The sequence below is a fragment of the Methylobacter svalbardensis genome, from assembly GCF_037671525.1.
Classification (GTDB): Bacteria; Pseudomonadota; Gammaproteobacteria; order Methylococcales; family Methylomonadaceae; genus Methylobacter_A; species Methylobacter_A svalbardensis.
In genome coordinates, this window is sequence record NZ_JAWPOH010000002.1 from 115,188 (window position 1) to 159,692 (window position 44,505).

Consider the following 44,505-nt stretch of genomic DNA (forward strand, 5'->3'; position numbering starts at 1 on the left):
GGGCCATTCCAGCGGTTAGCGTTATCGGGTGATTCAATCAGGGCCATCAAGCCTTGCTCGGAAGTCGGATAGCTGCCCAAGTCCAGTTTGTACATATCCAGAGCGGCCGCCAGATCTTCAATCTGCACCTTGGCCGCTTTGGTTTTGGATTCGCCCATGTGCTTCATGACCTGCGGCCCGACGATCCCGGCCAGCATCGCAATAATGCCTAACACGACCAATAACTCAAGTAAGGTAAATCCACGCTGATGCAGCGAGCCGACATTATTCGCCTTTTGCCTTTCGCCTTTCGCCTTGAATCTTAATAACTGTTTCATGATGTATTCCTCTTAAAAAGCCAAATCATTAACGCTCAGAATAGCCAGCAGAATCGACACGATGATGCCCGCAATCATCAGTCCTAAGGTAATTATCAAAGCCGGCTCCAGCAATGCGAGCATCCGCTGTATTGCTACCCTGAGCTGTTTATCGTAAATTGTCGCCACACGCAACAACATTTCTTCCAGACGTCCGGTTTCTTCGCCCATTTTTATCATTTGCATGGCCATTTTGGGAAATATGCCTTTCTCCAACAAAGCATCCGACATATTTCTACCCTGCTTTAACTGCTCCTCGGTATCCTGAATGGCCGCCGCCAAAACCAGATTATCTACCGTTTCACGAACGATAACCAGGGCCGCCAGTATCGAAACGCCATTACCCAATAAAGTGCCCAGTGTGCGGCTGATGTTGGCGGTTTCCTTATGCAAAATAATCGTCCCGGCCAGCGGCAGTTTCAAAAAACGGCCATCCCAGACCTTCTTTTTTACCGGATCGGCCATCTGAAGATTCATATAACCGGTGATCAAGATAACGCTAAAAGCCAGTATCCACCAATAGCTTTGCAACCAGTTTGCCAGTCCCACCACGATCTGGGTCGATACCGGCAACGCCTTGCCCGCGCTTTCAAACATCTCGGAAAACTGCGGCACCACAAAGGTCAGCATCACAAAAAGCGAGGCCAGCGACATAATCAGCAAAATGACCGGGTAGATCAACGCGGTGCTGACCGTTTCTTTTAATTCCCGAGAGCGCTCCAGATAGTCGGACAAGCGCGTCAATACTTCGCCCAGACTGCCGCCCGCCTCACCGGCGCGTATCATGTTCAGATAAAACTTGCTGAAAATACCGGACTGTTTTTCCAGCGCATCGGCCAGCGTAGATCCGCTTTTTACTTTCTCCAGAACCCGGCCGATCAACTTGCTCACCCGTTCATTGTCTTCGGTCAAGTCGATCAACACCAGCAGGGATTTATCCAACGGCAGGCCGGATTCCAGCAAGGTTGCCAATTCGCCGGTGAACAAGGCGATGTCTTTTTGCGATAATTTGGACTGCTTTATGCCCAGTCTTAAGCCCAGAAACGATTTAGCACTGGCCGGTACTACACGAATAGGGATATAGCCTTCCGCCTGCAAAGCTGTAATCAACTGCTGTTCATCAGCAGCATCCCTGATGCCCTCTTCGGTTTCACCCAGACTATTAATCGCTTTATAGGCAAATAACATTAGGTTTCCGACGTGACCCGCAGCACTTCTTCCAGGGTGGTAATCCCTTGCAGGGCTTTAACCAGGCCGTTTTCATACATCGTGGTCATGCCTTCTTCAATAGCAAGCCTCTGAATGGCTCCGGCCTCTTCATGCGCCATAATCAATTTACGCAGAGGATCGGTCATTTGCAAAAACTCGATAATCGCCAACCGTCCACGATAACCCAAGCCGCCGCAAGACGGACAGCCTACCGGTTTGTATAAAACAATATCGCCGGCTGGCGCAAACCGTCTTAACCTCATGCCATCAATAATGTCCGGGGGCGGCGTATAGCGTTGCTTGCATTCAGGACACAGCTTTCTTACCAGGCGTTGCGCCAAGATGCCGTTGACGGTGGAAGTGAGCAGATATTCTTCGAGGCCCATATCCAGCAATCGGGTGACACCGCCGGCCGCGTCGTTGGTATGCAGCGTCGACAACACCAAATGTCCGGTCAGCGCAGATTGCACGGCGATTCTTGCCGTTTCCAGATCGCGCATTTCACCAATCATGATCACATCGGGATCCTGGCGCACGATAGAACGTAACGCCGATGCAAAGGTCAGGCCTATTTGCGGTTTTGCCTGAATCTGATTGACTCCGTCCATCTGGTATTCGACCGGATCTTCAACGGTAATGATTTTTCGCTCGGAGGTGTTCAGCTGTTTCAGCGCGGCATACATCGTGGTAGATTTTCCGCTACCCGTAGGACCGGTAATCAGGATAATGCCGTGCGGCTGAGCCAGTACATCGATAAACTGCTGTAAATGTTTTCCGGAAAAACCCAGTGCGGCAAAATCCAGCACGGTATTTTCCTTGTCCAGCAAGCGGATCACCACGCTTTCGCCATACATCGTCGGTATCGTCGAAACCCGTAAATCCAGCTCTTTACCCAACATTTGCACCTTGATGCGGCCATCCTGCGGCAGGCGGCGTTCGGCGATGTTCAGCTTGGCCATGATCTTGATGCGCGAAATCACCGCTGCGGTGGATTTGACCGAAGGCGCGTCAATATCTTTCAACACGCCGTCGACGCGTAACCTGACTTTCAGGGATTGCTCGAAGGGTTCAATATGAATGTCCGAGGCTCGAGTTTCAATCGCCCGCTGCATGATCAGATTGACCATTTTGATCACCGGCGCTTCACTGGCCAGATCTTTTAAATGCTCCAGATCTTCCTCGCCCAGATCATCGACACTCAGATCGTCAACGAGTTTATCCATTTGCGACCGGCCTTCGCCATACTGCACTTCCAGCGCCGCATCGATTTCCGAAAGCAGGCCGACTTTAGGGATGATGTTTTTTCCGGTCGCCAGTTTTAACGCATCAATCACAAACCGGTCTTCCGGGTCCATCAGCGCAACGGTAATATCGTCATTTTGACTCAAACCGATGACATGGTAGTTTTTTAGAAACCGCAACGGCACGGTTTCCGGCAATTGCATTTCCAGCGGATACTGATCCGGTGTAACTTTTTCAAATCGGCCCGATTCAACAAAAGCGTCGGCCACATCCAACTCCGAACACAAGCCAAGCTTAACCAGCAACTGCGGCACAGTTTCCGAGACCGATGTTTTTTGCACGCGCTCAACTTTCTTCAATTCTGCAACAGAAAGTTTCTGCTTGTCTTGCAAAACGGTTAACAACGATTCATATGCCATTTTTCAAAAAAACCGGTTGGTAGGGTAGTTAGTGTCTGTAGGTTAGAATGTTCAACTTCTTCAATCAATAAGTGTTATTACTTAAATGGTGAATCCGCGGTTGACTTGAATGTTTTCGATTCGAAGTGATTTTCTGGGGATTAAAGATTTTTGCTTTTAAATTGGAGAGTTTTGCTGTGGAGCCCTGCTTTTTGTTCATAACGACAATAAAAATTTTAGTTGCTCATTGACGTCCTTAATCGAATAGTCCTGCTTGCTTGTTGTATTTTATACCGATTGATGATTAAGGCGGGCTTAATTTTCAGCTATCTTATTGGCGGAGTTACTTTAGTTAAAGCTTGAACAGATATAAGCGGTGTGTAACTGCTCTTTATCTAATTTTCACCATGCTCATTCTTGACGTCTGATGCACAAAGAAAGAGGTGGCTTCAGATTTTTGCTTTAAATTAACTTTGAAATTTCTTGTTTGATCGGAAAGAGCGATAGACGAACGTTATGGGCATAACTATGTTCCTGCCGGTATGAGCTGCGTTCATTTTTCATTCGTAATATAAGGTCTCGGAATGGTTCGGCCAAGAATCCCGTATCGCATCGCTTCAAAAGAGAAACCATTGTATCACCTTGTTTGTCATACCCGCTGCGACTGGCATAGTTACTATTAAAGCAATTATTCCATGTACTGGGTTCAGGGCCTAACCAGTAACTGGCATAAGGAATAGTTAGCGCTATTTCAAGCCCCTTGGGATCCATGTCGCTGAAGACGATAACCGCCTTATTATTTCCGAAACGTTTTAATAAGTCATGACAGGCGTCAATTTTAGCTCCTGTTTTGTGATCACCGCGATATATCCATAGCGCATTTTGACAGGGAGCAGGGAGTGTAAATGCGCTACACAGTTGCATGATCGCGAGGTTTTCAACTACGACAATGGCGTCATGATCGATTCGAGTAATACCGGAACTTAAACACATCATTCCTGCATTAGGAATAGATTCTGTCTGCAATTGAATGGCCTGATTATTAAGCTTAAGCGTTTTGTTTGGACAATTCAGCAAAATGTGATCATAGCTGACAGGATTCTTGGCTAACTTTTCATTATTATGATGTTTTGCAACTTCTATCCGACTAGCGGGTAATTGATCGGTATTAAAAGGATCAAGATTAAATTCCTGTATTATTTTCCGGCGTAATGCGGTTTTATCCAGCGCGGTAAATATCAATTTATTATTTTGGATAAGCCCGGATTGATAACGCTCAATCACAGTGCAACCCATTGCGCTCTTTAAGCGGGTAGTGGTCTGGCCGGGGTTGCTTGTAACCAGATCGCTAACCCATTTGAATGTTTTGCGATTCATTTTATTGGACTCTGCGTAGCCAAATCTCGGTGATTAATTGATTGCCGTTAAAGTCTGGCAAGGCCTGACCATCCATTTCTATATCCAACGTCTGCTTGAAGCGTTGCTGCAAGCAACAATATTGAGCAAAAACGCTATCCAACCATAGTTCCGGTCTAATTTGCAATTGAGATGTTTGCCAATACTGTAAAGCGGAAACTTTATGGCCTTGTTTTTCAAGAGCCAAAGAAAATAAATTTTCAATTTGCGCTTCATAATAATCAGCGCGGTATTCAATAGGTTCCGGTTCAGTCGAATCAACCGAAATAGCATCCCGCTGGCTATCCAGCAGCTTAATCGGATTGGATTGCCGTTTTAATTCCTGAATAATTTGGATCAGGTCATCTTGGTGGCTCGATTTTTTGGTATTGATGCCGGTGTTAAAAATCAAGCCCTGGTCCCGTTTTAATAGCGCCGGGACAATGTTCTCATCACACCATTCACGAGGCTGCCATTCCGGGTGTTTTTTTAAAAACTGCGCCATGGCTCGTGTGCGGTTTGCCGTTTGTTCCTGCAAGCGCAAGGTAAACAGCAAGGTTTTCATTCGGTCAACAATACTGACGAGGCGTACGACAATGCTTTTGTATTGATCGATAAAGCGAATGACTTTGTGGGACAGTTCGGTCGGCGCGGCCCAACAGCTTATCCATTCATAACAGTCATGAGTGTTGATGATGCTGAGTTCTGTAACCAATTGCTGGGCATACGCAAGCGCGCGTTCATTTTCCCTGATCTTGCTGGACAGCGAATTAACAAATCCAAACTGACTGGTGATGGCGGTAAACATCACGCTGAGACTGTTTTCCAACAGCTCCAGCGACTCATACAGACTGTCATCGATTTGTTCCAGATGGTAATTGGCCTCATCCGGCTCATTTTGTTCCAATGCGGCACGGTAGGCATCTATATCCTCGGCGACATTCCCAATCGTTTTCGCTATGTCGGTATTTTGCCGATAGCGTGGGTTGCGTAGCAATAAACGATCAATCAGGCGTTTAATATCGGTGCTTAAGCGGAATTCATCACTCTGTTCGGCAATGCGTAGAAGGCCGCTTTTTTTAAGGCTATCAATGGCAGGCTGGTTTTTTTCATCAACAAAGAGGGTGCCATTAATATACGCCTCGGCCAGCAGTTGATCGGCAGCGCCTATTTTTCTGATCAGGCCGGCGACTTGGGCTTGATCAAAACTCATGAAAACAATTCCTGCTGCTGGTTTCCATCCCTGTTGGCGGCTTGTTGATCCAGTTCAAGGTCTTCGGCATCGTTTAAAAAAGCGATTATTTGATGCAGATAATTCATCTTGCCGGTGACGATATACAGCGCACCTTGCGGATTGGGTTTAACCAGATAACCGCATTGTTCCAGTTTTTGTAATATCCAGCTTAATTGGTCGGTGATCGCTGTTTTATTGGTTTTGAATAACCCCGTCTGGGTCAGGCGATTCATTTGTTCGCATAAAGACGGCTCTTGCTCAATCATGTCAAGCAGCTTGTGCAGGCGGATTTCATCACGCGCCCTGATCGGCATATCCTGCCCGGTTGCGGTCATGACCATATCCATCCATTCAACCACCGGGCGCAGTTGCGAGCGAATTTCTGAAAAAGCCTCTTTAATTTGGCTGCGATTAGCGTTGTCAATCTGAGCGTAGGCTGCATAGTAAATTTCCTCACCTTCCAGCACACATAACTCACGCTCTAATTGAGCTAGGAATGCGTCAACTTTGCTGAAGTTTTCTGCTTTGGCTAAATAATCAAAAGCATCAGGAAAGGCCGTCGGGCAGATAAACTGGCCGCTTAACAGGGATTCGGTCACCTGTTTAAACATGGCTGACATCCTCCTTATTTAGTTGATTTAAAAGCTGGTCCAGTTTGCTTTCCGGCAGCTTCACTTCGTGGAGTTTTTGCTTGTCCAATTGGTAGCGGCGTTTAAATAAGCCAAGAACATGACGGTCAGCCGTTGGCGTGGCGGACAGGATATGGATGTTTTGTTGTTCCAGCATAGTCATCATCGCTTCAATGTTTTCCGGCGCCAAATCACCCAGCTCATCAATAGGCCAGCCGATAACGGTGGTGGAATTATTTCTGCGCAACATCGCAGTGACGCCGGTAAAAAAGGTGATCAGGGCCAGGTAAGATAACCCGGTAGAGCTGACATCTTTAAGTTCCTTGGCATTTCTGGCGTGTTTTACCTGGCCGTTTTCAGTAATGCTAAATTCAATATCAAACAGCGACAGGTGCTTGATACTGATACCGGTCGACGGCAATAGGCTGGTCAGTTCTCCCATCGCTTCAAGCAATGCGTTGGGGATTTCCGCATTGCCCGTTAAATCCCGCTGGTCGCAATAGTATTGATAATTGTCGCCAAAATTTTTGAGCGCCTGCCAGTATTCGAGGTCGTTCATTTTAGTGCGGATATTCACCTTGATCTCGCCCAGCGCGTTAAAGTATTGTTTTTCGCTGACGTGGCTGGATAAGGATAGTCCGGTCTGTTTGATAATGCGATCGAATTGGCGCAAATGATCGTAAAAAGTATTTACATCGGTGGCGTGCAATTCAATCTGTTGGCTGGTCGCCTGTTTAATATGGGCAACCATGGATAGAACGGTTTTAAGCGGCACTTCAATATCGAGCGCCTCCACTTGAAAGTAAGTATTGCTGGGTTGCTCCATGGCTTTTTGCCATTCCTGTGCCAGCTGGCTGCGATGGTGGTTATTAAATAATTGGCGCAGCGTTTGTTTGCCATTACTTAAGACCTGCTCTTGCTGCTTTCTTTTATGTAAGGTGGTTTTGGTTAAACCGGGCAAGGTAGAAGCCGCATAGTCCGGGAAATTTTCACTTAAAATCGGCGGGCAGGCTTTCAGCTGCTCCATGCTATTGCCGAGCAGGGTTAACAGGCTTTGGTTTGTTTCCTGCAATCTGTCTTGTTTGGCTATGTCGTCACTAATTTGTGAGCGCTGTTTTTTATAATCCCACTTTAATTGCTCAATAGTCTCAGTCAGTTTAGAGGCCTGCTGTTGGGCATTACTGCGTTGCAGACAAAGGTTTGGGTTTTGTTGCCAACGTTTGCTTAACCAGTTTTGATAGTCTTTATTTCGTTCTTGGTAGGCTTTGGCTTCGTCTTGTTGTTGCTTGAGCAGCTTTTGTTTAGCGCTCAATTCGATGATGGTGTCATCGGCGCCGCTGGCTTGCAAGTCGGATTTTAACTGAAGGTTGATGCGTTTCTGTTCTTGTTCATACTGCCGGCCAGCTTCGTCACTGTGCAGCTTGATGGCCTTAATGGTATTTTCCGCATCCGAGGTGATGGTTCCTTCACGGCCCAAATGTTCGGTGTGCAATTTGTCCTGCTCGGCTTGATGCTCGTCAGTAATGTTTTTTATGGTTTGTTGGCAGGCTTCAATTTCTTGCGATAACCGGGTCATTTTTTGCTTAATATCAACCCGCTTTTGTTCTTTTTCTGTCTTGATTTGATTAAGTAAATCCTGCTCTTCTTGCTGTAAATTGGTTTCGATATGGTTACAGCGGGTCACCGCCAGGTCCGCATGATGGACCTCGGTTTTACTGTGCTCCCTGAGTTTATTGGCGGCAACCAAGCTGCCTTCAAGTTGTTTTTGCTCTGCTTCCACGCCGGTTAGACGGGCAAAAAGATCTTGTTCCTGTTGCTCCAGCAAGGCTTTATCGCTGATCAGATTTTCCCGGTCTGCCAATACATCAAGATTTAACTCCAGTCCGTAAAAATGAGGCCGGCCGGATTCCACTTGCTGCGGGCTAAGGTCTTTGCTGTCTAATAACTCGGGTGCAATGACCCGGCCTATATTGTGCTCCCAGCCTTCGACTTCGTTATCCAGAAAATAGTGTAACGACCCGGCTTCAGGGCGCAGCCTTTTCAGGCATTGCTTATGCTGTTGTTGGCTGCTTTGGAGCTCAGTCTTTTTATGCTTTAACTCAGTTTCAGTTGCTTGGTAGCTTGCCAGTGCAGCGCTGTAGTCTTTATCGGCGGTGTTTTTTGTTTGCAAGGCACGCTTGAATTCTTGTCTAACCGTATTGAGCTGATTCCGGGTTTGCGTGCTTTGTTTTTCTAAGGTTTCTGACGGCTGAATATTTTCTAAGCTGTTTTTGGCAATGCCAAAATCAATGGCTAATTGGGATTTTTGTTCAGCAATCGGTTTTAGCCGGTCATCTTTGTCTTGCCGTAATTGTTCTTTGCGTTGCTGGTATAAATTTTTTGTTTCGGTAAGCTTTTGCGCTTTGGCTAACTGCTCTTCGGTACATTGCTGGTCAAACTGTTGCTTTTGGCTGTTATGCTGATGCGCCAATTCGATCAGTTGCTTTTCATAAAACTGTTTAATTTCCTTACTTTTACTTTCCAGCGCCTCCAGTTCAAGCCGGTTGGCTTCCTGTTGGCGGATGATTTGCTCCAGTAAAGAAGCTTTCACTGCAAAGCTTTCGGCGTCTTGTTGTTCATAGTTTAATTTTTGCTCTTCCAGCGATTGAATCTCAGAGTCATAATCCTTAATTGAGTTTTTTAGCGTGCGCAATTCATCCTCTCTCGGATCAAGTTGCAGTTCATATGTTTGTTTAAGCTGCTCGCGCTGGGCTTTTAATGCCGCCTGATTTTGCGTTATTTTATCCAGCTCGGCCAAGGTTAATTGATGATGCTGGCGAGCAAAATAATGGATATGGGATAGCTCGTTAAGAGTCTCTTTTAATTCAGCAATAGTCTGTAATAGCCGCTCGAACTCCTCTTGTTTGGCGTCCAGTTCTTTAGAGGCATTTAAGTCCGCCAGCCACGCGTCGATATGTTGCTTATTAAGCTGGAACGGGATTTTATCTTGTTCATGGTCCAACAGGTGGTGACTGAGCTTATCCCTGGAAATATTGATCAGCATTTGCTTGATGGTGTCAAAATCGCCGATTTTTTCGATGACCGAGCTGATGACTTTTTCAATATGGGTCATTGGGCTGGAGGCCATCGCAAAGCGACGTTGCAAAGAGCGCAGCCCTTTTTTTCCGCTATGCAATTGATGGCATTGGATGACGCTGCAATAGTCATCGACGCTCATCAGCTTAGAGGTCTCTACCGTGGCTCTATAGAGCCTGTCAACGGATGAACTGTCACGAGGCAGGTCATGTTCATCGACGTAGAATTCCTTGTTAAAAGGCGCGTCGATAAATTTATATTTTGCCGCACGACCATCGCTTTGGATCATCACATGACAGGTTTGTTGCGCAGGGCGTTGGTATTCATAGATTAAATAACTGCTGTTGCGCGGCAAGTAATAATCAAGAAAGCCTTTTTTGCTTCCGGTGCTGCTAACGATATTACTGGGGCGCTCCCCCCAAAACAATTGGATGAGGCGTAAAAAAGTCGTTTTACCCGCACCATTGGTACCGCTCAGGTTAATATGCCCATCCAAGTTCAATAGAACGGTCTTGCCGGTCCAGAAGCTGTCGATCAAAATAATTCTTTTTAGCTGATAAATATCGGTCATCGTGTTCCTTTAAAATCAGGATGGCTCGACATCCATCCTACAGAAAATTGGTTAGTCATGGAGGGGATCCGCAACAGTTTTGGTTTACCCAATTATTTCATAGCCTGAAACAGCGGCTGCACTACTGCACAAAAAACAAGCTCTTGATCCACATCCCGCCGAACTGATCAGCCTTTTTGGTGTGATACAAGCCCAGTTTTATTCACAACGACAATAAAAATTTCGCCTGCTCGATAATCTCACGCTCATCAATGTCCTTAATCGAATAATCCTGCTTGTTGAGTTTATAGGGATTGACGATGGAAGCGGACTTAACCGCCTTGTTGATGTCGGTCTGATAAACCCGGCTGACCGGGGTCGGGCCGAAAATGGTGATGGACGGCCTATTTAATCCCCAGGCCATGTGTGTCGGGCCGGTATCGTTGCCGATCAGCAAATCGGCCTGGGCTATCAATGCTTTCAGGCTGTTCAGATCCAGTTCGGGCATGACCTTGATCAGCTCGGATTGCGTCGCCATCCACTCGGCTGTGGCTTTTTCCTGCTCGCTGCCCCAGATGACCAGACAGTTTTGCTGCAACGCCTGGGCTATTTTTACAAACTTGGCGGCCGGATAATTGCGGCTGTCCCAGGTCGAGCCGATGACCAGCACGATATTGCGCCGGTCTTTTGCCAGGAAATCGTATACTTGCGGATCTTCGTTGCTGAAAAACAGGAACGGTTTTTTGCCCAGGATTTGCTCTTTGCTGATGTCGATCCCTAACGGGCTGGACAGTATCAACGCGTTTCTGTCGATGGTATTGGCATCGTAAGCGCAGGCGACTTTGACGTCGTATAGCCATGACGCGGCTTTTTCCCGGATCGAATCGGCATCGAATCCGGCGATGCGCTTTCCTATGATCTTGGCGGTAACCGCCGATTTGATCAGCCCTTGGGCGTCGATAACCAGATCATAGTCGTTTCTTGCATAGCTGCGAATCTTTTTAAGCTGCTGAAAAATCACGGCCTTGTCTGTTTTCAGGGCTTTCAGGTTAACCGTCAGAATGTTATCGATGTCGGGATTGTTGTTTAAAACGTCGGCAAATCGCTCCTCGACTATCCAGTCGATCTGAATCTCCGGGGAGTTCGCCTTGATGAACTGAAGAGCTACCATCGCATGAACGATGTCGCCTAAAGCCGAGAGTTTTACGATCGCAATTTTCACTGAGGCTCTGCTTGGGTAATCGTTATATATTCGAGCACCCGATCCGGCGTGATGCCCGTCAGACAATGGGTATGGCCCAGCGGGCAATCGCGCTTGAAGCAGGGGGCGCAATCGAGATTCAACGAGATAACCTGGGCCTTGTCATTCAGCGGCGGCGTAAAGCCCGGATCCGACGAGCCGTAAATGGCGATGAGTTTTTTGTCCAACGCGGCGGCGACATGCATCAAACCCGAATCATTGCTGACCACGGTATTGACCAGCGACATCAAGTCGACCGCCTCGGCTAGCGATGTCCTGCCGGTGAAATCGATACAGAAACCCGAAGCTTCCCGGTTGATTTGTGCCGCATCGGCTTTATCCTTATCGGAGCCGAACAGCCAGACCTGCCAACCCTGGTCGATTTTATGCCGGGCGACTTCGGCGTAATATTCGGTCGGCCAGCGCTTTGCCGGACCGTATTCGGCGCCGGGGCATAGAGCAAGAATTTTTATCGCCATGGAGGGTGTGTATGCCGTAAGTCTGTCGGGAACAGACTCGGCGGCTGACGGTGTTAATTTGAATTTATCGATGACCGCCTGTTGCCGGTCTTTGCTGATCGTTAGCGCAGGCTTTGGACACACCGGCGGCATAGGGACATCAACAGGCTGACCCAAGGCAACAAACCGCTGCACGGTCATGGTCAGCAGATTTTTATCCAGCTTTCTGGCATCGTTAAGCAAACCCCAGCGGCATTCGCCGATGTAACCGGTGCGAACGGGGATATTGGCAAAGAACGGGGGGATTGCAGATTTCCAGGAATTCGGCAGCAGGATGGCCTGATCGTAGCCTTCTTCGCGTAGACTACGGCCCAATTTAATCCGTTCCATCAAGCCGAACTTGCCGCGCGGCAATGGCATGGCGATGGCCTTGCTTACTTCGGGCATTCTTTCCAGTAGGGATAATGTCCATGACGGAGATAACACATCAATCCGGCAATCCGGGTAGGTATTTTTCAGGGCGATAAACAGGCTTTGCGCCATCACCATATCGCCGACCCAAGAGGGGCCGACAACTAGAATTTTCGGTGTATTTTTCAAAACCTGACCTGATTATCCATTAAGGCGATTTCTAATAATGAATTCAACAAAAATAGTCCACGAAAGGCACGAAAAAACAATCGAAAGGATCGTGTTACGGGCTTTTTCGTATTTTTCGTGGTTAAATTTTTTAAATCCTTTAAGCGACGTAAGTCAGCCAGTCGGCATGATCGTCCCGGCGTCCATGCACATAGTCGAAATACAGCGACTGCAATTGCTCGGTGATCGGCCCACGGCTGCCGGAACCGATTGCACGATTATCCAGCTCCCTGATCGGCGTCACTTCAGCCGCAGAACCGGTAAAGAACGCTTCATCGGCAATGTAAATCTCGTCGCGGGTAATACGTTTTTCAATCACTTCATAGCCTTGTTCTCTGGCAACCGTCATGACCGTATCGCGGGTGATGCCTTCCAATGCGGAAGTGGTTTCCGGCGTGTAAATTTTGCCGTTACGCACGATAAACAGGTTTTCGGCGCTGCCTTCTGCCGCAAAGCCTTCGTGATCCAGCATCAACGCTTCATCGTAACCATTAGCGCGCGCTTCTTGTAACGCCAGAATGGAGTTGATGTAATTGCCGTTGGCTTTGGCTTTGCACATGGTACTGTTGTGATGGTTACGGGTATAAGACGACGTGCGGATACGGATGCCGTGCTCTATGCTTTCCGCGCCCAGATACGCGCCCCACGACCATGCGGCAACCATCACATGCACTTTCAGGTTATCGGCTCTCAAGCCCATGCCTTCGGAGCCTAGAAAACACATGCTGCGAATATAGGCGCTGTCCAGGTTATTCTTGGCCACCGCGTCGCGCTGAACTTGATTCAGCTCGTCTTTACCGTAGGGCATTTTCATATTCATGATATGCGCGGAACGGAACAGGCGATCGGTATGATCCTGCATCTTGAAAATCGCCGTGCCTTTTTCCGCGTGATAGGCTCTTATGCCTTCAAACACACCCAAACCATAGTGCAAGGTATGCGTCAATACATGGACTTTCGCTTCGCGCCACTCAACCCATTGTCCGTCCAGCCAAATAACGCCGTCTCTATCGTCCATCGTCATCATTGTTTCTCCAATATTAATATTTAGTAACCATTTATTGATATTACATCACTGTCCATGAAAAGCACGAAAAGCACGAAAAATCTTTATGACACAATTCGTTCGACTATTGTTCGGTAGTTTAATACCCGTGCATCACCTTTATAGAAAGGTCTTAAAAAAACCACAGCCCTTTTTCTAATCTTTTTTTCGTGTTCTTCGTGGATAAGATCATTCCATATACTCATGCCAAATCCGCTCAACTTGAGCGCTTATTTTAACCACTTCGGCCTCGGCGATAACCGCCTTATCCTCTTGTAAAACCTGTTTATGACCGAAATCCCGATAGATACAGTAAGCATTTTTAAGTGTTTCCGCATCGGCTTTGGCCATAAAACCCTGCTGTTGCAAGCCTTCCAGCAATCTGACATTATCGGTATAGGTCGTTAACGCACTATTCTTAGCGGCCTGATCTAAAACACCAAATTGTACTATAAACTCAATATCAGCAATACCGCCTTTACTTTGTTTGAGATCAAACTGGTCTTTATCTTTGGCAGCCAAGGACTCGCGCATTTTTTCGCGCATCTCGCGGACTTCTTTTTTTAAGCTTTCAGTATCCCGAGGCAAACTCAAAACCCGGCTGCGAATAGCCTCGTACCGGGCTTTCAATTGCGAATCACCGGCGATAAACCGGCCTCTAACCAGTGCCTGTAATTCCCAAGTCCAAGCCTGATTTTTCAGATAGTCCTCATAGCCGTTAATATGACTGACCAGCAAGCCGGAGTCGCCATTGGGGCGCAAGCGCATATCCACTTCGTAAAGTACACCTGACAACATTTTGGTATCGAGGATATGCCGAACCCTCAGCCCCAAACGGCCATAAAACTGGGCGCAGGAAATCGGCTTATAGCCGTCAGTCATCGCATTGCCGTCCTGGCAATCGTACAAAAATACCAGGTCCAGATCGGAACCGTAGCCCAGCTCGATACCGCCCAATTTACCGAAACCGATGACCGCAAAGCCTATGGAAGTATTATCGGTATCGGGCGGCAAGCCGTGCTTGTCGGTCAGCATCAGCCACGCACGTTCAACAACATGATCCACTATGCTTTCGGCGATATAGGTCAGATAATCGCTGACCACCATCAGCGGAATTGCGCCCATGATATCGGCGGCGGCCACTCTTAACACATTCAGTTGTTTAAACTGGCGCAGCACGACCATCAGCTGTTCCAAATCCTGTACCTCAATTTGCGCCAGCAAAATATCAAGCTGTTGATCAAGATCGGCTTTTTTTAGCGGCTCGTAAAGAGAGCGAGTATCGAGCAATTCATCGAATAACACCGGATACTGCGCTAAATAAGCGCAAATCCACGGACTGGCCGATGATAATTTTAACAATTGAGACAGCGCATTCGAATTTTCAGACAATAATGATAAATACACATTCCGACCCGCTACCGCCTCAAACAAAACGAGTATCCGCAACAAAGTCTCATCCGGGTTATCAACCTGCTGCACGGCTTCTATTAATTGCGGCATCAACCGATCCAGCACGCCCGCACCTTTGGTCGTCATTCTTCTGATGGCTGCGCAATGTTTAAAGTCTTTAATCGCGGCGAGTATGCTGCCGGTGTCTTGAATGCCGCATTCTTTTAGATGCCCCATCAACTCCGACTCATCCGCCACGCAAGCCCAGATTTTTTGGCTGTGCTGATTGGCACTATCCTGTTTTGATAACGAAAAGACCTGGTCGAAGACTTCATGTACCTGTGCTCTTACCTTATCTAGATCCTGTTTAAAGCTGGTCCAGTCGGAATAATCCAGCGAATACGCCAATATCCGCTGCACTGCCGGGGCTGACGGCAAATCGTGGGTTTGTTGATCCTGATATTGCTGGATATGGTTTTCCACCCGGCGCAAAAAGCGGTATGACTGTTTTAATTGATCGGCATCGGCTTGCGCCAATAACTCCAGCTCGCCCAACAATTGCAAAACATCCAGAATACCAGGTGTTTGCAAGGCTTTTTCATTGCCGCCGCGTATCAGCTGAAAAGCTTGGCCGATAAATTCGATTTCGCGGATGCCGCCCGGCCCCAGCTTGATATTTTGCATGCGGTCTTTGCGCCGCAACTCCTGGGTGATCTGCGCCTTTAACGAGCGCAATTCTTCGAACGCGCCGTAATCGAGATAGCGTCGGTACACAAAAGGCCTGAATAGTGCCATCAGTTGTGCGCCAACGGTAAAGTCGCCCGCGACCTGACGCACTTTGATCATCGCATAACGCTCCCATTCCCGAGCCTGGGTCTGGTAATAGTTTTCCATGCCGTCAAAGCTCATGATGATAGGGCCGCTATCGCCATAAGGCCTTAAACGTATATCGGTGCGAAATACAAAGCCGTCTACGGTACTCTCATCCAGAACTTTAACCAGACTGCGGCATAGCTTGGTAAAAAACTCGCCATAGGTGGTTTCTTTCCTGTCCGGCAACACGCCGTCTTCTGCATAGGCAAAAATCAGGTCGATGTCGGAAGAATAATTCAATTCGTAAGCGCCCAATTTGCCCATGCCCAGCACCACGATCTGCTGAGGTGTGCCGTCGGCTAATAATGGAGTGCCTCGCAGCTCGCAGGCCTCCTGATAAAGAAAATCCAGCGCATATTGAATGCAGGCATCGGCCAGATGCGATAAATCGGTGAGTGTTTCCGATAATTCGGCCCAACCGGCCAAATCCCGCCACGCTATCCTGACCATTTCCCTGCGCCGAAAGTCGCGCAGTTTGATCATTAACCACGCCTGCTCCCGGCAGGCTTGCGGCATACACACCATCCCTGGCGATAACTCGGCTTGTGACTCGACAGGCGATTGCGCTAATTTTTCGACATAACTGTTTTCGCCATAGATAGCCGATAAATCGCCGGAATTGACCAGATCGACCAGCAACTCAGGCTTGCGGGTGCAGCTCTCGGCAACAAACAGACTGGAACACCAAACCTTGGCAATCGATGCGTTAAACTCAGGCGTTTGCGTAAAATTAAGCTTAAGCTCCTTGACTCGTTCATCCCATTTCGTCAGCGAATCAATGACCGTTGTTGTTAACCGACCAGGTAGCGCTGCAAATTCGGATTCGAGATTTCTAATAAAAGACATGGGCGAAATTCATCAATAAAACCCCATGATAACGAAAACAGACGCACAACGAATAGCGCTATTTGCAATCATCTTGATATGAACGACGACGAAGAGTGGAACGAGCGTCAATAAAATGATAAAGTTCAAATGACCCTGATTAGACTATTTACGATGTTAACTTTATGAAAATGACCACATTTACAAAAAAAATCTTTATTGCTGCATTAACTAGCATGGCTATCGCATTATCAATTACCGGTTGTTCGGATGATAAAGAAAAAACGGTAGCCGCGAAACCTGCGACCGTTGCAGCAGTACATAATCCTTTCGATCATTCCCATGACACGCCGGTGACTGATATACAAAAACACAAATTCGAGCATGATTTTGCCAAACAATGCGTACAAAGAGAATTGAAAAACTCAGATAATAAAGAGGCCGATGCCGCGCAATACACCCAGCCTTGCATGTGTATCGCCAAATTTTTGATGAAAGATTTAACCGCGGAAGAAGCCGAAAAATTTATCGGCGAGCATAAAAATGCCCAGTCTTTAGTCATCAAGTATGAAAATGCGGCTTATCATTGCCTGCAACAGAATGCCCATCCTAAAGGACCTAATTTTTCCAGGGCACCGCAGGCTAACTGATTGGCTGGGTAGACCGGAAAAGCTTGTTTGAGCGACAGCGAGAACAGGCTTATTCCGGCCTGCCCAAGTCAACAACCGTAATAACCGTCTTTTCAGCCAATTCTTTTAGTATCTGCAAGCCGCCTGCCATAATCATTTCAGGATTGGGATGATTCATTTCCTCGGCAACTTGCTTTAGGCAATCCGCAACCAATACCTGTTCATGCTGCTGAATTATTTCCAGCAACCGGTAAGTGATCGGGGTGATTTCGATGAAATTAACCTCATCATCGGGATTGCGATAAACAATCAGGAAGGTGGCTTGCTCCGGCGCTGTTTCAGGTAAAAATTCTGGCGATATTTTCTGCACGGGATATTGATACGCTAGCGGCCAGGCTAAAAGCGACAAGCGGATGCGCTGGTTTAGCAGGTTATCCAGGCTCTGATGATTGGTAGGGACGATTTCCTTGGCGATGGATAAGGCCATTTCCACCCACTCGTAATGTGCGAGCTCCAGCATAAACGGAAAATCCTCCGAACTGTCCCGCTCGTTTTGCAGATAATCCAGAAACTCTTCCGGAATTTCTGAAAAATGCGGCGAACGACTGATATGCTTGGCAAAAAAATCCTGCCCCAGCTCGAACCATTGTCGGTCATTCAATATTGCCCGCAACACCGGAAAATTGGCTGACAAAAAACTGTCTATATTGTTAAAAAACAGTTCGCGATACATCGCCATCCGCTGCGGCTTTACATCGGCAGGCGGCGGATTGTTTTCAGGATCCCGGATATAGGCTGCAAACTCCAGCTGTTTGGCTTTAAAGTCGACGCTCATCTCGGTCTCAGGCGAATTGTCGTGCATGTTGTGTGCACCAGGCCCTTTGTATGGCGCTGATGGTGTTCACTTCCTTGATTAATTCACCCATCGCCAGCAGATTAAAATCCCGTTCCAGCAGCGTCGGGAACACGCCGTAAAGCTCGTAAGCTTTGCCTAGCAATTTCCAGACTGGGTCGACCACGTCGGCGCCGTGGGTATCGACCAGAAAATCTTCAGCCTCCACATAATGTCCGGCGATATGGGCGTAAGCGATACGGTGTCCGGGCATGGCCTTTAAAAAAGCTTCGGCATCATAACCGTGGTTAACGCTGTTAACGTAAATATTGTTGATGTCGATCAGCACATCGCAATCCGCTTCTTCGACAACGGCATTGAAAAAATCGATCTCGGCCATTTCCTGACCGGGTGCTGCGTAATAGGACACGTTTTCGATGGCTATCTTTTGCTCCAGAATATCCTGAACGCGCCTGATCCTTGCTGCAACATGAGTCACCGCTTCCGAGGTGAACGGAATCGGCATCAGGTCGTATAAATGCCCGTCCTTGCTGCAATAACTTAGATGTTCGCTGTAGAATTTGATTTGATGTTCGGCCATGAACTGCTTGACTTCACGGACGAATTTTTCATCCAGCGGATCGGTGCTGCCTATCGACAGCGATAAACCGTGGCAGATAAAATCAAAGCGTTCGGTCATCGCACGAAATTGTTTGCCGTATTTTCCGCCGATAGTGATCCAGTTTTCCGGCGCGACTTCGTAAAAGCCGACCTCTTCGGGAGGGGATTCTACAAGCTGACTTAACAAAGACCGCCTAAGACCTAATCCGGCACCGTGAACGAGATTCTGGCTTGTGTCCATAAGAACACCCGTGAATGATTTAATAGGAACTGGAAGGCATGATGTCATGCCCTCCAGTATAAAATAGTTAATACGGGCATAAACAATGCCCAACTTAACTCTTATTTTGCTGGGGTAGCGGGAGTTGCTGGGGTAGCTGGAACAGCAGGAGCCGCCGGCATTTTCATTTTATCGCCGCAAGAGCCTTCTTTGCCTTTCATCATCGCGCCGCAGGCCGCTTCCATACCGGGTTTCATTTTGCCACCTTGCATCATCGCGCCGCATTTGCTTTCGCCACATTTTCCTTCGGAAGCTTTAGCCGCATCAGGTTTTTTGTTACCTGCACATGCGCCTTCGGCCGCCTTAGATTTGTCCATGCCGCCCATTGCCGCGCCGCATGCCATTTCAGCCGCTTTATCGGCAGCAGCAACTTGCATATAACCGGTCGACAATTCAGTCATACCGAATGGATTCGCTTCGGCATTAACCGCAGTTGCAGCAAAAGTTGATAAAAAAGCAACACCCATTGCAGCAGCTAAAGGGGTTTTATTAATTTTTTTCATTTTGACTCCAGAGTGTTGAGATAAAAACATTGATCTTCAATTCGTTCCCGGCTGTTAACCCGAGAGATGAATCGATACGTAAAACGCATCGAATGCCACTTATCATATCAAAATCGACTGAATAAAGAATGAATATCCTTCTATTCAATAAAACGACTGGCTGCCCCTTGTCCTGTCGTCATCTTGATGTCCGGTTTTGTGCTCATATTCGCACAAATCTTCAATAACGCAGCTCTGGCAACGCGGCTTTCTGGCAATACAGGTGTAACGACCATGCAGAATCAATAAATGATGCGCATCTTTTTTATGCTGTTTAGGCACCCATTTATCCAGCTTGCGCTCCACTTCCCGCACATTTTTACCGGGCGCAATACCGGTACGGTTGGCAACCCTGAAGATATGCGTATCCACCGCAATCGTATGTCGCCCAAAAGCAGTATTGAGTATCACATTGGCGGTTTTTCTGCCAACCCCCGCCAGCGCTTCCAACTCTTCCCGCGTTTCCGGCACCTGGCCTGCATGCTTATCGAGCAATTGCCGACAAAGCGTGATGATATGAGTCGCCTTGCTGTTAAATAAGCCGATGGTCTTGATGTATTCTTTTAAGCCGGTCTCGCCCAGCGCCAAAATGTCGCCGGGCGTATTGGCGACGGGAAATAATTTAGCGGTCGCTTTATTAACGCCCTTATCGGTCGCCTGAGCCGATAAAACCACCGCAATTAATAATTCAAAGTGACTGGTGAAATGCAGTTCCGTAGTCGGTTCAGGTATGGCTACGGCCAGTCGGTCAAAAATTTCCAGACGTTTTTTTAGGTTCATGTTGTTATTGAACTGTACTCGCTAATGTGCCGCTATTCTCAACATAATCAAAGAATGGAACAAGATAAAACTGGGGACTGATGCGTAACAATGTCTCATTGGTCCTTTATCCAATTTATAACTTGTTTTTATTACCATGAAGGACATGAAGATAATGAAGGAAGTAAATACAATAAATTTTTCAAGCCCTTCATGCTCTTCCTGGTAAAAACAAATGACACTCTCTGACATCAACACCCATAAAACTGCGAGCGACTTCGCATCATTAATGTTAAGTCGTACAAAAATACCCTGTGCCAAGAATGGTAAAGCGCCTGTTTTTGACCCCACCCTAGTTGATTTTTTCGGCGACATTCGCCAACATTTTTTTTCTGATAAAAAAAGCCGCACCGATTGCGCATAAAGCGGGTATCTGATATACAAAAAAAGCGCCCGTGGGATTTTTAGCAACCATTCCCATTAAAATAGGAACCACTGCCAGCTTAACCACCCACCAAGTGATCCAATAACCAATCAATCCGGTGACAGCCCAGTTAATAGGTGACTCCCCTTTTTCCTTTGCGGTCATATAAAACCATACAAGAACTGCAATCGCAGCAAATCTAGCCAAATGCAACATTTTTACACCTCGTTTTTAATTATAATAGGTAGACAATGATTTAAACTCTACCCAATTAGCGTTTAGCTGGCAACAGCTGCTATAAATAATCATATTCCATAATTGATCGTCATTACATTTTTTGCGCAAGGAGACTATTGTGGGCAAACCGTTTAAAATTATCTTATCGACAATGGCTGCATTGGTTTTGCTGCTGATTGCCGCCGCCTGCATCCTGCCTTTTATTATCGATCCTAATGACTTCAAGCCTGAAATTGCCGCCGCCGTTAAGGATAAGACCGGCCGTGACCTGGTACTAGATGGCGAGTTAAAACTTTCTCTGTTCCCCTGGATCGGTATTTCAACCGGAAAAATGGCGCTGAGCAATGCATCGGGTTTTCAAGACCAAGCCTTTGCAACCCTAGAAGAAAGCGATGTAAAAGTGCGGTTGCTACCGCTGTTATCTAAGAAAATAGAAGTCAGCCGCATAGTCTTAAAAGGCCTGGTTTTAAACCTTGCCAAAAACAAACAAGGCATCAGCAACTGGGATGATCTAACCCGACCCGGGAAGATACAACCCGCCCTGACTGAGGACGGCGGCAAACAGGATGAACAGCCAACACCCAGTGCCGCGCTGGCAGCTTTTGCTATCGGCGGCATTACTATAGAAAATGCGCGGATTAACTGGAACGACCAGCAAACCGAACAGCGCACCGAAATAACAGACCTTAACCTGAATACCGATAAATTTACCTTTGATGAACCGGCAGGTGTCGCCGTTTCCCTGATCGCTGTAGACAGCCAATCCCAAATAACCCAGGCCGTCAAACTTAATACCGAATTAAGCGTTAATCAACAACTCGATATTTTTGCGTTACGCCATACCGACCTGCAGGTCACGACGACAGGAGAAACAGTTCCCGGAAAAGCGTTAACCACCGCATTAACTGTCGCCGATATAGCCCTGGATTTGGCAAAACAAACGGCCAAAATTTCCGGGTTGCAGCTTACATCGGGCGAGGTGACGCTGTCAGCCGAATTGACCGGCACCGCCATTAAGGATAAACCGGCTTTTCAAGGTCCGGTCAGCATTGCAGCGTTCAGTCCGGCCAAAGTGATGCAGCAATGGGCCATCGCGTTGCCTGCGAGACAGGATGCCAATGCCCTAAGCAAGCTGTCGATCAATTTTGACTTGGCCGCAACGGCTGAATCGGCGGAACTGCAAAATCTGCTATTATCGCTGGACGATACCCAAATTAAAGGTTCCGTCAGCATTAAAGACTTTGCATTACCCGCTATCGTATTTGCTTTACATGCGGATAACCTTGATCTCGACCGTTATTTGCCTCCTGCCGATAAAGCCTCCAAACCGATTACAACTCCGGCCATCGCCTTAGCGATAGGCGCAAACGCTCTGCCTGTTGAAACCTTGAGAAAACTCAATGCCGAAGGCACCGTGTCAATGGACAAACTTAAAGTCAACGACTTGGTTATGCAGGATATTCAGCTCAAACTCAAGGCAAAAAACGGCACGATTAACACCCAACAATCTGTAAATCAGTTTTACCAGGGAGGCTATTCCGGTCATCTCACCGTGGATACACATGGCGACAAACCGACACTGACTGTAAACGAGAAAATTGATCACGTGCAACTTGAACCTTTGCTGAAAGACTACCTGGGTGAAGCTCGAATGAGCGGTATCGTAAACGCATCCACTCAGCTGCAAGGACGGGGCAATAAGACTAAAGAACTTAAATCCTCGCTCAATGGTCGGTTGAATTTCCTGGTTAAAGATTCCGTTATTAAAGGTTTTAACCTGCAACACATCATCGATAGCGGCAAGGCACTTATTAAAGGTTCTGCTTTGCCCACGGACCATAAAAACGACCAGACATTATTTTCAGATATGAGCAGTACCGCGACCATCGCTAACGGCATAATCCAAAACAACGACCTTGTTGCCAAATCCTCCAAATTACAGGTCGATGGCAAGGGCAACATAAACCTAATCTCTGAAGCGCTGGACTATAAAATCGATGCCAAGTTACTCAATACTGATGCGACTGCCGCTGAGCCGGAACAAATTAAAGGTGCGGCAACCATCCATATTGCCGGAACGCTCAGCAAGCCGTCCTATTCGATAGATATAGCCTCATTATTGACCGATAAAAACAAAGCTAAAATTGATAAGCTGATCAATAAAATCGACAAAAAATTAGGCCCTGGTGTCGGTGATTTGTTAAAAAACTTTTTAAAGAGAGAGAGCAGGTGAAAGGCGAAAGGCACAGGGCGAAAAAAGCAGCCCTTAAACTACGCAGTCCTTCACTCTTCGCCCTTCGCCCTTCATCTTTCGTCTTTTAACCCTTATGAGTCCATCCGCTTTTCAACACAACATCCTCGCCTGGTTTGATCGATACGGCCGTAAAGACCTGCCCTGGCAACAAGAGCTAACACCTTACCGCGTCTGGCTCTCCGAGACCATGTTGCAGCAAACCCAGGTTGCTACCGTTATCCCTTACTTCAATACTTTTATAGAAAGGTTCCCCGATGTAGCGAGTTTGGCAAACGCTCCCGTTGATGAGGTTCTGCATCTTTGGTCCGGCTTGGGCTACTATGCACGCGCCCGTAACCTGCACAAAACGGCACAGCTTATTGCCGAACAGGATCGCTTCCCCGATACCCTGGATGAACTGCTCGAATTACCCGGCATAGGCCAGTCAACGGCGGGAGCCATATTGAGCATCGCTTTTAATAAAAGCCAGCCGATACTTGATGGCAATGTTAAAAGAGTGCTGACCCGATTTAAAGCCGTTTACGGCTGGCCCGGCAACAGCGCAGTCAACAAAGAACTCTGGGCAATCAGCGCCAAGCTGACCCCGGTAAACCGCGTCGCGGATTACACGCAGGCCATCATGGACTTGGGCGCAACCCTCTGTACCCGCAGCAAACCGGCTTGTGAGGCCTGTCCGCTTAATGCCGGTTGCCTGGCCAGACGTAGCGATAATATTTCGGCTTTTCCAACCAGGAAACCTGCCAAGATCCAAGCTGTTAAGCAACTCACCTTTTTAATGCTGAGCAATGCCGATAACCAGATATTACTGGAAAAAAGACCGCCAACCGGCATTTGGGGCGGCTTGTGGAGTCTACCGGAATTCGACAGCATTTCCGCTGCACACGACTGGTGCCTGACCCACAATATTCATATTGCCGATCAGCAGTCACTGGCAACCCAGCGCCATACCTTTTCCCATTATCATTTGGACTATACGCCGCTATTAGTTCAATGCTCAGATAACCCTATTAATTTTGTGATGGAAGCCAACCAAACTGTCTGGTATAAAGTTGGGCAGCTTAATAAGCTTGGCTTAGCCGCACCGATTAAGCTGCTGTTGCAATCACACACGAGAATAAAATGACTAGACTGGTTAATTGCGTAAAATTGGGAATAGAAACCGAAGGCTTGGATGCACCGCCATTTCCGGGACCCAAAGGTCAGGAAATATTTGAAAAGATCTCCAAGCAAGCCTGGAAAGAATGGCTAGCCAAGCAAACCATGCTGATTAATGAGGGGAAATTGGCCAGTTTCGACCCGAAAGCCAGGGAATTTTTGGCAGAAGAACGCACCAAGTTTCTGTTTGAAGACAACAATGATATGCCGGAAGGCTATGTGCCGCCGAAAGGCTGATAATTTTAAAAAGCGAGAACAGATAATATCTCTGGCAGAGATATTATCTGTCATATTGAAAGCCGATTATTCCAACGGACGAACACGAAGAAAACGAGGAAAACGTGGTAATCCTTTATTGGTCAGGCCGTTGTAGCGATAGCTAATCACTGTGCCGATTAGCGGAGGGTTTTCACGCTGCTTATCGCTAAAGCCGCTACCGATGCGAAAGCTTAACCCTGTTGCCGTTTCAACCTGAAGCGCACCTAATCTTTTGGCATTGCGCCCGGTTCCCGGTCTATGCGCCACCACGCGAGCTTCGGCATCGTCAAACGGTTTGAGCTTGAGTAGCGCGTTTGAGCGACCGGTCTGGTAACCGGCATCGGCGCGATGCAGCATCAAGCCTTCCCCGCCTTCAGCTACCACCGCATCGAGCTTGTGTCGCAACGCATCCGCATTACCGACACGAAACTGCTCAACCGGCGTCAGCCACGGCACACTGGCTGCTTGGCTGATGCGCTGCATCTCAACAATACGCGCAGAAAAATCACCCGGCCTGTTGGGCAGCTCAAAAATACGATAATGAATCTGTCGCCATAAAACATCATTTGGCGCCTGTTGACGCACTGCTCCGGAAACCTCTTCAAAGCGTTTGCGGCCCATCCAGAGTTCGCCGTCCATCGCATCTTTGGGGAAACCGGCGATATACCAGGCCGGCGCATGAATTAAATGGCCGTTGCGCGTGCGCAGCTGTGCGCCATCCCATACTGCACGCACTCCATCCAGCTTTTCACTGACCCAGTATGCCGACGGCTCCAGACGCTCATTCCAGGCATTAGCAAGCAATACGTCCAGCGCCTGCGCGGAAAAAGCAAAAATACATAGCCACAACCCGGCCAGCAATCGGGCATAAGCTAAAACCGCTTTTTTACGCATCGACGGCTCCGATCAATTGTTAGCATAGCTCGGCTACCGTCTTATCTAACAGCAAAGATGCTGTATTTTAAGAGATTTTATAGATGATGCTCAAACACTACCGCTTCATCGAATCAAAAAATTCTGCATTCGTTTTAAAATCTTTAAGCTTGCCGATCAAAAATTCTGAAGCCGCAGTTTCATCCATGGGCTGAAGAATTTTGCGTAAAATCCAGGTTTTTTGCAGGGTATCAGGATCAATCAGATACTCTTCGCGGCGCGTACCGGAACGATTGATATTAATCGCTGGGTAAATTCTTTTCTCGGCAATCTTGCGATCCAGATGCAACTCCATGTTGCCGGTACCCTTGAATTCCTCATAGATAACCTCGTCCATTCTCGACCCGGTATCAACCAACGCAGTGGCAATAATGGTCAGGCTGCCGCCCTCTTCAATATTTCGTGCCGCACCGAAGAACCGTTTCGGTTTTTCCAGCGCATTGGCATCAACACCACCGGTCAATATTTTGCCTGACGATGGCACAACAGTATTATAAGCTCTGGCCAGACGCGTAATCGAGTCTAACAAAATGACTACATCGTGTTTATGTTCGACCAATCGACGCGCCTTTTCGATGACCATTTCTGCAACCTGTACATGCCGGGTTGCCGGTTCATCAAAGGTGCTGGAAATGACTTCGCCGCGAACGCAGCGCTCCATTTCGGTGACTTCTTCGGGACGTTCGTCGATCAACAACACAATCAGATAACATTCAGGATTTTGTTCTGCAATCGCCTGAGCCAGACTTTGCAGGATCATGGTTTTACCGGCTTTAGGCGGCGATACGATCAATCCGCGTTGACCTTTTCCGATGGGGGCTATTAAATCTATCATCCGCCCGGTTAAATCTTCACTGGTACCGTTGCCCTGCTCAAGGACGAATCTTTGTTTGGCAAATAAGGGCGTCAGATTTGAGAAGGTGATTTTGTTTTTGGTATTTTCCGGAGGTTCAAAATTGATCTGGTCAACTTTGAGCATCGCAAAATAACGTTCGTTATCTTTGGGCGGTCTGATCTTCCCGCTAATCGTGTCCCCGGTCTTTAAAGAAAATCGTCTGATTTGACTGGGTGAAACATAAATATCGTCTGGACCCGCTAAATAGGAGCAGCCCGGCGTACGTAAAAAACCAAAACCATCCTGTAAAATTTCCAGCACACCATCGCCTGATATATCGTCACCGGCTTTTGCCTGTTTTTTCAGGATAGCGAAAATCAAATCCTGCTTTCGCGATCTGGCTACATTTTCAAGCCCAAGGGACTCGGCGATTTCAATAACTTCACTTATTTGTTTTAATTTTAACTCAGTTAGATTCATAAAAGGACAACTCAAGGAAAAGTAACTACGGTGTTAAACCGCAACGACTAGGACAGGATTATAATTCAGGGGTGTAGTTTATCGGACGATATGATTGGGTGCGCATGATTAGCACACTGCATAAGTGTAACTCAAGTACTCAGCCCCGTCCAATTTTTTGTGACGGGCCTGAGCCCAATCTGAGTAATGAGGCAGCGATTCGATTGCTCCCGGCAATCATTCTATATCGCCTAAAGCGACGCAGAAGCAATTTCCAAGGAGCAAATACTGTCCATGGAGCTGATAAGTTTAAATATTGCTATCAATAAAGGCGGCAAGTTGCGATTTTGACAATGAACCGACTTTAGTCGCTTCCACTTCGCCGTCTTTAAACAGCATCAACGTGGGAATGCCGCGTACACCGTAGTGTTGAGGAGTTTCCGGATTTTCATCTATATTCAATTTTACCACGGTCAACTTGCCCGCATATTCTTTGGCGATATCATCCAGAATCGGTGCAATCATTTTGCACGGTCCACACCATTCAGCCCAGTAGTCAACCAGGACGGGACCCGCAGCTTTAATAACAGTTTCGTTAAACTCACTATCGCTTACATGAAGGACTGAATCACTCACATTATGTCTCCTAGAAATTAAAACCAAAACTATAGGAGGGATGAAGCTGGGAGTCAATCAATTTCAGCTCATTTGATTTTTACGCTATGCTATACGCTATGAATAATACACATTTAACCCAAACCCGCTTCAGCAATCTTGAATTGTCTGATTCCATCCTGCGCAGTTTACAAGACGCCGGTTTTGATCACTGCACCCCGATCCAAAGAAGAGCCCTACCCTTGTCGTTACGAGGTATGGATGTTGCGGGGCAAGCTCAAACCGGAACCGGTAAAACCGCCGCTTTTTTGCTGGCAACTTTTCAACATTTAATCAATGATGCCGAGGACGATGCAGAAACAGAGGCGCAAGCCGACGATGATATTGATACAGAAAAACCAGCGCCCAAAGTCGCTGCCAAAAGCAAACAAATCAAATATCCCAGAGCGATTATTCTCGCGCCAACTCGCGAGTTAGCCATTCAGATCCACAAGGATGCGGTACAACTGGGCAAGCATCTTAATCTTAAATTGGCGCTCATTTACGGCGGCACGGACTACCAAAAACAACTGGACAGTCTAAAGTCTAATATCGATATTATCATCGGCACACCTGGTCGCATCATCGACTTTTACCGGCAAAATGCCTTCACCCTGGATAATGTGCAAGTCACGGTGATGGATGAAGCCGACCGTATGTTTGATTTGGGTTTTATTAAAGACATCCGTTTTTTATTGCGACGTATGCCGCCGCCGGATCAGCGCTTAAATATGCTGTTCTCGGCGACGTTATCCTACAAAGTGACCGAGCTGGCTTATGAACACATGAACAATCCGGTTTTGATACGCATCGAAACCGAAGAAGTCACCTCTAAAGCCATACAACAAAGCGCATTTTGTCCTTCGAATGAGCAAAAAATCCCTTTATTGGTCGGCATATTGAATCAGCATAAGCCGCAGCGCAGCATTATTTTCGTTAACACCAAGCGCTGTGCCGAACGACTCGATGACACCCTCAATGCTAACGGCTACAAAACTGCCGCGCTCAGTGGTGATGTACCGCAAGACAAACGCCAGCGCTTGTTAAGCGATTTTCAGGAAAACAAAATCACCCTGTTGATTGCGACCGATGTTGCGGCCAGAGGCCTGCATATTGCCGATGTTTCTCATGTCTTTAATTACGATTTACCGCAGGATGTGGAAGATTATGTACACAGAATCGGTCGCACCGCGCGTTTTGGTGCCAGCGGTGTCGCGATCAGTTTTATCTGTGAACAATACGCCTATTCAATGCCGGATATCGAAGAATATATTGGCCAGAAAATTCCGGTGTTACCCATTACAGCCGACCTGTTGGCTGAAATTGTAAAGCCGGAAAAAAGACCTGAAAGAATCAAAAACGAATATCAAGGAAAACGTCCTAATCAACCTAGAAAAATCAGTTGATCCACGAAAAGCACGAAAGACACGAAAAACCATTTGTCCTCTTATTCATCACGAAGATACGAAGATCACGAAGAAAAACATAAAACTTCGTGGTAAGTAAAAAATGTTAAACGACTTTTGATCGATTACTTAGAAAGTAATCATATTGTGGGGGTTTTTCGTGCTTTTCGTGTCTTTCGTGGACGATGCTTTTGGTGTATTCAATTAAAGTCCAGCCATCAACTCCCGAAAATCCTCAATAGCAGGATAAGCGGTTATTTCTTTTTTAGGCTGCTGGGTGTCGGGCCTGCTCACCGAAATTAAATGCGCTATACCGAACTGCTTGGCGGAATTAAGTACCGCCAGACTATCATCGATCAACAGCGTAGCTTGTTTTTCAAACGAGACACGCTGTTGCAACAAGCGCCAAAAATCGGCGTGTTCCTTCGGATAGCCAAGATCATGGGAGCTGATAATGCCGTCGAAAAACGGCTGTAAGCAGGTTTTTCCCATTTTAAGTCCCAGACTGCCCCGATGCGCATTGGTGACCAAATACACTTTTTTGGGCGATTGATGCGCTTTTTCTAGAAACTCCGTGACATGCGGCAATATGGCAATCAACCCGGAAATCTCCGCTTTCAATCCGGCAATGTCCAACGCTAAAACCTCACTCCAGTAATCCAGACAATACCATTCCAGTTTGCCTTCCATGCTTTTAAAGCGCGGCTCCAACTGCCGCTTTGCGGCTTCTATCGACAAGCCCTGTTTTTCGGCAAACTTAAGCGGCACAAACTCCTTCCAGAAATGATTGTCAAAATTCAAATCCAGCAGCGTGCCATCCATATCCAACAAAACAGTATCAACCTTGTTCCAATCAATCTTCCAATCGATCATCATAGTGCGTTATATTTACAAAAAATACTTCATAAAATACCACAATGAGCCAAAAACCGACCATCCTTAACAAAACCACCATCGCTACCAGCCGGTTATTCCGCATCGAATCGCTGGATATTGAATTCAGCAATGGCGAGCTGCGCAACTACGAACGTCTGGCTCGTGGTAATTCCGGCAGCGGCGCGGTACTGATTGTGCCGATGCTGGATGCGGAAACGGTATTGCTAATCAGGGAATATTCCGCCGGTGTACATCGTTATGAATTGGGCTTGCCCAAGGGTAAAACCGATGCAGGAGAATCCTTTCTCGATGCCGCAAACCGGGAGCTTAAAGAAGAAGTCGGCTTTGGCGCCAGAAGCCTGCATCATTTAAGCACTTTTTCGATCGCACCGTCCTATCTGGAACACATGACCGAGATTGTGCTTGCCCAGGATTTATATGCCGAAAAATTGGAAGGCGACGAACCGGAAGAGCTGGAAGTTATTCCCTGGAAATTAAGCAATATTAATGCATTGTTGGCTACCGGCGAATGTACCGAAGCCAGATCAATTGCCGCGCTGTTTATGGCGCTGGAATATTTTAAGGCATTGTAATTCGACGGAAACGCTAGACCTGCACCTGTTCCGAAGCAATGATGTTGAGGAAGGCAAAACTTGCATTGGTCGCTCTAATCACAAACGATAAAGCGGCTCCAATTTATCATCGTCCGCAACCGCTATTTTTTCTCTGGCTTTATTTTCAACAAATGCCTGAAACAGCTTTTTCCCCTGCCACTGCTCTACGCCCTTGCCATATAAAACCTGATTCAAATACAGGATTTCATCCCTTAACCTAGCATCGCTTTCTGCGGCGATTGCACCCAGGCTGGCCGCACCAGACTTTTGTCGTCCCCATGCCAACAACGCATCTTTGGCCGCTACGGCGTTATTATCGGCACAGGCTTTTTTCAGGCTTTTTACACAAGCTTCCAAGCCTATTTCCCGCTCGTTTTTTTCCACTACCGGTTTTTTAGCCGGGCGCTTAACCAGAAAATAGATCAATGTCGCCAGCCAGCCTAACCCTAGAAATACCGATACCCATAGCCAGATATTTTGCTGTTGCGGCTGGTTGATAATCGGCGTGGCTTGTTCGACTTTTTGCTGCAGTTGCGCCGTCGCCGGGGCTACGGGAACTGCCATGTCCGGCAGGATTCCCGCCGCCTCAAGCGCCGTGATCGTGGTTTCCGGGATTTTGGCTATTTCCATTTTTTGGCTTTGGCTGTTAAACCAGGGGATTTCAATCGCCGGTAATTTATAGAATCCCGCTTTAGATGGAATGACGGCAATTTTTTCTTCCCGGAAAGCAATCAACCCATCCGGTTTCTTCTGCTCGCGCAATACCGGCTGATCGGGATAGGTTTTCAGCTGCTCGTCAGTTTTTCCGGCATTTAACTCGGGCAATTGGCCGACTGTCGTGCCTTTTGCCAACAGCGTCAAGGTTCGGGTCAAAGGTTCGCCGACTTTCATTTGCTGGTTATCGCCCGACCATTCTTCCTTTATCACCAGTTGTTCCGCTGAAAGCCAATGCTTTCCGGTAAAAGTTGCCGGAATCGGTTTCACCTCCAGTATCACCGATTTGGATGAAATCTTTTTGGTTCGGGTCGTCTTGGCGCTAAAAAAGCCGTTAAAATCCGGGCGGCTATTAGCCACAACCTCTGCGGTTAATACCAGCGGCTTGATAGTCACAGGACCGCTTTTTTGCGGAAAAATCGCATACTTGCGCTCGGTAACCAGGTAATTCACCCCGTTGATCTGGGTATTGTAATTACTGTCATCACCCAGCTTTTCAATCACCGCGTCGCCCAGTTCCGGCTCATTCAAAGCGGCCTGAGTGATTTCTACTCTTCTATACAAACGCACGTTAAACAGAACCTGGGATTGCACATAGGGGCTCTGAGGATTTGCCTCAACCTCCAGAAACAAATCATCGTCAGTCTCGACGGCTTTATTGACCGTCGCCTCAGTAACCAGAATAGGTGTTGGCTGACTGACATCATCGCCAAACCTCACCTCCGGAACAATCAGACTGCCCGAATGTTTGGCCATCACGTTAAGCGTCCACTGTATAGTCCTGCTGGACTGTCCGTTAACCCAGGATGAATTGCTGCTCTGGCTTTGACCGAGTATCTCGAAATCCTGTTCCAACGGGGCGAAATCGGGGTCTTTATCCGGCGCGTCATTGGCCGTAAAAATGATCTGGAAGGATTCATTAAGACTGACCGGGTTACGATCGAACGACACACTGATTTGCGCTGCAAGTACATTGGCAGGCACGAAACTCAACAGTAACAGAAGAAAGAATATTTTTTTTATAGCGTTCATGTTCATCATTTAGATTAATCGACCGATATTTTGAGAAAATTGCCTACCAATTGTCGGCATCACCCGTTGTTTGAGGACCTCGCTGCCCGTATTGATATTTAAATTTACGTTTTAACAAACCGGCAGGATCGTCGGGAATTCTTTTAAGCCATTGTTCGTTGGCTTGCCGTTGTTCATCCGATAGCTCAGGCGTAGCAGGTATTTGCTCTTTGTCTTGCTTGTTAGCTTCGTCTTTGCCTTGCTCGGCTTGCTGGGATTGTGAGGCTTCCGGCTTTTTTTCCTCGGCTTTATTTTGCTGTTGATTTTCTTCCGACTGTTGTTGATCCGATGGCTTCCGTTCAGGTTTTTGTTCGGGCTTTTCCTCGTTTTTATTTTGATCCGGATTCTGTTCGTCTGATTTTTCCGGTTTTTCGCCCTCCTTGTTTTGCTCAGAATCGCCTTTGGCTTGTTGTTTCTCGTCCTTTTTCTGATCCTGCTTTTGCTTTTCCAGTTCTTTTTCTACGACAGCCTTGTTGTGTTTGGCGTCGCTATTGTTAGGATTCATAGCCAGTGCTTTGTCGTAAGCTTTTATAGCCTCTTCCAACTGACCGGCTTTCGCCAGCGCATTGCCCTGATTGTAAGCGCTGCTGGCAGACTTGCTGCTGTTCAGGCTTTCCAGCGCCTTGTCATACTCACCGGCTTTATAGTGCGCCGCCGCTTTCCAGTCCGGGTTTGCAAATTGCTCCGCCGCCTTGGCATAATCCTGCTTTTTATAAGCCTGCTGCGCCTGTTGGTCTTTGGTCTGCCATAAATCCTGCCAACCCAATGCATAACTGTTTTTAGGCAGCGGCAAGATCAGCAATAAGGCAAAACATAACAGACCTTTCCTGAACGTCAGCGCGGCCAGCGGCAAAACCAGCAATAACAACCAGGGGCCTTTATCCGCCCATTGATCCAATAATAAGTTGTTGTTTTCCTTACCAGACTGCTTTACCGGTCTATCCAGGGTTGCCTGTATGGTTTGAATGTCCGTGTCATCTGTCGTTATGGTTTGATAAATACCGTTGCCTGCCTGCGCCAGCTTTGATAACTCATGGGAATTTAATTTGGGCACCACTATAGTACCTTGCCCATCTTTAAGAAATCCGCCTTCAGGCAGCGCTACCGGTGCGCCGTCATCGGTCCCGACACCTAATATCGACAGCTGGTGCTTATCCAATAATTTTACTGCGGGCAAGGTTTTATCCACATCAACACCGTCGGTAACCAACAAGATCTGGCCTTTTTGCAGGCCGGTCTGCTTGAACAATTCAACGGCTTTGTCCAATGCCGACACCGTATTACTGCCCTGGCTGGGCATAATGTCGGTATTTAATGCCGACAACTGGCTGTCTATGGTCTCGGTATCATCGGTCAGCGGCGTAACGGTAAACGCGTCGCCGGCATAAACCAGCAATGCGGTCTGCCCGTCTTTGCGCTGCTTTAGCATATCGGCGATTTTGTATCTCGCCATAATCAAACGACTGGGTTTAATATCGGCGGCATCCATGGAACGAGACAAATCCAGAACAATGACCAACGCCGAATCGTTTCTAAATACCGGCGATGGCAATCGCTCCCAGGTTGGCCCGGCCAGCGCAATAATCACCAATAGGGCCGCAACAGCACCGGCTGTTAACGGCCAGCGGCTTTGATTGACCGGCTTTTCCTGCAACAGATACGGCAATAATGCGGCGTCGCATACTACCGACCAGTTGCCTTGAGCCAACTTGTTTCTGAGCATTAACACCACGATCGCCAGAAAAGGTAAACCGGCCAATAACCAGTACGGCCTGATAAAATGAAACTCGACTAGGTTCATCACAATCGCACCTTCGACAAAGCAATAACCGTCGCCAGACCCAATGCCAGCGACAACGGCCAGAAATACAATTCGCTACGGGGCCTGAAATATTGTTTATCTTTCTCAACCGGTTCCAACTCATCCAGCCTCATGTAAATATTATTCAGCTCATCGGTATTTCTGGCCCGATAATATTGGCCGCCGGTCATTTCGGCAATCTTGATCAAGGTTTTCTCGTCCAGATCGACGGACGGATTAACCTTGCGGTTGCCGAAAAAACTGCGCACGATCATTTCGTCAGCGCCTATGCCGATCGTGTAAATTTTCAGATGATTGGCGGCGGCCAATTCGGCGGCCTTTAACGGTGAAACTTCGCCGGCGGTATTGGCGCCGTCAGTCATCAACACCAGGACCCGGCTGTTGGCCTGCTCGTTTTCAAGACGCTTGACCGCCAAGCCGATCGCGTCGCCTATCGCGGTATTGTCCCCGGCAAGGCCGATGACGGCCTCGTTTAACAAGGTCATCACGGTTTTTCGGTCAAAGGTTAACGGCGTTTGCAAATAGGCCTGGGTGCCGAACAGGATCAAGCCCACCCGGTCGCCGACACGCCGGTTGATAAAATCTCCGGCGACGCCTTTGGCAGCTGTCAGCCGGTCAACAGCCCGTTTGTTAATCACAAAATCCTGTTCTTCCATGCTGCCGGACAAATCCACCGCCAACATTAAATCCCGACCACTGACCGCCTGCTCAATCGGCTCACCGAGCCATTGCGGGCGGGTGCAGGCGATGACCAGTAACAACCAGGCAAGCGCCGCCAGCAATAACGGCCACGCTTGGGTTTGGGCAACAGCCCGGGTTTCGACATCGGAAAGATCGTCTAAAAACGGAACCTTTAATGCCGCCTGTTCAGCAGGTTTGTTTGCAGGAAACAACCAGCGAACGATTAAAGGCAAGGGTAAGGCGGCCAGCAGCCAAGGCCATTCAAAGTGAATCATGTTTTTATCTGGGCTTTAAGCCAGTCTTCGCATAGCTCGATCAGTTGGAAAATTTCCAGTTCTGTAGGCGGCGTTTTTCGATAGGGCGCATCAACCAGAAGTTGACCGATAGCCTCCGTAAACGGCTCAGCTTTTACCGAAGTGTCGAGAAATTCCAGCCATTGGCGCCCGGTCAATCCGGCAGCCTTTACCCGAGGCGACACGCTGATCGCTACGCGCCTGAGCAGTACCGAAACAGCGCATAATTTTTGAAGGTTATCCCGCGTAGCGTCATGTTTGATCTGAGTCAATATTTTTCTGGCCGTTTTAAGCGCGGTCTTGCGGGTCAGCCTTTTATATAGCCAGATAAAGAAAATAATCAGCAACGGAATGCATACCGCTAAGATCCACCAGCCGATAGCCGGAGGCCACCAGCCTATGACTTCGGGTTCGTGGATGTCTTTTAAATCAAGGAGAGTAGGATTCATTTATCGTAAACGTTGTATCGGATCGTCTGTGGTACTGCATTGAATAAACGCCAGACCCAATTTTTTTGCTATCTGCTCCAGCTTATGCAGTCGCTGGGTAAAATGTTGTTGATATTTTAATAGTCGCTGCCTATCGCCGGTATCAATCACCACATCACGCTGCTCGTCGATCGCCGCGCCTGTTCCCGACAGGCTTGCGGCATACACACCATCCTTGGCGATAAAGCGATAGCGGCCTTTGTCCGGCAAATGACTTTCCAGCGGATCGTAAATAAAAATCAACACCACCTCGCAATGTCGCGACAGCTTTGCCAGATAGTTTTCAACCTGATCATTAATGCCACGAAAATCGCTGATCATATAAACCCGACTGCCGGGGCGGGCATGGATCATAAGCCTTGCCAGCACCCGTTCCAAGGTAACGGTGGGGGCGGCTGTAGGGGCGACTTCAGTCGCCCGGTGGCTAAAGTCACTCCCGCAAACAATAGCATTTAAAAACCGCAACACGGCATGTCGGCCATTTTGCGGTTTTAATTCCCGGCACACTGTGTCGGTAAATATCTGCCCGCCAATCCTGTCGCCATGATGCTGAGCCGCCCATGCCAGCAAACCGGCTAGTTTTGCAGCCAGTACCGATTTAAAAACACCACGTGTCGCAAAATGCATCGCAAGGCGGTTATCCACAGAAATAAATACCGGTCTTTCGCGTTCCTCGCGAAACACCTTGGTATGGGTTTTTCCGGTGCGCGCGGTGACCCGCCAATCGATGCTGCGTATGTCATCGCCCGCTTGGTAAATTCTGGCTTCTTCAAACTCCATGCCGCGTCCTTTAAACCTGGATACATAACCGCCGCTTTGTCCTGCACGTATGGCTGAATGTTTCAGGTTTAATCCCGCTGCCGGTCTGGCCAAATCGATCAGCGTTTTTAACGACACTGAAACCAATTCACCGGCTGAGGCCTCGGCTAGACCTGCTTGTTTAGCAAAAAACATTACGGTACAGCAACTCTGGCAATCAGTTCTTTAATAAAATGATCCGTAGTGATGCCTTCCGCCTCGGCTTCATATGACAATATCAACCGATGCCGCAATACATCAAAGGCCATATCCTGAATATCTTCCGGGCTGACAAAATCGCGTTGCGCCAACCAGGCTTTAGCTCTGGAACAACGATCCAACGCTATGCTGGCTCTAGGGCTTGCGCCATATTGCAACCAAGCTGCCAGATCCTCTCCATAAGCCGCAGGATTACGGGTAGCCAGAATAATTTGCAGCAAATAGTTTTCAAGACTTTCTGCCATATGCAAATCCAGCACCTCGTTACGCGCGGCAAACAAGGTTTTTTGCTCAAGCGGCTCAAACTGATCGCCATTTCTTACCGAGCCGGAACGCGCTTCCGTTCTGGCCAAATGCAAAATACTTTTTTCATGTTCCGCTTTTGGATAATCAATTTTTATATGCAGCAAAAAACGATCCAGCTGCGCTTCCGGGAGCGGATACGTGCCTTCCTGTTCAATTGGGTTTTGCGTTGCCATCACCATAAACAATTTCGGCAGCGGATAAGTCGCCTGACCTACGGTTATTTGCCGCTCGGCCATCGCCTCCAATAACGCCGCCTGCACTTTCGCCGGTGATCGGTTGATTTCATCAGCCAATATCAAATTATGAAACAGAGGCCCTTTTTGAAATTCAAAGGTGCCTTGCTGGGGACGGTAAATTTCAGTGCCGGTTAAATCGGCAGGCAATAAATCGGGGGTGAACTGTACCCGATGAAAATCGCCTTGTATGCCTTTGCTTAATACATTGATTGCCCGGGTCTTGGCAAGACCCGGAGCGCCTTCAACCAGAATGTGACCGTCGGACAACAGACCGATCAACATCCGTTCGACCAGCACATCCTGTCCGATAATCTCTTGATTAATATAATTTTTCAACCGCATTAATGCCGGTTGAACGGTATTTTTATCGCCGTTTTTTTCTAACATAGTTGTTCTGACATGATGAGGTTATTAATCTTAAACACAGTACGAAAGCCTTACACATTAAGCACTAAGCAGGTTTTTATTTGACCAATTTATTATCTGTAAATTATGTTTTCAACAAAAGGTTGCCTATTTTATACAGTTATTGACCAAGACAACATAGAGTAAATCTGTTAAAAAACTCTTAATAAGTTGTGGACAATGTTGTGGATAAGCTTAATCCCTTAATTACCCACAATTCATCCACAGCATCTGGATAACCTTAAACGCACTTTACCATCTACTACAACAAACTGATTTAATTACTAAAAAATGACTTATCAACAAGATCATGCTTACTTAATAGTAATAATAGATTTTAAATACTTTTAATTTGTTATTATTAATTTGAACAAATTATCTTTATCAAAAGGGCTGCTGTACTTAATGGTTTATTTTACTGTAAAATCAATAGCTTATTGTATGGTATCGCTTATTGGAACATCTTAAGCACTTGATTTAAAAATCAATTATTATTTTAATCCGCTTGTCTTTATCACCTATATTCTTGCGAACTGTTACTTATGAAAGAGCAAACGAGGAAAAAATGAGAATTACACTGCTTATTTTAGGAAGTCTTTTTTCTACCTGTGCTTTTGCAGGAATTTACAAATGTACGGACGTTACTGGAAAAACGAATTATCAATCAAAGCCTTGCGATCAGGCGCAAAAAACTGGACAAATTAATGTTAAAACAGGCGGTTCTAGTGATCCGGAGCAAGGAAAACAAGTTTTAAAGCAAAAAGAACAAGATGATAAACTTCGGCAAGAGCGATTACTGAGAAAAGAAACCCAGTTAAAACAAGAAGCAACGAATGAAAGTGCAAAAAATCAGTTTCTGATTAAAAATAACCCCGAGAAATTTTCAGCATTTTCTATTCCTCCTTATGTTTCCGATCAATTACCGGATGTCGTCAAAAATTACCAGAACAGACTTCCCGAAATTGAGCGATTAAGGAGGCAAGCAGCAGAAAAAGCATTGGCTACAGGGTTATGTATCCGTGTTGATTCATCTGAATTGCATAGTCAAAGCACCAAAAAAGCATTGGTTTTTTTAGTCAGTTGCAGCAGCAACGGAAAAACTTTTTATTTTACCGAGCAGGAATTAGTTAAGTAATTCGACCGGCTCATCACAATTAATTGTCTTAATGATCTCATCTAAAACAATACTAATCACCGGTTGCTCTACCGGCATTGGTTACACCACCGCTGTAGAATTAAAAAAACGCGGTTACAACGTCATTGCTACCGCAAGAAAACAGGAAGCTGTGTCCCGTTTACAACAGCAAGGTTTTACCGCTATACAACTGGATTTGGCTGACAGCAACAGCATTCAACAAGCGGTTAATTTGGCAGTTCAATTAACCGGTGGAAAAATTGATGCCTTATTTAACAACGGTGCTTTTGGCCAACCCGGCGCTGTTGAAGATTTAACCCGCGATGTGCTCAGGCTTCAGTTTGAAACCAACCTGTTTGGCACCCATGAACTGACCAATCTGATCATCCCCTTGATGCGCCAACAGGGGCATGGACGCATTATTTATAACAGTTCCATTTTGGGACTTGTCGCGATGCCCTATAGGGGAGCTTATAATGCCAGCAAGTTTGCTCTGGAAGGTTTGGCTGATACCCTGCGCCTGGAGCTTTACGGTACTAATATTCATGTTTCGTTGGTTGAACCCGGGCCGATCCTAAGTGACTTTAGAAAAAATGCCTTTGCCCTGTACAAAAAAAATATAGACCCGACCCACAGCTTCCATAATCAAACCTATAAAATCATGGAAGTACGCTTGCAAAAAGAAGGAGCCGTAGCGCCTTTTACCCTGCCGGCTTTTGCCGTTACCGAAAAAGTTATCCACGCACTGGAAGCCAAGCATCCTAAAATACGTTATTACGTGACTTTTCCGACTTATCTATTTGCATTTCTTAAACGCATTCTACCTATGTCCTGGCTGGACGCTTTGCTCAAAAAGGTTCAATAATGCACGATCTCGATGAAATTATTATCGTTTGCCCGTATTGCGGTGAATCCCTGGATGTGTTGGTAGATACCAGTTCGGGGCCACAGCAATATTACCAAGACTGTTCGGTTTGCTGTGCGCCGATTTTATTTATTGTGTCCGAAAATCAGGCAGGAGAAATAACCCTTGATGTTAAGCGGGATGATGAATAATTCTCATTAACCTCGAATTCACTTTTTTATGTGCTAGAATAATCGCTAGTATTAGCCATTCATTATGTTGGGTTTTTGCTTTTTTGCAAAAACTCACATTTTAATAGTTATGCTGAATACGTTAAATATCAACAATATAGGTTTAATCTAATGAATGTATTTAAAAAAATCTTAGTTTCTCTTGTTATGGCACTGTCTATGGCTGCAATTTCGTCTTCTGCTTTTGCTGCGCCTGAAGGTGAAGCGGCAGTTAAAGAAGCCATTGAAAGCACCCTTGCAGGAATAGCAACTGCACAAGCCGCAATTAAAAGTGGTGACTTAGCAAGCGCTTCAAAAGATATTCTTAAAGCTGCCCATGATTCAAAAGAATTCCGTTTTGAAATTACCGAACGTCAACGTCAAAAAGCAACTACTCTATTAAAAAAAGCTCGTAAGTCTATTGATGCTGGTAATATTGAAGCTGGAGAAGCTGACTTAGCGTCATCTTTAGCATTATTTACAGAAATGAAAGCTAAATACGATTTAACTCATTAATAATTATAGAAACCTGATCTGATTAAGCGGCATAACAAACGCATGGACTAAGAACTGAGCTTGATTGGCAGACAGGTCTATGTAGCTTAATTAACGAAGGCATATATATGCTATAAAGCCAGATTCAATCATCTTATCAATGTGATTGGATCTGATTTTAAAATTCAAAACTCACTATAAATCACTCTTTCATGGCTGGTTGAAAAGATTCAAAATGTGTTAGAATTGGCTTCGGCACAGAGCTATTTTTTAAAATAGTTGTAATGCTTAACTCCAATATAACAATACTTGAGGACTGGCTAATATGAAAATCTTAAAAAAAATCTTACTATCTTTATTAATTGCAGCTTCTATGGGTGCTGTTTCAACTTCAGTATTAGCTGAAACTGATGCTGGTAGAGTTACATATGCTCCTGCTGAGGCAATTGATATAGTAGCCGGTAAGATTAAAGTAGCACTGGATGCTGTGACTAGTGGTTCGGAAGGGGAACAAGTTGCTGAACTTATTAAAGACGCATCGGATGCAAGCAAAGAAATCAATGCTAATGATAAAGTTGATATTGCTCGCTCAAAAGCTAATAACATACTAAAGTTGGCCAGAAAACATGCTAAAGAAGCAGCGTTACAAGAAGCTGAACAAGAATTAAGAAATGCGCTAAAAGCATTCAATGACTTGAAAAGTTTGATCTAAAACCGACCTGAAACCATATCAGGATACCATCCGGTTTTCTGATATGGTATAAGACTTTTCCCCGCTTATACTCCTGCATTGGTGAATAAATTAAACTTTAGCTAAAATCAACTCATTTTTAGCGTTAGTTAAATTTTTATCGACACCGGCTATCCCTTGTCATTCTGTTGAGTGCGAACACACTGATCCGTTGCTTACGTTTTTTGCTGTCTTGCGATTTGTGATTATTGCGCAATAGTTAGAATATACTGGTCTCGCTGTGTGGCGGTGGATAATCACTCGCGCATCAGCTTGCTTAATCTAAAGACTGATTTATTCAACAACGCCTAAATTAACGTAACCATATTCCTTAAGCCAGCCGATAAATAGTTATTCTGTAAAATCCTTAATTTTGTTGCGATACCTTAGGTTGGATCATTGATGTTAATAAGTATAATTTTTAGTTTAGTTTAGTGTGTTGAGTAGAAGAGTTTAAAAATAGCTTCAAATTGATTATGAACTTTATCAATGATGTTACTCAAATCGTCTGCCGGTATATTGTTGTAAACAATATTTGGAAGGGGGTGCTTTGCGTCAATTTTACACAGATAATTAGCGGTTCTTATGATTGATACTGCATCTGCAAACACGCCGGTATAATCAGGATGGTCATGTTGAGCGATGGTTTCAATGATGATTTCAGGTAGTCTCCATAACCGGGCTAATTCGGCACCTGTCTGATAATGATTAAAACCAAGTATATTGTTTTCTGCTTCAATTTCATCGACATCGTTCAATTCAATTAAAAGACCGATTTGACGTGCTAATTCAGGAATTCTGCGATAGAAAACCAGCTGGCCAATATCGTGCAGTAATCCGCAAATAAATATTGAGTCAAGATCGTTCTTGTTGTTGTCATAAATGCAGAGTTCTTTGCTAATGAGTGCACAACGTAAATTTCTGGCCCAGAAGTCTTGCATGGACAGGAGACCTCCGGGCATTGATGAAAACTTGTCAATAATTACAGTAGCCAGTACCAGATTTTGTAATTTCTGGACACCAATAATGGTTATAGCGTACTTAATCGATGCGATTTGTCCAGGAAGTCCAAAAAAAGCACTATTAACTATTTTAAGCATCCGAATCGATAATGCAAGATCTTGTTCAATGATAAAACCGATATCCGTAATTGATTTATCAGGATTTTCAATGGCTTGTTTCAGTTCAAAATAGATGTTAGGTGGAGAAGTTAGCTGCAAATCCCCCCTGAACAAATCTGAAATTTTTAAATTAGAAGAAATGGCCGCTAACATAGGAAATTAAATATTATTGTCTATACTTTATTTGATGGAGTTCACATAATGAACCATTATCATATAGACTAGTTAGGATTTGAAGGAATTCAAGAAAAGAAACTATTAGAGCTAGTGTTAATTTAGACAGTTTGAGTTTCGTAAGCAATAAAAATATAAAGGGGGCTTCTAAAAATAGATTACGCTTGCGTTTAACTTGTAGGCGAGCGAAGTTTTTAGAAGTTCCCTAAAATCTGATTATTATGCCTGACAATTCTGTTTGGAGATTAGTGTGTTATTTGATTCGCGAAAACAAGAAGTTATTATTATTGCTGAAACTAATGAGTCTTCAATAGCAAGGATCACCGAGGAATTACAAAACAAGGGCTTTTATAATTTTAAATTTGCCGTTAATGGCACTGAAATTTATAATATTTCCAGGGAATATTACGAAAACCCGGAAGCGATAGGCCTAATTATTATCAGTGATGACTTACCCGGTTGTCAGATTAAAGATTTGTATACCTCTTTTTCCGATGGGGATGGTGGAGTATTTATTCCTATTATTGTTTTAAAAAAAAACTTATATTCAGATTTTGATTGGACTTTAGGTGATCGGTATCTTGTTCATCATCTAAAGGAGCACTATAGCTCGGTTGAGTTGCAAATGGCTGTCAATTTTTTCATTTGTTTAAAAAATGAAAAATATCTGCGCTACAAACAGGAAGAAAGACTATTAACGGAATTATCTGAACGCGAACTTGTCGATGCAAGGCTCAGGTACCTGGTTGTACATGATGAACTCACCGGTCTGCTTAACAGGAGCAGTTTAGAACAGCATATCCAGCTGACATTGAACCGGAATAACAGTAGAAACTTTTCTCAGGACAGTGTCCTGTTGTTTATCGACCTTGACCGGTTCAGTCTGTTTAATGAACTGGAAGGTTTTGATGTCGGAGATCGTTTGCTAGTAGAAGTCATCGGTTTGATAAGAAACGCGTTAAATAATGTTGGACTGTTTGCCCGGATTGACTCTGATAAATTCGGTCTTTATCTGGATAACTGCACAATTCTTCAGGCTGAAATCTGGTCGAAAAAAATCAAAACATCTATAGATAATTTTCGTTTTATAATAGAAAAAATTGCTTACAATATCACTGTTTCTATAGGATTAAGTTCGTTAAATTCTGCAAAATCAATACTACATCCCCGAGAACTCATTTTCCAGGCCCATCAGGCTTGTTGTATGGCCAAGACTTATGGAGGCAATGCAGTATGGAAATATGACAGCGAAGATGCTGCCATTAGAGAAAGACATCGTGATATTTATTGGGTTCCAATCATAAGAGAGGCTTTAATAAGCAAACGTTTTTTTCTGGTATTTCAGCCAGTTGTGAAACTTATTAATGGTGAGGTTTCCCATTATGAAGTCTTAATTCGATTAAGGGGCGAAGATGGTGTAATGATTGATCCAGGTGAGTTTATTCCAGCAGCTGAAAGAATGGGCTTGATTCATGGTATTGATTTATGGGTAGTCGAAAGCGCCATTGATTATCTTGCTGATCTGCCCACCGAGCAGTCGTATATTTCTTTGGCTGTTAATCTGTCCAGCATTGCTTTTCAGGATCTATCTTTATTGCCAACAATCAAACAAAAACTTGAAATGACCGGTGTCAGAGCTGAACGTCTTACCTTTGAAATTACTGAGACAGCGGCGGTAGAGAATTATAAACAAACAAGGTCGATGATTAATCACATTCGCGCACTGGGCTGTCATTTTGCGTTGGATGATTTTGGTGCCGGTTTTTGCTCTTTTAACTATTTGAAAACGTTTCCTGTTGATTATGTGAAAATTGATGGTCAATTTATTACGAATTTGTTGAATGATGAAACAGACCAGATGTTGGTGCGATCAATGCATCAGATTGCAAAAAAAATGGGTAAAAAAACCATAGCTGAATTTGTTGAATGTCCAAAAACGATTCATTTTTTAAGAGAAATAGGTATTGATTATGGGCAGGGTTATATTTTTGGTAAACCGAATGAACAGTTACTGGAGCGAAATGCTTTTCATGATTTAGTGAATTCCTCTGTTCAGGCAGAGATCTTTGCCAAATTTAAGATAAAACCCTGTTCACGCTATAGCTGAATGCCCCGCCCCAACCCTTAGTCGGGGATGCTCGCACCTGAGCACTGTTAATTTATTCATAATCTTTGTGCGCTCTGTTACTCGATGTTCAAGTTTTTAAGCTTAGAAATACAGCCGGAAAACGGGTAAGCTAATCAGTGTAAACTGCCACGTATTTCAACACCATGTTGATGTACGAGCCGGCACACTTTATAAAATCGTTTGTCACTGATTTAGATGCAGCCCTGGGAAAGCTAAAGTCCAATGCCAGGCTGACGCACCTACAAAAGACTTGGCTAGGATTTTGTTTAACGGGGATGTTACTGACC

General features: G+C 46.0%; 39 protein-coding genes (1 of these 39 cut by a window edge). 12 read left to right on the plus strand and 27 right to left on the minus strand.

The genetic code is table 11. The features are described from left to right. From gspG to glnE, 11 genes are all read right to left on the minus strand, one after another. Positions 1 to 317: the 5' portion of a type II secretion system major pseudopilin GspG gene (gene gspG / locus RW114_RS01470; protein WP_340120947.1), read on the minus strand. 157 nt of this gene lie to the left of the window's left edge; 317 of the gene's 474 nt are visible here — the first part of the coding sequence; the start codon lies at positions 315 to 317; the stop codon falls past the left edge of the window. 12 nt (positions 318 to 329) lie between these two features. Next, positions 330 to 1,544, minus strand: a complete 1,215-nt coding sequence (locus tag RW114_RS01475; protein WP_340120948.1) for a type II secretion system F family protein — start codon at positions 1,542 to 1,544, stop codon at positions 330 to 332. Beyond that, positions 1,544 to 3,226, minus strand: a complete 1,683-nt coding sequence (gene gspE / locus RW114_RS01480; RefSeq protein WP_340120949.1) for a type II secretion system ATPase GspE — start codon at positions 3,224 to 3,226, stop codon at positions 1,544 to 1,546. The genes RW114_RS01475 and gspE overlap by 1 nt, the downstream gene beginning before the upstream one ends. A gap of 441 nt (positions 3,227 to 3,667) precedes the next feature. Further along, complete coding sequence (locus tag RW114_RS01485; RefSeq protein ID WP_340120950.1) at positions 3,668 to 4,582, minus strand: DUF7281 domain-containing protein; 915 nt, start codon at positions 4,580 to 4,582, stop codon at positions 3,668 to 3,670. 1 nt (position 4,583) lies between these two features. Then, a complete protein-coding gene (locus tag RW114_RS01490) occupies positions 4,584 to 5,813 on the minus strand; it encodes a hypothetical protein (protein WP_340120951.1) in 1,230 nt (409 codons plus the stop codon). Continuing rightward, positions 5,810 to 6,445, minus strand: coding sequence for a condensin complex protein MksE (locus RW114_RS01495; RefSeq protein ID WP_340120952.1), 636 nt, complete (start codon positions 6,443 to 6,445; stop codon positions 5,810 to 5,812). Before RW114_RS01495 ends, RW114_RS01490 begins: the two co-directional genes overlap by 4 nt. Further along, positions 6,438 to 10,109: an ATP-binding protein gene (locus tag RW114_RS01500; protein ID WP_340120953.1), complete on the minus strand. Its 3,672-nt coding sequence runs from the start codon at positions 10,107 to 10,109 to the stop codon at positions 6,438 to 6,440. The genes RW114_RS01495 and RW114_RS01500 overlap by 8 nt, the downstream gene beginning before the upstream one ends. Positions 10,110 to 10,311: 202 nt before the next feature. After that, positions 10,312 to 11,310: a lipopolysaccharide heptosyltransferase I gene (gene waaC, locus RW114_RS01505; protein ID WP_340120954.1), complete on the minus strand. Its 999-nt coding sequence runs from the start codon at positions 11,308 to 11,310 to the stop codon at positions 10,312 to 10,314. Beyond that, a complete protein-coding gene (gene waaF, locus RW114_RS01510) occupies positions 11,307 to 12,335 on the minus strand; it encodes a lipopolysaccharide heptosyltransferase II (RefSeq protein WP_422614777.1) in 1,029 nt (342 codons plus the stop codon). The genes waaC and waaF overlap by 4 nt, the downstream gene beginning before the upstream one ends. A 190-nt stretch (positions 12,336 to 12,525) precedes the next feature. After that, the gene (locus RW114_RS01515; RefSeq protein WP_340120986.1) at positions 12,526 to 13,449 is read right to left on the minus strand and encodes a branched-chain amino acid transaminase; all 924 of its coding nucleotides are present in this window, start codon (positions 13,447 to 13,449) and stop codon (positions 12,526 to 12,528) included. Between the two features lie 210 nt (positions 13,450 to 13,659). Further along, positions 13,660 to 16,581: a bifunctional [glutamate--ammonia ligase]-adenylyl-L-tyrosine phosphorylase/[glutamate--ammonia-ligase] adenylyltransferase gene (gene glnE, locus RW114_RS01520; RefSeq protein ID WP_340120956.1), complete on the minus strand. Its 2,922-nt coding sequence runs from the start codon at positions 16,579 to 16,581 to the stop codon at positions 13,660 to 13,662. A 164-nt stretch (positions 16,582 to 16,745) separates the two neighbouring features. Here glnE and RW114_RS01525 point away from each other — a divergent pair, with 164 nt between their 5' ends. After that, positions 16,746 to 17,210: a hypothetical protein gene (locus RW114_RS01525; protein ID WP_340120957.1), complete on the plus strand. Its 465-nt coding sequence runs from the start codon at positions 16,746 to 16,748 to the stop codon at positions 17,208 to 17,210. Positions 17,211 to 17,259: 49 nt separating this feature from the next. On the opposite strand, the gene RW114_RS01530 is transcribed toward RW114_RS01525, so the two are convergent. The 5 genes from RW114_RS01530 to RW114_RS01550 form a co-directional block, all read right to left on the minus strand. Next, positions 17,260 to 18,051: an HvfC family RiPP maturation protein gene (locus RW114_RS01530; RefSeq protein WP_340120958.1), complete on the minus strand. Its 792-nt coding sequence runs from the start codon at positions 18,049 to 18,051 to the stop codon at positions 17,260 to 17,262. Beyond that, positions 18,032 to 18,883, minus strand: coding sequence for an HvfB family MNIO-type RiPP peptide maturase (locus RW114_RS01535; RefSeq protein WP_340120959.1), 852 nt, complete (start codon positions 18,881 to 18,883; stop codon positions 18,032 to 18,034). The genes RW114_RS01530 and RW114_RS01535 overlap by 20 nt, the downstream gene beginning before the upstream one ends. A gap of 101 nt (positions 18,884 to 18,984) precedes the next feature. Next, a complete protein-coding gene (locus RW114_RS01540; protein WP_340120960.1) occupies positions 18,985 to 19,425 on the minus strand; it encodes an HvfA family oxazolone/thioamide-modified RiPP metallophore in 441 nt (146 codons plus the stop codon). Between the two features lie 144 nt (positions 19,426 to 19,569). Then, entirely contained in the window at positions 19,570 to 20,244 is a 675-nt protein-coding gene (gene nth / locus RW114_RS01545; protein ID WP_340120961.1) for an endonuclease III, read from the minus strand. A 331-nt stretch (positions 20,245 to 20,575) separates the two neighbouring features. After that, positions 20,576 to 20,863: a DUF1129 domain-containing protein gene (locus RW114_RS01550; protein ID WP_340120962.1), complete on the minus strand. Its 288-nt coding sequence runs from the start codon at positions 20,861 to 20,863 to the stop codon at positions 20,576 to 20,578. 139 nt (positions 20,864 to 21,002) lie between these two features. On the opposite strand from RW114_RS01550, the gene RW114_RS01555 reads away from it, so the two are divergent. The 3 genes from RW114_RS01555 (at position 21,003) to RW114_RS01565 (ending at position 24,530) form a co-directional block, all read left to right on the plus strand. Next, complete coding sequence (locus RW114_RS01555) at positions 21,003 to 23,117, plus strand: AsmA family protein (RefSeq protein WP_340120963.1); 2,115 nt, start codon at positions 21,003 to 21,005, stop codon at positions 23,115 to 23,117. A gap of 94 nt (positions 23,118 to 23,211) precedes the next feature. Next, positions 23,212 to 24,261, plus strand: coding sequence for an A/G-specific adenine glycosylase (gene mutY / locus RW114_RS01560; protein ID WP_340120964.1), 1,050 nt, complete (start codon positions 23,212 to 23,214; stop codon positions 24,259 to 24,261). Beyond that, complete coding sequence (locus RW114_RS01565) at positions 24,258 to 24,530, plus strand: oxidative damage protection protein (RefSeq protein ID WP_340120965.1); 273 nt, start codon at positions 24,258 to 24,260, stop codon at positions 24,528 to 24,530. The genes mutY and RW114_RS01565 overlap by 4 nt, the downstream gene beginning before the upstream one ends. Positions 24,531 to 24,596: 66 nt before the next feature. Here the strand turns inward: RW114_RS01565 and RW114_RS01570 are convergent, their stop codons facing one another. From RW114_RS01570 to trxA, 3 genes are all read right to left on the minus strand, one after another. Further along, positions 24,597 to 25,445 carry a DNA ligase gene (locus tag RW114_RS01570; protein ID WP_340120966.1) on the minus strand — a complete coding sequence of 283 codons (849 nt, stop codon included), beginning with the start codon at positions 25,443 to 25,445 and terminating at the stop codon, positions 24,597 to 24,599. 97 nt (positions 25,446 to 25,542) lie between these two features. Further along, the gene (gene rho, locus RW114_RS01575; RefSeq protein WP_340120967.1) at positions 25,543 to 26,799 is read right to left on the minus strand and encodes a transcription termination factor Rho; all 1,257 of its coding nucleotides are present in this window, start codon (positions 26,797 to 26,799) and stop codon (positions 25,543 to 25,545) included. A gap of 288 nt (positions 26,800 to 27,087) precedes the next feature. Next, a complete protein-coding gene (trxA, locus tag RW114_RS01580) occupies positions 27,088 to 27,414 on the minus strand; it encodes a thioredoxin TrxA (RefSeq protein WP_340120968.1) in 327 nt (108 codons plus the stop codon). 98 nt (positions 27,415 to 27,512) lie between these two features. On the opposite strand from trxA, the gene RW114_RS01585 reads away from it, so the two are divergent. Continuing rightward, entirely contained in the window at positions 27,513 to 28,838 is a 1,326-nt protein-coding gene (locus RW114_RS01585; protein ID WP_340120969.1) for a DEAD/DEAH box helicase, read from the plus strand. Between the two features lie 204 nt (positions 28,839 to 29,042). On the opposite strand, the gene yrfG is transcribed toward RW114_RS01585, so the two are convergent. Then, on the minus strand, positions 29,043 to 29,714 hold the full coding sequence (gene yrfG / locus RW114_RS01590) for a GMP/IMP nucleotidase (RefSeq protein WP_340120970.1): 672 nt from the start codon (positions 29,712 to 29,714) through the stop codon (positions 29,043 to 29,045). Between the two features lie 41 nt (positions 29,715 to 29,755). Between yrfG and nudE the strand changes: the two genes are divergently transcribed. Beyond that, a complete protein-coding gene (gene nudE / locus RW114_RS01595; protein ID WP_340120971.1) occupies positions 29,756 to 30,307 on the plus strand; it encodes an ADP compounds hydrolase NudE in 552 nt (183 codons plus the stop codon). 78 nt (positions 30,308 to 30,385) lie between these two features. Here nudE and RW114_RS01600 read toward each other — a convergent pair whose 3' ends face one another. From RW114_RS01600 to RW114_RS01625, 6 genes are read right to left on the minus strand one after another with little or no spacing between them, the layout of a single operon-like run. Next, positions 30,386 to 32,074, minus strand: coding sequence for a BatD family protein (locus RW114_RS01600; RefSeq protein WP_340120972.1), 1,689 nt, complete (start codon positions 32,072 to 32,074; stop codon positions 30,386 to 30,388). Positions 32,075 to 32,117: 43 nt separating this feature from the next. Further along, positions 32,118 to 33,914, minus strand: coding sequence for a VWA domain-containing protein (locus RW114_RS01605; RefSeq protein ID WP_340120973.1), 1,797 nt, complete (start codon positions 33,912 to 33,914; stop codon positions 32,118 to 32,120). After that, positions 33,914 to 34,891, minus strand: a complete 978-nt coding sequence (locus RW114_RS01610) for a vWA domain-containing protein (protein WP_340120974.1) — start codon at positions 34,889 to 34,891, stop codon at positions 33,914 to 33,916. Before RW114_RS01610 ends, RW114_RS01605 begins: the two co-directional genes overlap by 1 nt. Then, entirely contained in the window at positions 34,888 to 35,358 is a 471-nt protein-coding gene (locus RW114_RS01615) for a DUF4381 domain-containing protein (protein ID WP_340120975.1), read from the minus strand. Before RW114_RS01615 ends, RW114_RS01610 begins: the two co-directional genes overlap by 4 nt. Then, complete coding sequence (locus RW114_RS01620) at positions 35,359 to 36,351, minus strand: DUF58 domain-containing protein (protein WP_340120976.1); 993 nt, start codon at positions 36,349 to 36,351, stop codon at positions 35,359 to 35,361. Next, on the minus strand, positions 36,351 to 37,343 hold the full coding sequence (locus RW114_RS01625; RefSeq protein ID WP_340120977.1) for an AAA family ATPase: 993 nt from the start codon (positions 37,341 to 37,343) through the stop codon (positions 36,351 to 36,353). Before RW114_RS01625 ends, RW114_RS01620 begins: the two co-directional genes overlap by 1 nt. Positions 37,344 to 37,926: 583 nt before the next feature. On the opposite strand from RW114_RS01625, the gene RW114_RS01630 reads away from it, so the two are divergent. The 5 genes from RW114_RS01630 to RW114_RS01650 all read left to right on the plus strand — a co-directional run bounded on the left by RW114_RS01630 (position 37,927) and on the right by RW114_RS01650 (position 40,777). Continuing rightward, positions 37,927 to 38,496: a DUF4124 domain-containing protein gene (locus RW114_RS01630; protein WP_340120978.1), complete on the plus strand. Its 570-nt coding sequence runs from the start codon at positions 37,927 to 37,929 to the stop codon at positions 38,494 to 38,496. A gap of 31 nt (positions 38,497 to 38,527) precedes the next feature. Beyond that, positions 38,528 to 39,361 (plus strand): SDR family oxidoreductase, encoded by an 834-nt coding sequence (locus RW114_RS01635; protein WP_340120979.1) that lies wholly within the window; start codon positions 38,528 to 38,530, stop codon positions 39,359 to 39,361. Continuing rightward, a complete protein-coding gene (locus RW114_RS01640) occupies positions 39,361 to 39,552 on the plus strand; it encodes a CPXCG motif-containing cysteine-rich protein (protein ID WP_340120980.1) in 192 nt (63 codons plus the stop codon). Before RW114_RS01635 ends, RW114_RS01640 begins: the two co-directional genes overlap by 1 nt. Before the next feature lie 150 nt (positions 39,553 to 39,702). Continuing rightward, a complete protein-coding gene (locus tag RW114_RS01645) occupies positions 39,703 to 40,086 on the plus strand; it encodes a hypothetical protein (RefSeq protein WP_340120981.1) in 384 nt (127 codons plus the stop codon). A gap of 304 nt (positions 40,087 to 40,390) precedes the next feature. Continuing rightward, a complete protein-coding gene (locus RW114_RS01650) occupies positions 40,391 to 40,777 on the plus strand; it encodes a hypothetical protein (RefSeq protein WP_340120982.1) in 387 nt (128 codons plus the stop codon). Positions 40,778 to 41,226: 449 nt separating this feature from the next. On the opposite strand, the gene RW114_RS01655 is transcribed toward RW114_RS01650, so the two are convergent. Further along, complete coding sequence (locus tag RW114_RS01655) at positions 41,227 to 42,069, minus strand: HDOD domain-containing protein (protein WP_340120983.1); 843 nt, start codon at positions 42,067 to 42,069, stop codon at positions 41,227 to 41,229. A gap of 271 nt (positions 42,070 to 42,340) precedes the next feature. On the opposite strand from RW114_RS01655, the gene RW114_RS01660 reads away from it, so the two are divergent. Beyond that, positions 42,341 to 44,197: a putative bifunctional diguanylate cyclase/phosphodiesterase gene (locus tag RW114_RS01660; protein WP_340120984.1), complete on the plus strand. Its 1,857-nt coding sequence runs from the start codon at positions 42,341 to 42,343 to the stop codon at positions 44,195 to 44,197. Positions 44,198 to 44,505 lie beyond the last annotated feature (308 nt).

Coding starts and splice junctions, on each gene's coding strand:
- RW114_RS01630 (WP_340120978.1), top strand. CDS start 37,927: ATGAGAATTACACTGCTTATTTTAGGAAGTCTTTTTTCTACCTGTGCT.
- RW114_RS01655 (WP_340120983.1), bottom strand. CDS start 42,069: ATGTTAGCGGCCATTTCTTCTAATTTAAAAATTTCAGATTTGTTCAGG.
- RW114_RS01650 (WP_340120982.1), top strand. CDS start 40,391: ATGAAAATCTTAAAAAAAATCTTACTATCTTTATTAATTGCAGCTTCT.
- RW114_RS01550 (WP_340120962.1), bottom strand. CDS start 20,863: ATGTTGCATTTGGCTAGATTTGCTGCGATTGCAGTTCTTGTATGGTTT.
- RW114_RS01585 (WP_340120969.1), top strand. CDS start 27,513: ATGAATAATACACATTTAACCCAAACCCGCTTCAGCAATCTTGAATTG.
- RW114_RS01635 (WP_340120979.1), top strand. CDS start 38,528: ATGATCTCATCTAAAACAATACTAATCACCGGTTGCTCTACCGGCATT.
- gspE (WP_340120949.1), bottom strand. CDS start 3,226: ATGGCATATGAATCGTTGTTAACCGTTTTGCAAGACAAGCAGAAACTT.
- nth (WP_340120961.1), bottom strand. CDS start 20,244: ATGAACCTAAAAAAACGTCTGGAAATTTTTGACCGACTGGCCGTAGCC.
- RW114_RS01605 (WP_340120973.1), bottom strand. CDS start 33,914: ATGAACCTAGTCGAGTTTCATTTTATCAGGCCGTACTGGTTATTGGCC.
- RW114_RS01530 (WP_340120958.1), bottom strand. CDS start 18,051: ATGCACGACAATTCGCCTGAGACCGAGATGAGCGTCGACTTTAAAGCC.
- RW114_RS01610 (WP_340120974.1), bottom strand. CDS start 34,891: ATGATTCACTTTGAATGGCCTTGGCTGCTGGCCGCCTTACCCTTGCCT.
- RW114_RS01535 (WP_340120959.1), bottom strand. CDS start 18,883: ATGGACACAAGCCAGAATCTCGTTCACGGTGCCGGATTAGGTCTTAGG.
- RW114_RS01615 (WP_340120975.1), bottom strand. CDS start 35,358: ATGAATCCTACTCTCCTTGATTTAAAAGACATCCACGAACCCGAAGTC.
- RW114_RS01490 (WP_340120951.1), bottom strand. CDS start 5,813: ATGAGTTTTGATCAAGCCCAAGTCGCCGGCCTGATCAGAAAAATAGGC.
- RW114_RS01485 (WP_340120950.1), bottom strand. CDS start 4,582: ATGAATCGCAAAACATTCAAATGGGTTAGCGATCTGGTTACAAGCAAC.
- RW114_RS01515 (WP_340120986.1), bottom strand. CDS start 13,449: ATGACGATGGACGATAGAGACGGCGTTATTTGGCTGGACGGACAATGG.
- RW114_RS01570 (WP_340120966.1), bottom strand. CDS start 25,445: ATGCGTAAAAAAGCGGTTTTAGCTTATGCCCGATTGCTGGCCGGGTTG.
- waaF (WP_422614777.1), bottom strand. CDS start 12,335: ATGGTGATGGCGCAAAGCCTGTTTATCGCCCTGAAAAATACCTACCCG.
- RW114_RS01600 (WP_340120972.1), bottom strand. CDS start 32,074: ATGAACGCTATAAAAAAAATATTCTTTCTTCTGTTACTGTTGAGTTTC.
- RW114_RS01500 (WP_340120953.1), bottom strand. CDS start 10,109: ATGACCGATATTTATCAGCTAAAAAGAATTATTTTGATCGACAGCTTC.
- RW114_RS01620 (WP_340120976.1), bottom strand. CDS start 36,351: ATGTTTTTTGCTAAACAAGCAGGTCTAGCCGAGGCCTCAGCCGGTGAA.
- RW114_RS01645 (WP_340120981.1), top strand. CDS start 39,703: ATGAATGTATTTAAAAAAATCTTAGTTTCTCTTGTTATGGCACTGTCT.
- RW114_RS01625 (WP_340120977.1), bottom strand. CDS start 37,343: ATGTTAGAAAAAAACGGCGATAAAAATACCGTTCAACCGGCATTAATG.
- RW114_RS01640 (WP_340120980.1), top strand. CDS start 39,361: ATGCACGATCTCGATGAAATTATTATCGTTTGCCCGTATTGCGGTGAA.
- RW114_RS01475 (WP_340120948.1), bottom strand. CDS start 1,544: ATGTTATTTGCCTATAAAGCGATTAATAGTCTGGGTGAAACCGAAGAG.
- RW114_RS01495 (WP_340120952.1), bottom strand. CDS start 6,445: ATGTTTAAACAGGTGACCGAATCCCTGTTAAGCGGCCAGTTTATCTGC.
- RW114_RS01525 (WP_340120957.1), top strand. CDS start 16,746: ATGAAAATGACCACATTTACAAAAAAAATCTTTATTGCTGCATTAACT.
- glnE (WP_340120956.1), bottom strand. CDS start 16,581: ATGTCTTTTATTAGAAATCTCGAATCCGAATTTGCAGCGCTACCTGGT.
- RW114_RS01540 (WP_340120960.1), bottom strand. CDS start 19,425: ATGAAAAAAATTAATAAAACCCCTTTAGCTGCTGCAATGGGTGTTGCT.
- nudE (WP_340120971.1), top strand. CDS start 29,756: ATGAGCCAAAAACCGACCATCCTTAACAAAACCACCATCGCTACCAGC.
- mutY (WP_340120964.1), top strand. CDS start 23,212: ATGAGTCCATCCGCTTTTCAACACAACATCCTCGCCTGGTTTGATCGA.
- RW114_RS01565 (WP_340120965.1), top strand. CDS start 24,258: ATGACTAGACTGGTTAATTGCGTAAAATTGGGAATAGAAACCGAAGGC.
- yrfG (WP_340120970.1), bottom strand. CDS start 29,714: ATGATGATCGATTGGAAGATTGATTGGAACAAGGTTGATACTGTTTTG.
- rho (WP_340120967.1), bottom strand. CDS start 26,799: ATGAATCTAACTGAGTTAAAATTAAAACAAATAAGTGAAGTTATTGAA.